This is a genomic window from Streptomyces speibonae, assembly GCF_984686075.1.
Map to the genome: position 1 here is coordinate 7,543,718 of NZ_OZ480260.1, position 57,671 is coordinate 7,601,388.

Sequence of the window (57,671 nt, forward strand, 5' to 3'; positions counted from 1 at the left end):
CGTATGTGATGTATACGTCGGGGTCGTTGGGGGTTCCGAAGGGTGTGGTGGTGTGTCAGCGGGATGTGGTGGGGTTGGTGGTGGATGGGTGTTGGGGTGGTGTGGGTCGGGTGTTGGGGTATGCGCCGTATGCGTTTGATGCGTCGGTGTTTGAGTTGTGGGTGACGTTGGCTGGTGGTGGGGTGGTGGTGTTGGCTCCGTCGGGTGAGGTGGATGGTGGGGTGGTGCGGTCGTTGGTGGGTGTGCATGGGGTGGGGCGTGTGCATGTGACGGCGGGGTTGTTGCGGGTGTTGGCGGAGGAGGATCCGGGGTGTTTTGTGGGTGTGGAGGAGGTGTTGACGGGGGGTGATGTGGTGTCGTCGTCTGCGGTGGCGGCGGTGTTGCGGGCGTGTCCGGGTGTGCGGGTGCGGCATTTGTATGGGCCGACGGAGATTACGTTGTGTGCCACGCAGTGTGTGGTGGAGGACGAGGGTGGGGTTGGTGGGGTGTTGCCGATCGGGCGGCCGATGGACAACACGCGGGTTTATGTGCTGGACCGGTGGTTGCGGCCGGTGCCGCCGGGGGTGGCCGGTGAGTTGTATGTGGCGGGGGCCGGGCTGGCGCGTGGCTATCACGGTCGTGCGGTGTTGACGGCGGAGCGGTTTGTGGCGTGTCCGTTCGGTGGCGCGGGTGAGCGGATGTATCGGACGGGGGATCTGGCTCGTTGGACGGCTGATGGTGAGTTGGTGTTCGTCGGCCGGGTGGATGATCAGGTGAAGATCCGGGGGTTCCGGGTCGAGCCTGCTGAGGTTGAGGCGGTGGTGGCCGCGCATCCGCAGGTGGGTCAAGCGGTGGTGGTCGCTCGGGAGGACATCCCTGGAGACAAGCGTCTGGTGGCCTATGTCGTGCTGGACGGTGATGGTGGAGGGGCTGGTGACCTGCGGGCGTTTGCTGCTGAGCGGTTGCCGGAGTACATGGTGCCGTCGGCGGTGGTGGTGCTGGATGAGCTGCCGTTGTCGGTGAACGGGAAGGTGGACCGGGCGGCCTTGCCGGCACCGGAGTACGGCTCGGCTGACGGTGGTCGGGGTCCTGCGACGGTGGTCGAGGAGCTCATGTGCGGTGCGTTCGCCGAGGTGCTCGGTGTGGACCGTGTGGGCGTGGACGACGGCTTCTTCGAGCTGGGCGGGCATTCGCTGTTGGCGATGCGGTTGGTGTCGCGGGTGCGGTCGGTGTTCGGGGTGGAGTTGGGTGTGCGGGCGTTGTTCGAGGCGCCGACGCCGGCGGAGCTGGCGGTGCGGGTCAGCCGTGCGGGGGCTTCGCGGGCGGGTCTGGCTCGGCGTGAGCGTTCGGGGCGGGTGCCGTTGTCGTTTGCGCAGCGGCGGTTGTGGTTCCTGGCGCAGTTGGAGGGGCCGAGTCCGACGTACAACTTGCCGGTGATGTTGCGTCTGGACGGTCGGGTGGATGTTGATGCGCTGGGGTTGGCGCTGGTGGATGTGGTGGGCCGGCATGAGGTGCTGCGCACGGTGTTCCCGGCTGACGGGGGTGCGTCGTACCAGCAGGTGCGTGACGTGGCGGAGCTGGGCGGGATTCTCCAGGTTGTGGAGGCAGCCAGCCTGGAGGACGTAGAGGACCTCGTGGCGGCGGAGGTCAGCCGCGGGTTCGACCTGGCAACGGAGGTGCCGATCCGGGCCCTGTTGGTGGAGACGGGCCCGGATGCGTATGTGCTGGTGGTGGTGCTGCATCACATTGCGGGTGATGGCTGGTCGATGGGGCCGTTGGCCCGTGACATCTCCCGGGCGTATGGGGCGCGGTGTGAGGGGCGTGCGCCGGGGTGGGAGCCGTTGCCGGTGCAGTACGCGGATTACACGTTGTGGCAGCGGGAGTTGCTGGGCCGTGAGGAGGACCCGGGCAGTCTGCTTGCCGGGCAGGTGGCGTTCTGGCGTGAGGCGTTGGCGGGGGCTCCGCAGGAGTTGGTTCTGCCGGTGGACCGGCCGCGTCCGGCGGTTGCCTCGCACCAGGGTCACTCGGTGACCCTGGACATTCCTGCCGAGGTGCACGCGCGGCTGAGCGCGTTGGCGCGTGAGCAGGGTGTCACGTTGTTCATGCTGCTTCAGGCCGGTCTTGCGGTGTTGTTGTCGCGTCTGGGCGCGGGTGAGGACATCCCGGTGGGTACGGCGGTGGCGGGGCGGACGGATCAGGCGTTGGATGATCTGGTCGGGTTCTTCGTCAACACGCTGGTGCTGCGTACAGACGTGTCGGGCGACCCGACGTTCGAGGATGTGCTCGAGCGGGTCCGGGAGACCAGCTTGTCGGCGCTTGAGCATCAGGACGTGCCGTTCGAGCAACTGGTGGAGGCGTTGGCTCCGGAGCGGTCGATGTCCCGGCATCCGCTGTTCCAGGTCATGCTCACAGTGCAGAACAACGAAGCTCCCAGTCTTGACCTTGGCGGTGTGCAGGCCGGGGCGGTTGCGGCCGGGCTGACGACGTCGCGCTTCGACCTGCATCTGAGCGCGAGTGAGGCCCTGGTCGACGGTCGACCGGGTGGTCTGCGGGGTTCGTTGACCGGGTCGGCCGATCTTTTCGACCAGCAGAGCGTTGAGGCGCTGGCTCAGAGGTATGCGCAGGTGCTGTCAGCGGTGGCGGGCGATGCGCGGCTTCGGGCGAGCGAGATCGATGTGCTGGTGGGCGATGAGCGGCAGCGGGTGTTGGAGGGGTGGAACGACACGGGTGTGGTGGATGCGCGGGCTGTTGTGCCGGAGTTGTTTGCGGCGCAGGTGGTGCGGACTCCGGGTGCGGTGGCGGTGGTGGATGCGCGGGAGGAGGTGTCGTATGCGGAGTTGGATGAGCGGGCGTCGCGGTTGGCGGGGGTGTTGGTGGCGCGTGGGGTGGGGCCTGAGTGTGTGGTGGGGGTGATGTTGGAGCCTTCGGTGGATGTGGTGGTGGCGTTGTTGGCGGTGTGGAAGGCGGGTGGGGCTTATCTGCCGGTGGATCCGTCGTATCCGAGTGAGCGGATCGCGTTCATGCTGGCTGACTGCCGGCCGGTGTGTGTGCTGACGCGTGTGGACTTGGTCGAGGCGCTTCCGCAGGGTATGGCCGTTCGTGTGGTGTGTGTCGATGACCCGCTTGTGGTCGACGAGTTGGTGGATTCGGTGGTGGCGAACGTGGTGCCTGGGCCGGAGCAGTCGGCGTATGTGATGTATACGTCGGGGTCGACGGGGGTGCCGAAGGGTGTGGTGGTGTCGCATGGGGCGTTGGGGGGTTATGTGGGGTGGTGTGTGGGGGCGTATGGGGGTGTGGGGGAGAGCAGTGTGTTGCATGCGCCGGTGTCGTTCGATCTGGGTGTGACGGGGTTGTATCCGGTTCTGGTCAGTGGTGGGTGTGTGTTTGTGGGGGCGTTGGATGAGGGGTTGGCGGGTGTGTTGCGGGGGCGGAGGCCAGCGTTTGTGAAGGTGACGCCGAGTCATCTGCCGTTGTTGGAGGAGCTGGGTGAGGAGTGTGTGCCGTCGCGGTTGTTGATGGTGGGTGGGGAGGCTTTGGGGTGGGAGTTGGTGGGGCGGTGGCGGGAGCGGTATCCGGATGTGGCGGTGGTGAATCACTATGGGCCGACGGAGGGGACGGTTGGGAGTGCGCATTATCGGGTGGGTGCGGTGGAGCGGGGTGGGGGTGTGGTTCCGATCGGTCGGTCGTTCGCGACGACGCGGACGTATGTGGTGGACCGGTGGTTGCGGCCGGTGCCGCCGGGTGTGGTGGGGGAGTTGTATGTGGCGGGGGTGCAGTTGGCTCGTGGTTACCACGGTCGGCCGGGGTTGACGGCGGAGCGGTTTGTGGCGTGTCCGTTCGGTGTGGCGGGTGAGCGGATGTACCGGACGGGGGATCTGGCCCGCTGGACGGCCGGCGGGCAGTTGGTGTTCGTGGGCCGGGCGGATGATCAGGTGAAGGTGCGGGGTTTCCGGATCGAGCTGGGTGAGGTCGAGGCGGTGTTGGCGGCGCATCCTGGTGTGGTTCGTGCGGTGGTGGTCGTGCGTGAGGACGCGCCCGGTGACCGGCGGCTGGTGGCCTACGTCGTTGCCGATGGTGGGGTGGCGGAGGACTTGCGGGCGTTCGCGGGTGAGCGGTTGCCGGAGTACATGGTGCCGTCGGCGGTGGTGGTGCTGGGTGAGCTGCCGTTGTCGGTGAACGGGAAGGTGGACCGGGCGGCGTTGCCCGCGCCGGAGTACGGCTCGGCCGGCGGTGGTCGGGGTCCGGTCACGGTGTCGGAGGAGATCGTGTGTCAGGCCTTTGCCGATGTGCTGGGCCTGGAGGACGTTGGGGTGGAGGACAACTTCTTCGAGTTGGGTGGGCATTCGCTGCTGGCCGTGTCGTTGGTTCAGCGGTTGCGGGAACGTGGGCTTGCGGTGTCGGTGCGGGCGTTGTTCGAATCACCGACACCGGAGTCTTTGGCGGCTGCCGGCGGGGGTGGCGGTGCTGTGGAGGTGCCGCCGAACGGCATTCCCGATGGTGCGGATGTGATCACACCGGAGATGCTGCCGCTGGTCGATCTGTCTCTGGAGCAGATCGCGTCGGTGTGCGCGACGGTCGACGGCGGGGCGGCGAACGTGGCCGATGTCTATCCGCTGGCCCCGTTGCAGGAGGGCATCTTCTTCCACCACCTGCTCACCCAGCCGGGTGACGCTGATGTCTACCTGGGGCCGACGGTGGTGGCGTTTGATCACCGTGAGCGGTTGGACGCGTTTGTGGCGGCATTGCAGCGGGTGGTGGACCGGCATGACATCTACCGCACCGGGGTGGTGTGGGAAGGGCTGCCGGAGCCGGTGCAGGTGGTGTGGCGCCGGGCTGTGGTGCCGGTGATCGAGGTGGTCCTGCCTGCGGAGGGGGATCCGGCGGCGGAGCTGTTGACGGCCGCTGGGCGGTGGATGGATGTCCGGCGGGCACCGTTGCTGCGCGTGCATGTGGCGGCGGAACCGGGAAGCGACCGCTGGCTGGCCTTGGTGCAGGTGCATCACTTGCTTCAGGACCACGCCGGGCTCGAGGTGGTGTTGGGTGAGGTCGCGGCGTTCATGGCGGGACGTGGTGACGAGCTGCCTGCGCCGCTGCCGTTCCGGGACTTCGTGGCACAGGCCCGACTGGGAGTGTCCCGCCAGGAGCACGAGGAGTACTTCGCGTCGCTCCTGAGCGACGTGACGGAGCCGACGCTGCCGTTCGGCCTGGCCGACGCCCATGGGGACGGCACTGGTGTGCAGCGGGCGCGGGTGACCTTGGAAGAGAGCCTGGCCGTACGGGTGCGGGAGCAGGCGCGTGGGCTGGGAGTGAGCCCGGCGACGCTGTTCCACGTGGCCTGGGCACGGGTCCTGGCGGGTCTGTCCGGCCGCAGTGACGTGGTGTTCGGCACGGTACTGCTCGGCCGGATGAACGCCGGGCGAGGAGCGGAATGGAGCCCCGGCCCGTTCATGAACACCCTCCCGGTTCGGCTCGATACCGCCGCACATGACGTGGCCGGTGCGATCACCGCCATGCAGTCCCAACTGGCCCACTTGATGGTGCACGAGCACGCTCCCTTGGCCCTCGCGCAGAAGGCCAGCGGTACGCCGGCGTCTGCTCCGCTGTTCACCTCCATCTTTAATTACCGACGCGGCCAGCGGACGGCCACTCGGTCGGCCGACGGCCTGGCCGATGCGGAACTGGTCTACGACACGGAGCTCACCAACTACCCGCTGGCCCTGTCGGTGGATGACGTGAGGACCGGCTTCGGGATAACGGCGGATGCGCTGGCCCCGGGAGACCCGGAGTTGGTGTGCGGAATGCTGACTAGGACGATAGAGAACCTCGTCGGGGAGCTGGAAGGCGACCCCCGGACCGCGCTGCGCGAGATCGAGGTGCTGCCACAGTCCACTCATGAGTTGGTGGTGGAGGGGTGGAATGAGACGGGGGTGGCGGTTGCGGATGTGTCGTGGCCGGTGTTGTTCGGGGAGCAGGTGGCGCGGACTCCGGGTGCGGTGGCGGTGATCGCTGAGGACGAGGAGGTGACGTATGCGGAGTTGGATGAGCGTGCGTCGCGGTTGGCGGGGGTGTTGGTGGGGCGTGGGGTGGGTGCGGAGTTGGTGGTTGCGGTGGTGTTGGAGCGGTCGGTTGATCTGGTGGTGGCGTTGTTGGCGGTGTGGAAGGCGGGGGGTGCGTATGTGCCGGTGGATCCGTCGTATCCGGGTGAGCGGATCGCGTTTATGTTCGGGGATGCGGTCCCGGTGTGTGTGGTGACGAGTGAGGGTCTGGTGGGGGCGCTTCCGGGGGGTTTGGATGTGCCGGTGGTGTGTGTGGATGATCCGGGTGTGTTCGAGGGTGCGGGTGGTGTGGTGTTGGGGGTGCCGGGGGCTGGGGATGCGGCGTATGTGATGTATACGTCGGGGTCGTTGGGGGTTCCGAAGGGTGTGGTGGTGTGTCAGCGGGATGTGGTGGGGTTGGTGGTGGATGGGTGTTGGGGTGATGTGGGTCGGGTGTTGGGGTATGCGTCGTATGCGTTTGATGCGTCGGTGTTTGAGTTGTGGGTGACGTTGGCTGGTGGTGGGGTGGTGGTGTTGGCTCCGTCGGGTGAGGTGGATGGTGGGGTGGTGCGGTCGTTGGTGGGTGTGCATGGGGTGGGTCGTGTGCATGTGACGGCGGGGTTGTTGCGGGTGTTGGCGGAGGAGGATCCGGGGTGTTTTGTGGGTGTGGAGGAGGTGTTGACGGGGGGTGATGTGGTGTCGTCGTCTGCGGTGGCGGCGGTGTTGCGGGCGTGTCCGGGTGTGCGGGTGCGGCATTTGTATGGGCCGACGGAGATTACGTTGTGTGCCACGCAGTATGTGGTGGAGGACGAGGGTGGGGTTTGTGGGGTGTTGCCGATCGGGCGGCCGATGGACAACACGCGGGTTTATGTGCTGGACCGGTGGTTGCGGCCGGTGCCGCCGGGGGTGGCTGGGGAGTTGTATGTGGCGGGGGCCGGGTTGGCGCGTGGCTATCACGGTCGTGCGGTGTTGACGGCGGAGCGGTTTGTGGCGTGTCCGTTCGGTGGCGCGGGTGAGCGGATGTATCGGACGGGGGATTTGGCTCGTTGGACGGCTGATGGTGAGTTGGTGTTCGTCGGCCGGGTGGATGATCAGGTGAAGATTCGGGGGTTCCGGGTCGAGCCTGCTGAGGTTGAGGCGGTGGTGGCTGCTCATCCGCAGGTGGGTCAGGCGGTGGTGTCCGTGCGTGAGGACGTGCCGGGTGACAAGCGTCTGGTGGCCTATGTCGTGCTGGACGGTGATGGTGGAGGGGCTGGTGACCTGCGGGCGTTTGCTGGTGAGCGGTTGCCGGAGTACATGGTGCCGTCGGCGGTGGTGGTGCTGGATGAGCTGCCGTTGTCGGTGAACGGGAAGGTGGACCGGGCGGCCTTGCCCGCGCCGGAGTACGCGACGTCCGGTGGTGGCCGGGGCCCCGCCACCGTGTCGGAAGAAGTCGTGTGTCAGGCGTTCGCCGAGGTGCTGGGCCTGGAGCGGGTGGGGATCGAGGACAACTTCTTCGAGCTGGGTGGGCATTCGCTGCTGGCCGTGTCGCTGGTGCAGCGGTTGCGTGACCGTGGGCTCGAGGTATCGGTGCGGGCGTTGTTCGAGTCGCCCACGCCGGCGGCGCTGGCTGTTGCCGCAGTCGTCGCGGACGTGGAGGTGCCGCCGAACCGTATCCCTGTGGGTGCGGAGGTGATCACGCCGGAGATGCTGCCGCTGGCCGATCTGTCCCCGGAGCAGATCGCGTCGGTGTGCGCGGTGGTGGACGGCGGGGCGGGGAACGTGGCGGACGTGTATCCGCTGGCGCCGCTTCAGGAGGGCATCTTCTTCCATCACCTCCTTGCCGAGCCGGGCGAGGCGGATGTGTATCTCGTGCCGATGACGCTGGGCTTCGACAGTCGTGAGCGGCTGGACGGGTTTGTGTCGGCGCTGCAACGGGTGGTGGACCGGCATGACATCTACCGCACGGGGGTGGTGTGGGAAGGGCTTCCGGAGCCGGTGCAGGTGGTGTGGCGCCGGGCTGTGGTGCCGGTGATCGAGGTGGTCCTGCCTGCTGAGGGGGATCCGGCGGCGGAGCTGTTGGCGATGGCTGGGCGGTGGATGGATGTGCGGCGGGCTCCGTTGTTGCGGGTGCATGTGGCGGCGGACCTGGGCAGCGAGCGTTGGCTTGCTCTGGTGCAGGTGCATCACCTGCTTCAGGATCACACGGCTCTGGATGTGGTGATGGGCGAGGTCACAGCTTTGATGGCAGGGCGTGGTGATGAGCTGCCTGTCCCGTTGCCGTTCCGGGAGTTCGTGGCTCAGGCCCGCCTGGGTGTCTCGCGTGAGGAACACGAGGAGTACTTCGCGGGGTTGCTGGGCGATGTGACGGAGCCGACGCTACCGTTCGGCCTGGCCGACGCCCGTGGTGATGGCACTGGTGTGCAGCGGGCGCGGGTGACCTTGGATGAGGGCCTGGCCGTACGGGTGCGGGAGCAGGCGCGTGGGCTGGGGGTCAGCCCGGCGACGTTGTTCCACGTGGCCTGGGCACGGGTGCTGGCGAGTGTGTCCGGCCGCAGCGATGTGGTGTTCGGGACGGTACTGCTCGGCCGGATGAGCGCCGGGCGGGGAGCGGAGCGGGTACCCGGGCCGTTCATGAACACGTTGCCGGTACGGGTAGATGTCGCGGGCGTGGATGCTGCCAGTGCGGTGCAGGCGATGCAATCGCAGCTGGCCCGCCTGATGGTGCACGAGCACGCACCCCTGTCACTCGCGCAGAAGGCCAGCAGCGTCCCCCAGCCTGCTCCCCTGTTCACAGCTCTCTTCAACTATCGCCACAGTGATCGCACGCGTACGTCGACAAGCCGGAATGGTGAACCGACTGGTGTAAGGGTTCTCTCCGGTGAGGACTTGACGAACTATCCGGTGACGGTGTCGGTCGACGATCTGGGGTCGGGTTTCGGGCTGACGGCGGATGTGGTGGCTCCTGCGGATGCGGGGCTGGTGTGTGGGTTGGTGGAGGTGGCGGTCGAGGGTCTGGTGGAGGCGTTGGAAGGGCCGGTGCGGATGCCTTTGCCGCAGGTCGGGGTGTTGCCCGGTGAGGTTCGCGAGCGGCTGCTCGACGGGTGGAACGACACGGCGCGGGCGGTGCCCGGGGTGACGTTGCCGGAGTTGTTCGCGGAGCAGGTGACGCGGACGCCGGATGCGGTGGCGGTGGTTTCGGGCGATAAGGAAGTCACGTATGCCGAGTTGGATGATCGGGCGTCGGGGTTGGCGGGTGTGCTGGCGGAGCGTGGTGTGGGGGCCGAGTCCGTCGTGGCGGTGGTACTGGAGCGGTCGGTTGATCTGGTGGTGGCGCTGCTGGCGGTACTGAAGACGGGTTCGGCATACCTTCCTGTCGATCCTGAGTATCCGGCCGACCGGGTCGGGTTCATGCTTCGGGACGCGCAGCCGGCCTGTGTGGTGACGGTGCGTGACGTGGCTGAGGGTCTGCCCGCGGACGTACCGGTGGTGTGCCTGGACGACCCGGCCATGTCCGAGCATGCGCGGGCATTCCCCGCGTCGTGTTCTCCGGATGGTGCGGCGTATGTGATGTACACGTCGGGGTCGACGGGTGTGCCGAAGGGTGTGGTGGTGCCGCACGCGGGGATCGTGAACCGGTTGTTGTGGATGCAGGACCGGTTCGGTCTGGGTGCGGATGATGCGGTGCTGCAGAAGACGTCGGTGAGTTTCGACGTGTCGGTGTGGGAGTTGTTCTGGCCGTTGGTGTCGGGTGCGCGGCTGGTGCTGGCCCGGCCGGGCGGCCAGGGCGACCCGGCGTACCTGTCGGACGTGATCCGTACGGAGGGCGTTACGACGGTGCATTTCGTGCCGTCGATGCTGGAGGCGTTCGTGGAGGGCGGTGACCCGGCTGCGTGGGAGTCGTTGCGGCGGGTGGTGTGCTCGGGTGAGGCACTGCCGGGCCTGCTGGCCCAGCGCTTCACTCAGGTGTGCGGTGCGGAGCTGCACAACCTGTACGGGCCGACGGAGACGTCGGTGGACTCCACCGCGTGGCGGTATGCGGGCGGATCGGACTCGGTACCGATTGGTGCACCGATCTGGAACACACAGGTCTACGTCCTGGACGGATCCTTGCGCCCCTGCCCGCCCGGCGTGGTGGGCGAGCTGTTCATCGCCGGCGCCGGCTTGGCCCGCGGCTACCACCGCCGCCCGGCCCTGACGGCGGAACGCTTCGTTGCCTGTCCCTTTGCCGCGTCGGGTGAGCGGATGTACCGCACGGGGGACCTCGTCCGCTGGACCGGCGACGGACAGCTCGACTTCGTGGGCCGTGCGGACGACCAGGTGAAGATCCGCGGCTTCCGGATCGAACCCGGCGAGATCGAGGCCGTCCTGACCGAGCACCCGCACGTCACGCAGGCCGTGGTTGTTACGCGCCCCCAGGCCGCTGGTGGCCAACACCTCGTCGCCTACGTCATCCCGAGCGGCGACTCTCACGGAGCGCAGGCTGAGCTGCGCACCGAACTACGTATGTTCGTGAGCCGACGGTTGCCGGAGTACATGGTCCCGTCAGCCGTGGTGGTACTCAGCGAGCTGCCACTGACGGCGAACGGAAAACTTGACCGGTCAGCCTTGCCGGCGCCCGCTCTCCAGTCCGCGCACGCCGGTCGCGAACCCTCCACAGAGAGGGAGCGCATCGTCTGCGAGGTCTTCGCCGACGTATTCGGACTGGAACGCGTCGGTGTCGACGACAGCTTCTTCGACCTGGGGGGACACTCACTGCTGGCCGTCCGGCTGGTGTCCGAGGTCCAGCAGCGCCTCGGGATCGAGGTAGGAGTACGCGCCCTCTTCGAGGCGCCGACGCCGGCAGCCCTGACGGCACGGTTGGGAACCGAGCGCAAACCCGACCGACCGGCACTGCGTCCCATGCGTAGGGAAGGTGAAGGCCGATGATCCCCCTGTCGTTCGCGCAGCGGCGGCTGTGGTTCCTGGCACAGCTGGAAGGGCCGAGCCCGATCTACAACTTGCCGGTGGTGTTGCGGCTGCACGGTGACTTGGACGTTGAGGCGCTGCGGTTGGCACTCGGTGATGTCGTGGTCCGGCACGAGGTGCTGCGTACCGTACTTCCCGCCCGTGACGGTGAGCCCTTCCAGCGCGTGCTGGCGCCTGCCGAGGTTGGGGAGGTGCTGCGGGTCACGCACGCGGCCGAGGAACAGGTCGCGTCGCTGGTGGCGGCCGAGACCGGATACGGACTCGACCTGACTACCGAGATTCCCTTGCGGGCCCTGCTCATTGCAGCCAAACCGGACGTGCATGTGCTGGTGGTGGTGCTTCACCACGTGGCGGGGGACGGCTGGTCGATGAGGCCGTTGGCCCGTGACATCTCCCAGGCGTATGCGGCGCGCTGCGAAGGGCGTGAGCCGGGGTGGGAGCCGCTGCCGGTGCAGTACGCGGACTACACGCTGTGGCAGCGGGAGCTGCTGGGTGGCGAGGAAGATCCGGAGAGCGTCCTGGCCCGGCAGGTTGCGTACTGGCGCGAGGAGCTGGCGGGTGCCCCGCGGGAACTGGCACTGCCGGTGGATCACCCACGTCCGACAACGCCGTCGCACCGTGGCCACACGGTGGCGATCGACATATCGTCCGACGTGCATGCCGAATTGGCCGCACTGGCCCGTGAGCAGGGTGTCACGTTGTTCATGGTGGTTCAGGCGGCGTTGGCGGTGCTGCTGTCCCGGTTGGGCGCGGGTGAAGACATTCCGGTGGGTACGGCGGTGGCGGGACGGACTGATCCCGCACTACGCGACCTGGTGGGATTCTTCGTCAACACCCTTGTGCTACGCACTGATGTGTCGGGAAATCCGACGTTCGCCAGTCTGTTGGGGCGCGTGCGCGAGACCAACCTGGCCGCCCTTGAACATCAGGACGTGCCGTTCGAACGGCTCGTGGAGCTGGTGGCCCCGGACCGCTCACTGTCTCGCCACCCGCTGTTTCAAGTGATGCTCAGTGTTCAGCATCAGAGCCAGACGACCCTCCAGCTGGCGGGCCTGCGAGCGGAAGGGGTACTTGGCGCTGAGGCCACGGGCGGACTGCCCTCCCGCTTCGACCTTGAGGTGACGTTGGGTGAGGTTTCTGATGGTGTTGGTCGTGGGGTGGGGTTGCGGGGGGCGGTGATCGGGTCTGCGGATCTGTTCGATGTGGGGACTGTTGAGTTGGTTGCTGAGCGGTTGGTGCGGGTGTTGTCGGTGGTGGCGGCGGATCCGTTGGTGCGGGTGAGTCAGGTTGAGGTGTTGTCGGAGGGTGAGTTGCGTCGGGTGGTGGAGGGGTGGAATGAGACGGGGGTGGCGGTTGCGGATGTGTCGTGGCCGGTGTTGTTCGGGGAGCAGGTGGCGCGGACGCCGGGTGCGTTGGCGGTGATCGCTGAGGACGAGGAGGTGACGTATGCGGAGTTGGATGAGCGTGCGTCGCGGTTGGCGGGGGTGTTGGTGGGGCGTGGGGTGGGTGCGGAGTTGGTGGTTGCGGTGGTGTTGGAGCGGTCGGTTGATCTGGTGGTGGCGTTGTTGGCGGTGTGGAAGGCGGGGGGTGCGTATGTGCCGGTGGATCCGTCGTATCCGGGTGAGCGGATCGCGTTTATGTTCGGGGATGCGGTCCCGGTGTGTGTGGTGACGAGTGAGGGTCTGGTGGGGGCGCTTCCGGGGGGTTTGGATGTGCCGGTGGTGTGTGTGGATGATCCGGGTGTGTTCGAGGGTGCGGGTGGTGTGGTGTTGGGGGTGCCGGGGCCGGATGTGGCGGCGTATGTGATGTATACGTCGGGGTCGTTGGGGGTTCCGAAGGGTGTGGTGGTGTGTCAGCGGGATGTGGTGGGGTTGGTGGTGGATGGGTGTTGGGGTGATGTGGGTCGGGTGTTGGGGTATGCGCCGTATGCGTTTGATGCGTCGGTGTTTGAGTTGTGGGTGACGTTGGCTGGTGGTGGGGTGGTGGTGTTGGCTCCGTCGGGTGAGGTGGATGGTGGGGTGGTGCGGTCGTTGGTGGGTGTGCATGGGGTGGGTCGTGTGCATGTGACGGCGGGGTTGTTGCGGGTGTTGGCGGAGGAGGATCCGGGGTGTTTTGTGGGTGTGGAGGAGGTGTTGACGGGGGGTGATGTGGTGTCGTCGTCTGCGGTGGCGGCGGTGTTGCGGGCGTGTCCGGGTGTGCGGGTGCGGCATTTGTATGGGCCGACGGAGATTACGTTGTGTGCTACGCAGTATGTGGTGGAGGACGAGGGTGGGGTTTGTGGGGTGTTGCCGATCGGGCGGCCGATGGACAACACGCGGGTTTATGTGCTGGACCGGTGGTTGCGGCCGGTGCCGCCGGGTGTGGCTGGGGAGTTGTATGTGGCGGGCGTGGGTTTGGCCCGCGGTTACCACAGTCGCACGGTGTTGACGGCGGAGCGGTTTGTGGCGTGTCCGTTCGGTGTGCCGGGTGAGCGGATGTATCGGACGGGGGATCTGGCTCGTTGGACGGCTGATGGTGAGTTGGTGTTCGTCGGCCGGGTGGATGATCAGGTGAAGATCCGGGGGTTCCGGGTCGAGCCTGCTGAGGTTGAGGCGGTGGTGGCCGCTCATCCGCAGGTGGGTCAGGCGGTGGTGTCCGTGCGTGAGGACGTGCCGGGTGACAAGCGTCTGGTGGCCTATGTCGTGCTGGACGGTGATGGTGGAGGGGCTGGTGACCTGCGGGCGTTTGCTGGTGAGCGGTTGCCGGAGTACATGGTGCCGTCGGCGGTGGTGGTGCTGGATGAGCTGCCGTTGTCGGTGAACGGGAAGGTGGACCGGGCAGCCTTGCCCGCGCCGGAGTACGCGACGTCCGGTGGTGGCCGGGGCCCCGCCACCGTGTCGGAAGAAGTCGTGTGTCAGGCGTTCGCCGAGGTGCTGGGCCTGGACCAGGTCGGCGCCGAGGACAACTTCTTCGAACTGGGTGGGCATTCGCTGCTGGCCGTGTCGCTGGTGCAGCGGTTGCGTGACCGTGGGCTCGAGGTATCGGTGCGGGCGTTGTTCGAGTCGCCCACGCCGGCGGGGCTGGCCGCGGCCGGTGGGAGTGCCGGTGTGGTTGAGGTGCCGCCGAACGGCATTCCTGAGGGTGCGGAGGTGATCACGCCGGAGATGCTGCCGCTGGTCGATCTGTCTCCGGAGCAGATCGCGTCGGTGTGCGCGACGGTGAACGGCGGTGCGGCGAATGTGGCGGATGTGTATCCGCTGGCGCCGTTGCAGGAGGGCATCTTCTTCCACCATCTCCTTGCCGAGCCGGGCGGGGCGGATGTGTATCTCGTGCCGATGACGCTGGGCTTCGACAGTCGTGAGCGGCTGGACGGGTTTGTGTCGGCGTTGCAGCAGGTGGTGGACCGGCACGACATCTACCGCACCTCGGTGGTGTCGGAAGGCCTGCCCGAGCCGGTGCAGGTGGTGTGGCGCCACGCGGTGATACCGGTGACCGAGGTGGCCCTGCCTGTGGACGGGGATCCTGCGGGTGAGCTGTTGGCGATGGCCGGGCGGTGGATGGATGTGCGGCGGGCGCCGTTGTTGCGGGTGCATGTGGCGGCGGACCCGGGCAGTGAGCGTTGGCTTGCTCTGGTCCAGGTGCATCACTTGCTTCAGGACCACGCCGGGCTCGAGGTGGTGTTGGGTGAGGTCGGGGCGTTCATGGCGGGTCGTGGTGATGAGCTGCCTGCGCCGCTGCCGTTCCGGGACTTCGTGGCACAGGCCCGCCTGGGTGTCTCGCGCGAGGAGCACGAGGAGTACTTCGCCTCGCTGTTGGGCGACATGACGGAGCCGACGCTGCCGTTCGGCCTGGCCGACGCCCGTGGTGACGGTACTGGTGTCCGGCGGACTCGTGTGATGGTGGATGACGGTCTGGCGGAGCGGGTGCGGGAGCAGGCGCGTGGGCTGGGAGTGAGCCCGGCGACGTTGTTCCACGTGGCCTGGGCACGGGTGCTGGCGGGTCTGTCCGGCCGCAGCGATGTGGTGTTCGGGACGATACTGCTGGGCCGGATGAACGCGGGTGCGGACTCCGAGAGGATACCCGGGCCGTTCATGAACACCTTGCCGGTACGGGTGGACGTGGCGGATGTGGATGCTGCTGGTGCGGTCAAGGCGATGCAGTCGCAGCTGGCCCGCCTGATGGTGCACGAGCACGCACCTCTGTCACTCGCGCAGAAGGCCAGCAGCGTGCCACCGACTGCTCCCCTGTTCACGGCTCTCTTCAACTACCGCAGGAGTCGTAGGCCCGGCGTTCGCCCGACCGATGGCGGTCAACGCGGTCCGGCCGGCGTGGAAATGATGCACAACCAGGAGCTCACGAATTATCCGCTGGCTGTGGCTGTGGACGACAACGGAACGAGCTTCGCTCTGACCGCGGATGTGGTTGCGCCGGGGGATTCAGACGTGGTTTGTGCGTCGTTGCGCACCGCGCTCGAGGGCTTGGTCACCGCGCTCGAGGACGCACCGGGCAGCCAGATGCTCGGAGTTCAGATTCTGCCGAGCACCCGACGCGAGCAGATGGTGAACGGTTGGAACGACACCGCTACCGAGACCGCGGACGTGACAGCGCTCCAGCTGGTCGAGGAGTGGGTGACGCGAACCCCCGAAGCGCCGGCCGTTGTGTACGGCGACGAGCAGATCACGTATGTGGAGCTGGACGAACGGGCGACCAGAGTCGCGCGGGAGCTCGTCGACCGGGGCGTCGGCACGGAAACCGTCGTCGCGGTGATGCTGGAACGGTCCATCACCATGATGGTGGCGCTGCTGGCGGTCTGGAAGGCCGGCGCGGCCTATATGCCCGTCGATCCCAGCCACCCCGGTGAGCGGCTGGCGTTCATGCTGGCTGATACCCGTCCGGAGTGCGTGCTGACCACCAGGGATCAGATCGAGGTTCTCCCGGAGGGAACCGGAGTCCAGGTGCTGGCTGTCGACGAGCCGGGGTTGCTTTTCGGCGGCTCGGGCAGCGACGGGCTCATGTGGGAGCGCCCGGTGCCGAACGGCGGAAGTGCGGCGTATGTGATGTATACGTCGGGGTCGACGGGGGTGCCGAAGGGCGTGGTGGTGTCGCATGGGGCGTTGGCGAATCATATGGGGTGGATGCAGCGGGAGTTTGGTCTGGGGTCGCGGGATCGGGTGTTGCATAAGACGCCGTTTGGGTTTGATGCGTCGGTGTGGGAGTTGTGGTGGCCGTTGATGGCTGGTGCGGTGTTGGTGGTTGCTGTGCCGGGGGGACATCGGGATCCGGGGTATTTGGCGCGGTTGATTGAGCGTGAGCGGGTGACGGTCGCGCAGTTTGTTCCGTCGTTGTTGGATGCGTTTCTGTCTGAGCCTTTGGCGGTGGGGTGCGGGAGTCTGCGGTTGGTGTTCGCCGGTGGTGAGGTGTTGTCGGCGGATGTGTATGAGCGGGCGGTGGGTGTGTTGGGGGTGGCGCCGTGCAACTTGTATGGGTTGACGGAGGCCACGGTGGATACGACGTTTTGGCGGTCGGGGGCTGAGAAGGACGGGGTGGGTGTTCCGATCGGGCGTCCTGTCGACAACACGCGTGTGTATGTGCTTGACCGGTGGCTGGGTCCGGTGCCGCCGGGTGTGGTGGGTGAGTTGTATGTGGCGGGGGTGGGGTTGGCACGCGGTTATCAGGGTCGGTCTGGGTTGACGGCGGAGCGGTTTGTGGCGTGTCCGTTCGGTGTGCCGGGTGAGCGGATGTACCGGACGGGGGATCTGGCCCGTTGGACGGCTGATGGTGAGTTGGTGTTCGTCGGCCGGGTGGATGATCAGGTGAAGGTCCGGGGTTTCCGGGTCGAGCCCGCCGAGATCGAGGCGGCACTCACCGCCCACCCCGAGATCGGTCGGGCGTTGGCCGTCGTTCGTGAGGATGCTTCCGGCGACAAGCGGCTGGTCGCCTACGTGGTGCCGGACGGCAGGAACGACGACGGTGCTGAGGCCGAGGCACTTCGAGCGTTTGCTGCCGAGCGGTTGCCGGAGTACATGGTGCCGTCGGCGGTGGTGGTGCTGGATGAGCTGCCGTTGACGGTGAACGGGAAGGTGGACCGGGCGGCGTTGCCGGCACCGGAGTATGCGACCTCCGGCGGAGGTCGGGGTCCTGCCACCGTGGCCGAGGAAATCGTGTGTCAGGCGTTCGCCGAGGTGCTGGGCCTGGAGCGGGTCGGTGCCGAGGACAACTTCTTCGAGCTGGGCGGCCATTCGCTGTTGGCCGTGTCGTTGGTACAGCGGCTGCGCGAGAGAGGGGTGAGTGTCTCCGTACGGGTCCTGTTCGAGTCGCCCACTCCGGAGGCATTGGCGGTAGCGGGGGGCGGTACCGAGGTGGAGGTGCCGCCGAATGGCATTCCCGAAGACGCGGAGGCGATTACGGCGGAGATGTTGCCGCTGGTCGATCTGTCTCCGGAGCAGATCGCGTCGGTGTGCGCGGCGGTGGACGGCGGTGCGGGGAACGTGGCGGATGTGTATCCGCTGGCGCCGTTGCAGGAGGGCATCTTCTTCCATCATCTCCTCGCCGAGTCCGGTCAGGCGGATGTGTATCTGGTGCCGACGGTGATGGCGTTCCAAAGCCGGGAGCGGTTGGACGGGTTTGTGTCGGCGTTGCAGCGGGTGGTGGACCGGCATGACATCTACCGCACGGGGGTGGTGTGGGAAGGGCTGCCGGAGCCGGTGCAGGTGGTGTGGCGCCGGGCCGTGGTACCGGTGACCGAGGTGGTCCTGCCTGCGGACAGCGCTGACCCTGCGGCGGAGCTGCTGGCTGTAGCAGGCGAGTGGATGGATCTGCGACGGGCGCCGTTGTTGCGGGTGCATATGGCGGCGGAGCCGGGCGGCGACCGGTGGCTCGCTGCTGTTCAGGTGCATCACCTGCTCCAGGACCACACGGCTCTGGATGTGGTGCTGGCCGAGGTCGGGGCGTTCATGGCGGGACGTGGTGATGAGCTGCCTGCGCCGCTGCCGTTCCGGGACTTCGTGGCTCAGGCCCGCCTTGGTGTCTCGCGCGAGGAGCATGAAGAGTACTTCGCGGGGTTGCTGGGTGATGTGACGGAGCCGACGCTGCCGTTCGGTCTGTCCGATGCCCATGGAGACGGCACAGGTGTGCAGCGGGCGCGGGTGACCTTGGATGAGGGCCTGGCCGTACGGGTGCGGGAGCAGGCGCGAGGGCTGGGAGTGAGCCCGGCGACGTTGTTCCACGTGGCCTGGGCTCGGGTGCTGGCGAGTGTGTCGGGGCGTACGGATGTGGTGTTCGGGACGGTACTGCTCGGCCGGATGAGCGCGGGGCGGGGAGCGGAGCGGGTACCCGGGCCGTTCATGAACACGTTGCCGGTCCGTATGGACGTCGGGAGCATGGACGCTGCCAGTGCGGTGCAGGCGATGCAATCGCAGTTGGCCGGTCTGCTGCTGCACGAGCACGCTCCTTTGTCACTCGCGCAGAAGGCCAGCAGCGTTCCTCCGCCTGCTCCCCTGTTCACCGCTTTGTTCAACTACCGCCACAGTGACCGCCCTCGCCAGGACGGTGGGCAGAGTGGTCGGCGTGGAGTACAGCTTCTGTTCAGCCAGGATCTGACGAACTACCCGGTGACGGTGTCGGTCGACGATTTCGGGGCGGGGTTCGGCCTGAGCGCTGATGCCGTCGCACCGGCTGATCCGGAACTGTTGTGCGGGTTGGTGGAGGCGGCGGTCGAGGGCCTGGTGGAGGCGTTGGAGGAGCCGGCCGGGACGCCGTTGCGGGAGGTCGGAATGCTGCCTGATGTAGTGCGTGAGCGGGTGGTGGAGGGGTGGAACGACACACGGGCGACTGTCGCGGATGGGTCGTGGCCCGCGTTGTTCGGGGAACAGGTGGCGCGGACTCCGGATGCGGTGGCGGTGATCGCTGAGGACGAGGAGGTCACGTACGCGGAGTTGGATGAGCGGGCGTCGCGGTTGGCTGGTGTGCTGGTGGCACGTGGAGTCGGTGCGGAGTCGGTGGTGGGGGTGATGCTGGAGAGGTCGGTTGGCCTCGTGGTGGCCCTGCTGGCGGTGTGGAAGGCAGGGGGTGCCTACCTGCCCATGGATCCGGAGCATCCGGCCGACCGGATCACGTTCATGCTCGGAGATGTTCGGCCTCTGTGTGTGATCACCAGGCGTGCTTTGGCGAATGAGTTGCCGGACGGGCTGGCAGTGGTGGTGGACGACGCGGGGGTGGTGGATGGGCCCGCGGGGACGGTGGCGAACGTGGCGCCTGGGCCGGAGCAGTCGGCGTATGTGATGTATACGTCGGGGTCGACGGGGGTGCCGAAGGGCGTGGTGGTGTCGCATGGGGCGTTGGCGAATCATATGGGGTGGATGCAGCGGGAGTTTGGTCTGGGGTCGCGGGATCGGGTGTTGCATAAGACGCCGTTTGGGTTTGATGCGTCGGTGTGGGAGTTGTGGTGGCCGTTGATGGCTGGTGCGGTGTTGGTGGTTGCTGTGCCGGGGGGACATCGGGATCCGGGGTATTTGGCGCGGTTGATTGAGCGTGAGCGGGTGACGGTCGCGCAGTTTGTTCCGTCGTTGTTGGATGCGTTTCTGTCTGAGCCTTTGGCGGTGGGGTGCGGGAGTCTGCGGTTGGTGTTCGCCGGTGGTGAGGTGTTGTCGGCGGATGTGTATGAGCGGGCGGTGGGTGTGTTGGGGGTGGCGCCGTGCAACTTGTATGGGTTGACGGAGGCCACGGTGGATACGACGTTTTGGCGGTCGGGGGCTGAGAAGGACGGGGTGGGTGTTCCGATCGGGCGTCCTGTCGACAACACGCGTGTGTATGTGCTTGACCGGTGGCTGGGTCCGGTGCCGCCGGGTGTGGTGGGTGAGTTGTATGTGGCGGGGGTGGGGTTGGCGCGCGGTTATCAGGGTCGGTCTGGGTTGACGGCGGAGCGGTTTGTGGCGTGTCCGTTCGGTGTGCCGGGTGAGCGGATGTACCGGACGGGGGATCTGGCCCGTTGGACGGCTGATGGTGAGTTGGTGTTCGTCGGCCGGGTGGATGATCAGGTGAAGGTCCGGGGTTTCCGGGTCGAGCCCGCCGAGATCGAGGCGATACTCACGGCGCACCCCCACGTCACCCAAGCTGTTGTGATCCCTCGCGAGGATATCCCTGGCGACAAGCGTCTGGTGGCCTACGTCGTGCTGGACGGTGATGGCGGACGGGCTGGTGACTTGCGGGCGTTTGCTGGTGAGCGGTTGCCGGAGTACATGGTGCCGTCGGCGGTGGTGGTGCTGGATGAGCTGCCGTTGTCGGTGAACGGGAAGGTGGACCGGGCGGCGTTGCCGGCACCGGAGTATGCGACCTCCGGTAGCGGTCGGGGTCCTGCGACGGTGGTCGAGGAGCTCATGTGCGGTGCGTTCGCCGAGGTGCTGGGCCTGGAGCAGGTCGGTGCGGAGGACAACTTCTTCGAACTCGGTGGTCATTCGTTGCTGGCGATGCGGTTGGTGTCGCGGGTGCGGTCGGTGTTCGGGGTGGAGTTGGGTGTGCGGGCGTTGTTCGAGGCGCCGACGCCGGCGGAGCTGGCGGTGCGGGTCAGCCGTGCGGGGGCTTCGCGGGCGGGTCTGGCTCGGCGTGAGCGTTCGGGGCGGGTGCCGTTGTCGTTTGCGCAGCGGCGGTTGTGGTTCCTGGCGCAGTTGGAGGGGCCGAGTCCGACGTACAACTTGCCGGTGGTGTTGCGTCTGGACGGTCGGGTGGATGTTGATGCGCTGGGGTTGGCGCTGGTGGATGTGGTGGGCCGGCATGAGGTGCTGCGCACGGTGTTCCCGGCTGACGGGGGTGAGCCTTACCAGCAGGTGCGTGAGGTGGCCGAACTCGGCGGACTTCTCCGGGTCGTGGATACGGCCGGTGAGGACGAGGTAGACGACCTGGTGATGGCAGAGACGCGTCACGGGTTCGACCTGGCAACGGAGGTGCCGATCCGGGCGCTGTTGGTGGAGACGGGCCCGGATGTGCATGTGCTGGTGGTGGTGCTGCATCACATTGCGGGTGATGGCTGGTCGATGGGGCCGTTGGCCCGTGACCTCTCCCGGGCGTATGGGGCGCGGTGTGGGGGGTGTGCGCCGGGGTGGGAGCCGTTGCCGGTGCAGTACGCGGATTACACGTTGTGGCAGCGGGAGTTGCTGGGCCGTGAGGAGGACCCGGGCAGTCTTGTCGCGGGGCAGGTGGCGTTCTGGCGTGAGGCGTTGGCGGGGGCTCCGCAGGAGTTGGTTCTGCCGGTGGACCGGCCGCGTCCGGCGGTTGCCTCGCACCAGGGTCACTCGGTGGCATTTGGTCTGCCCGCGGAGGTGCATGGGCAGTTGGCCGCGTTGGCGCGTGAGCAGGGTGTGACGATGTTCATGCTGCTTCAGGCCGGTCTTGCGGTGTTGTTGTCGCGGCTGGGTGCGGGTGAGGACATCCCGGTGGGTACGGCGGTGGCGGGGCGGACGGACCAGGCGTTGGACGATCTGGTCGGGTTCTTCGTCAACACGCTGGTGTTGCGGACCGACGTATCGGGTGATCCGACGTTCCTGGAGGTGCTGGGCCGGGTCCGTGAGGCGAGTCTGGCGGCGCTTGAGCATCAGGACGTGCCGTTCGAGCGGCTGGTGGAGGTGCTGGCTCCGGAGCGGTCGATGTCCCGGCATCCGCTGTTCCAGGTCATGCTCACAGTGCAGAACAACGAAGCTCCCAGTCTTGACCTTGGCGGTGTGCAGGCCGGGGCGGTTGCGGCCGGGCTGACGACGTCGCGCTTCGACCTGCATCTGAGCGCGAGTGAGGCCCTGGTCGATGGTCGACCGGCTGGTCTTCGGGGTTCGTTGACCGGCTCGGCGGATCTGTTCGACGCGGTCACCGTCGAGGCGTTCGCTGAGCGGTATGTGCGGGTGCTGACGGACATGGCAGCGAACGCGCAACTGCGCGTTCACGAGATCGATGTGCTGTCTGAGGGGGAGCGGCAGCGGGTGTTGGAGGGGTGGAACGACACGGGTGTGGTGGATGCGCGGGCTGTTGTGCCGGAGTTGTTTGCGGCGCAGGTGGTGCGGACTCCGGGTGCGGTGGCGGTGGTGGATGCGCGGGAGGAGGTGTCGTATGCGGAGTTGGATGAGCGGGCGTCGCGGTTGGCGGGGGTGTTGGTGGCGCGTGGGGTGGGGCCTGAGTGTGTGGTGGGGGTGATGTTGGAGCCTTCGGTGGATGTGGTGGTGGCGTTGTTGGCGGTGTGGAAGGCGGGTGGGGCTTATCTGCCGGTGGATCCGTCGTATCCGAGTGAGCGGATCGCGTTCATGCTGGCTGACTGCCGGCCGGTGTGTGTGCTGACGCGTGTGGACTTGGTCGAGGCGCTTCCGCAGGGTATGGCCGTTCGTGTGGTGTGTGTCGATGACCCGCTTGTGGTCGACGAGTTGGTGGAATCGGTGGTGGCGAACGTGGTGCCTGGGCCGGAGCAGTCGGCGTATGTGATGTATACGTCGGGGTCGACGGGGGTGCCGAAGGGTGCGGTGGTGTCGCATGGGGCGTTGGGGGGTTATGTGGGGTGGTGTGTGGGGGCGTATGGGGGTGTGGGGGAGAGCAGTGTGTTGCATGCGCCGGTGTCGTTCGATCTGGGTGTGACGGGGTTGTATCCGGTTCTGGTCAGTGGTGGGTGTGTGTTTGTGGGGGCGTTGGATGAGGGGTTGGCGGGTGTGTTGCGGGGGCGGAGGCCAGCGTTTGTGAAGGTGACGCCGAGTCATCTGCCGTTGTTGGAGGAGCTGGGTGAGGAGTGTGTGCCGTCGCGGTTGTTGATGGTGGGTGGGGAGGCTTTGGGGTGGGAGTTGGTGGGGCGGTGGCGGGAGCGGTATCCGGATGTGGCGGTGGTGAATCACTATGGGCCGACGGAGGGGACGGTTGGGAGTGCGCATTATCGGGTGGGTGCGGTGGAGCGGGGTGGGGGTGTGGTTCCGATCGGTCGGTCGTTCGCGACGACGCGGACGTATGTGGTGGACCGGTGGTTGCGGCCGGTGCCGCCGGGTGTGGTGGGGGAGTTGTATGTGGCGGGGGTGCAGTTGGCTCGTGGTTACCACGGTCGGCCGGGGTTGACGGCGGAGCGGTTTGTGGCGTGTCCGTTCGGTGTGGCGGGTGAGCGGATGTACCGGACGGGGGATCTGGCCCGCTGGACGGCCGGCGGGCAGTTGGTGTTCGTGGGCCGGGCGGATGATCAGGTGAAGGTGCGGGGTTTCCGGATCGAGCTGGGTGAGGTCGAGGCGGTGTTGGCGGCGCATCCTGGTGTGGTTCGTGCGGTGGTGGTCGTGCGTGAGGACGCGCCCGGTGACCGGCGGCTGGTGGCCTACGTCGTTGCCGATGGTGGGGTGGCGGAGGACTTGCGGGCGTTCGCGGGTGAGCGGTTGCCGGAGTACATGGTGCCGTCGGCGGTGGTGGTGCTGGGTGAGCTGCCGTTGTCGGTGAACGGGAAGGTGGACCGGGCGGCCCTGCCCGCGCCGGAGTATGCGGCGTCCGGTGCTGGTCGGGGTCCGGTCACGGTGTCGGAGGAGATCGTGTGTCAGGCCTTCGCCGATGTGCTGGGCCTGGAGGACGTTGGGGTGGAGGACAACTTCTTCGAGTTGGGTGGGCATTCGTTGCTGGCCGTGTCGTTGGTTCAGCGTTTGCGGGAACGTGGGCTCGGGGTATCGGTGCGGGCGCTGTTCGAGTCGCCCACTCCCGCGTCGCTGGCCGGTGCCACAGGCGTCGCGGACGTGGAGGTGCCGCCGAACGGCATCCCCGAGGACGCCCAGGTGATCACACCGGAGATGCTGCCCTTGGTGGAGCTCACACGTTCGCAGATCGGCTTGATCTGCGAGGCCGTAACAGGCGGAGCTGCGAACGTGGCGGATGTGTATCCGCTGGCCCCTCTGCAGGAGGGCATCTTCTTCCACCATTTGCTCGCCGCGCCGGGTGACACGGATGTGTATCTGACGCCGACCGTGGTGGCGTTCGAGGGCCGGGAGCGATTGGACGCGTTTGTGGCGGCGTTGCAGCGCGTGGTGGACCGGCACGACATCTACCGCACGGCGGTGGTGTCGGAAGGCCTGCCCGAGCCGGTGCAGGTGGTGTGGCGCCGAGCGGTGGTGCCGGTGACCGAGGTGACGTTGCCGGCACGAGCGCGCGGGCAGGAGGCTGCGGGGCACTTGCTGGACGCGGCTGGATCATGGATGGATGTGCGGCGGGCACCGTTGCTGCGCGTGCATGTGGCGCAGGAGCCCGGTAGCGAACGCTGGCTGGCGTTGGTGCAGGTGCATCACCTGCTCCAGGACCACACGGCCCTGGACGTGGTGATGGGCGAGGTCACAGCATTGATGGCGGGGCGTGGAGATGAGCTGCCTGCGCCGCTGCCGTTCCGTGACTTCGTGGCCCAGGCCCGCCTGGGTGTCTCGCGCGAGGAGCACGAGGAGTACTTCGCGGGGTTGCTGGGTGATGTCACGGAGCCGACGCTGCCGTTCGGCCTGGCCGACGCCCATGGGGACGGCACCGGTGTGCAGCGCGTGCGGGTGACCCTGGACGACGGACTGGCGCAGCGCGTCCGGGAGCGGGCGCGTGGGCTGGGAGTGAGTCCGGCGACGCTGTTCCACGTGGCCTGGGCACGGGTCCTGGCGAGTGTGTCCGGCCGTAGTGACGTGGTGTTCGGGACGGTACTGCTCGGTCGGATGAACGCCGGGCGGGGAGCGGAGCGGGTACCCGGGCCGTTCATGAACACCCTGCCGGTCCGCATGGACGTCGCGGGCCTGGACGCTGCCGGTGCGGTCAAGGCGATGCAGTCGCAGCTGGCCGGCCTGTTGCTGCACGAGCACGCACCCCTGTCACTCGCCCAGAAGGCCAGTCGTGTCGCACCCTCCGCTCCGCTGTTCACGGCTCTGTTCAACTACCGCCACAGCGGCCGTCCTCGTCAGGACGGTGGGCAGGGCGGCCGTGCGGCAGCAGCCGTCGGCAGCGAGGATGCGGGTGGTCGCCGCCGTGGGATGGAGCTTCTGTTCAGCCAGGACCTGACGAACTACCCGGTGACGGTGTCGGTCGACGATTTCGGGTCGGGGTTCGGGCTGAGTGCTGATGCCGTTGCTCCGGGGGATCCGGAGTTGCTGTGTGGGTTGGTGGAGGCGGCGGTCGAGGGTTTGGTTGAGGCGTTGGACGAGCCGGCCGGGACGCGGTTGCGGCAGGTCGGGGTGCTGCCCGGTGAGATGCGTGAGCGGCTGCTCGAGGGGTGGAACGACACTGCGCGGGCGGTGCCCGGGTTGACGTTGTCGGAGTTGTTCGCCGCGCAGGTGGCGCGGACGCCGGATGCGGTGGCCGTGGTGTGCGGTGACCAACGGGTGACGTATGAGGAATTGGACGAGCGGGCGTCGCGGCTGGCGGGGGTGCTGACCGAGCGCGGGGTCGGTGCGGAGTCGGTGGTGGGGGTGATGTTGGAGCGGTCGGTTGATCTGGTGGTGGCGTTGCTGGCGGTGTGGAAGGCGGGCGGGGCGTATCTGCCCGTGGATCCGTCGTATCCGGCTGATCGGATCGGATTCATGCTCGGGGATGCGAATCCGGTGTGTGTGGTGACGGTGAGTGGTCTGCTGAAGGGCGCGCGGGCGGAGGCGGACGCTCCGGTGGTGTGTCTGGACGACTCGTCCGTGACCGAGGGCGCGGCGAAGCGGGCCGGATCTCCTCCTCCGGCCGGCCCGGGCAGTGCGGCGTATGTGATGTATACGTCGGGGTCGACAGGGCTGCCGAAGGGCGTAGTAGTGTCCCACGCGGGGATTGTGAACCGCCTGGTGTGGATGCAGGAACGGTTCCGGCTCGGCGCGGACGATGCCGTGTTGCAGAAGACGTCGGTGAGCTTCGACGTGTCGTTGTGGGAGCTTCTCTCACCGTTGGTGTCGGGCGCGCGGCTGGTGCTGGCCCGGCCGGGTGGGCAAGGTGACGCCGCGTATCTGTCGGACGTGATCCGTACGGAGGGGATCACGACGGTGCATTTCGTGCCGTCGATGCTGGACGCGTTCGTGGAGGGCGGGGATCCGGCTGCATGGGGGTCACTGCGGCGGGTGGTGTGCTCGGGCGAGGCGTTGCCGGGAGTGTCGGCGCAGCGGTTCGCGCGGGTGTGCGGTGCCGAGCTGCACAATTTCTACGGGCCGACGGAAGCCTCCGTGGAGTGCACGGCCGGGCAGTGGACGGGCGAGTCGGGTGCTGTGCCGATCGGTGCGCCCATCTGGAACATGCGGGTGTTCGTACTGGACGAGTCCCTGCAGCCGGTGCCGCCGGGGGCGGTGGGGGAGTTGTTCATCGCGGGCGTGGGGCTCGCGCGTGGATATCACGGCCGGCATGCGCTGACCGCGGAGCGGTTCGTCGCCTGTCCGTTCGGCGCGCCGGGCGAGCGGATGTACCGCACCGGTGACCTCGTCCGCTGGACCGCTGACGGTCAGGTCGTCTTCGTCGGCCGCGCGGACGACCAGGTCAAGATCCGCGGCTTCCGCATCGAGCCCGGCGAGATCGAAACCGTACTGACCGCGCACCCCCGGGTGAGCCAGGCCGTGGTGACCACCCGCGACGACCTGCCCGGCGGTGGCGGCCTGGTCGCCTACATCGTCCCCGAGGACCAGGACGGGAACGGACCACAACGTCAGGACGCAGACGCAGACCCAGACGGTTCCGGTGACGACGACCGCGAGGACGACGAACTCTTCGCCGACCTGCGCGTCAACGCCGCTGAACGGCTGCCCGGGTACATGGTCCCCGTGGTGTTCGTGTCCCTGCCCGAGCTTCCGTTGACCGCCAACGGCAAACTCGACCGGGCAGCCCTTCCTGATCCACGGCGTGCGGCCGTGACCCCGCAGCGGGAACCGGCCACGCATGAGGAGCGCCTGCTCTGCGAGGCGTTTGCCGAGGTACTGGGGCTGGAGCGGGTAGGGGCGGATGACAACTTCTTCGACCTGGGTGGACATTCCCTGTTGGCCACTCGTCTGGTGTCACAGGCCAGGGCCGCGCTCGGCGTCGAGTTGGGGGTCCGGATGCTGTACGAGGCGCCGACTCCGGCAGCCCTGGCAGCACGGTTGGAGAGTGAGCGGAAACCTGCCCGGCCGGCACTGCGCCGCATGAGCAAGGAGAAGGAAGCCGAATGATTCCGCTTTCGTTCGCCCAGCGTCGACTGTGGTTCCTGGCGCAGTTGGAGGGGCCGAGCCCGACCTACAACCTGCCGGTGGTAGTGAGTCTGGCAGGGCGGATCGACACCGGGGCGCTGGGCGCGGCGCTGACGGACGTCATCGCTCGGCACGAGGTGCTGCGCACGGTGTTTCCCTCCAGCGACGGACAGCCGTACCAGCGGGTGCTGCCGCTGAGCGCGGTGGGGGAGGTGCTACGGACCGCTGAAGCCGCCACGGAGGAAGAGGCGGCGCAGCTGGTCGCGGACGAGACCCGGCACGGGTTCGATCTGGAGGACGAGATCCCGCTGCGGGCGCTGCTGGTCGAAACCGGTCCGGACGCGCATGTGCTGGTGGTGGTGCTGCATCACATTGCGGGCGACGGCTGGTCGATGGGCCCGTTGGCCCGCGATCTCTCCCGGGCGTATGCGGCGCGCTGCGAAGGGCGCGCGCCCGGGTGGGAGCCGCTGCCGGTGCAGTACACCGACTACACCCTGTGGCAGCGGGAGTTGCTCGGCGACGAGAACGATCCACAGAGTCTGCTGTCCCGACAGGTGTCGTACTGGCGGCAGATGCTGGCGGGAGCTCCGCAGGAGCTCGCCCTGCCCATGGACCACGCGCGTCCGCCGGTTGCCTCGCGGCGCGGCCACACCATCCCGCTGAACATTCCTGCCGACGTCCACGAGAAGTTGGCGGCGGTCTGCCGTGCCGGCGGAACCAGCATGTTCATGGTGGTGCAGACGGCGTTGGCGGTGCTGCTGTCGCGGCTGGGCGCCGGGGACGACATCCCCATCGGCACAGCGGTGGCGGGGCGGACGGACAAGGCCCTCGATGAGCTCGTCGGGTTCTTCGTCAATACGTTGGTTCTGCGGACCGACCTGAGCGGTAACCCTTCCTTCAGCGAACTGCTGACTCGTGTACGTGACGACAGTCTCCAGGCCCTGGACCACCAGGACGTGCCGCTCGAGCACTTGGTCGAGGTCCTTGCCCCGGACCGCTCCTTGGCGCGGCATCCACTGGTCCAGGTGCTGCTCACCGTGCAGAACAACGCTGCTGCCGGTCTGGAGCTGCCTGGCTTGAGGGTCAGGCCGATGGCCGTTCAGCAGAGGAACTCGGCGAAGCTGGACCTCGACATCACTCTGGGTGAGGTCTACCGGAACGGCCGTCCCGCGGGGTTGCGAGGGGCGATCACGGGTGCGGCTGATGTGTTCGACGTGGCGTCGGTGGAGGCGGTCGCGAGGCGTTTCGCGCGTGTGTTGGGGCTGGTGGCGGCGGACCCGCGTGTGCGGGTCGGTGAGATGGATGTGCTGACGGAGGACGAGCGTCGGCGGGTCCTCGTGGAGTGGGCCGGCGCTGGTGAGTTGGTGGGAGCGTCTTTGGTGCCGGTGCCGGTGCCGGTGCCGGTGCCGGTGCCGGTGTTGTTCGCGGAGCGGGCAGGGACGATGCCGGACGCGGTGGCGGTGGTGGATGCACGGGAGGAGGTGACGTTTGCGGAGTTGGATGAGCGGGTGTCGCGGTTGGCCCATGTGCTGGTGGGTCGGGGCGTGGGCGCGGGGTCGGTGGTGGGGCTGTGCGTGAGGCCGGGTGTGGAGCTGGTGGTGGCGCTGTTGGCGGTGTGGAGGGCGGGGGCGGCTTATGTACCGCTTGATCCGGTCCTCCCTGGTGAGCGGTTGGCGTTCATGGTGCGGGACAGCGGTGCCGGCGTGGTGGTGGGGGACCACAGGTCGCTGGATGGGCTGGTGGGATCGCTGTCGGCTGATGTCGGGGTGGTGGTGTGTCCGGATGATCCGGGGATGGCCGAGGAGCTTGCCGGTGCGCCTGCGACTGCGCCCGTGGTCGAGGTGCTTCCGGATGAGTTGGCGTATGTGATGTATACGTCGGGGTCGACGGGGGTGCCGAAGGGGGTTGCGGTCTCGCATCGGAGCCTGGGCGCCTACGTGGGGTGGGCTGTTGAGAGGTATGGGGTGAGGGCGGGCGGTCGTGTGCCCGTGCATTCGTCGTTCGCCTTCGACCTGACGTTGACGAGTCTGCTGCTGTCGCTGGTTTCGGGAGCGGCGGTGGTCTTCGGTCCCGGTGAGGGCGTACGGGGCGGCGTCGAAACCCTGGCCGGGCTCTTGACGGTGAAGGACGGGTTCTCGCTGGTGAAGGTGGTTCCAGCACACCTTCCTTTGCTGGCGGAGCAGGTGTCGGGTGAGCGATTGGCGGGGCTGGGGGCACGTGTGGTGGTGGGTGGTGAGGCGCTGAGCGGTGCGGTGGTGAGGTCGTGGCTGGAGTGTGCGCCGGGGACGTCTGTGGTGAACGAGTACGGGCCGACGGAGGCCGTGGTGGGGTGTTGTGTGTTCGAGGCCGGTGCGGGGCGGGAGGTACCGGAGTCGGTTCCGGTGGGACGTCCGGTCCCTGGCACGAGGGTGTACGTGCTGGATGAGCGGTTGCGGACGGTGGCCCCGGGTGTGGTGGGTGAATTGTATGTGGCGGGGGCGCAGCTGGCGCGGGGGTACCACGGTCGCGCCGGCCTGACCGCGGAACGGTTCGTGGCGTGTCCGTTCGGGGGTGCGGGTGAGCGGATGTACCGCACCGGAGACCTGGCGCGGTGGACAGCCGATGGCCAACTGATGTTCGCGGGGCGGGCGGATGATCAGGTGAAGATCCGCGGGTTCCGGGTCGAGCCGGGTGAGGTCGAGGCGGTGGTGGCCGCGCATCCGCGGATTGATCAGGCGGTGGTGTCCGTCCGTGAGGACATCGCCGGCGACCGGCGTCTGGTCGCCTATGTGGTGCCGATCGAGGAAGACGGTACCGATGAACTCGTCGATGAGGTGCGGACGTTCGCATCAACGCGGTTGCCGGAGTACATGGTGCCGTCGGCGGTGGTGGTGCTGGACCGGCTGCCGTTGTCGGTGAACGGGAAGGTGGACCGGGCAGCGTTGCCGGCGCCGGAATATGGGACGTCCGGTGGGGGCCGGGGTCCTGCGACCGTGGCCGAGGAGATCGTGTGTCAAGCCTTCGCCGAGGTGCTGGGCCTGGAGCGGGTGGGGGTCGAGGACAACTTCTTCGAGCTGGGCGGTCATTCGCTGCTGGCGGTGTCATTGGTGCATCGACTGCGCGAGCGGGGAGTGAGCGTATCGGTACGGGTCCTGTTCGAGGCGCCCACACCGGCGGCGTTGGCCGCGGCCGGGGGCAGGGCCGAGGTGGAGGTGCCGCCGAACGGGATTCCCGGAGGCGCGGAGACGATCACACCGGAGATGCTTCCGCTGGTGGATCTGTCCGCGGCGCAGGTGGAGTCGGTGTGCGCGGCGGTGGACGGCGGTGCGGGGAACGTGGCGGACGTGTATCCGCTGGCGCCGTTGCAGGAGGGCATCTTCTTCCATCACCTCCTCGCCGGGTCAGGCGACGCGGACGTGTATCTGACACCGACAGTGGTGGCGTTCCAGAGCCGTGAGCGGCTGGACGCGTTTGTGGCGGCGTTGCAGCGGGTGGTGGACCGGCATGACATCTACCGCACCGCGGTGTTGTGGGAGGAGCTGCCGGAGCCCGTGCAGGTGGTGTGGCGTCGGGCGATGGTTCCTGTCACCGAGGTGACGCTGTCAGCGAGTGGGACTGATCCGGCGGCGGAGCTGTTGGCGGTGGCGGGTGAGTGGATGGATCTGCGGCGGGCTCCGTTGCTGCGGGTGCATGTGGCCGTGGAGCCCGGCGGTGAGCGTTGGCTGGCGTTGGTGCAGGTGCATCACCTGCTCCAGGACCACACAGGGCTCGAGGTGGTCATGGGGGAGGTCGGGGCGTTCATGGCGGGGCGTGGTGATGAGCTTCCTGCGCCGCTGCCGTTCCGTGACTTCGTGGCCCAGGCACGCCTCGGTGTCTCGCGTGACGAGCACGAGGAGTACTTCGCGGGGCTGCTGGGTGATGTGACGGAGCCGACGCTGCCGTTCGGCCTGTCCGATGCTCATGGGGATGGCTCCGGTGTACAGCGGGTCCGTTCGATGATGGACGAAGGTCTGGCGGAGCGGGTGCGGGAGCAGGCGCGTGGGCTGGGAGTGAGTCCGGCGACGTTGTTCCACGTGGCGTGGGCGCGGGTGCTGGCGAGTGTGTCGGGGCGTACGGATGTGGTGTTCGGGACGGTGCTGCTGGGCCGGATGAACGCCGGGCGGGGAGCTGAGCGGCACCCTGGGCCGTTCATGAACACCCTGCCGGTGCGGGTGGATGTCGCGGGTTCGGATGCGCGGGGCGCGGTGAAGGCGGTGCAGTCGCAGTTGGCCGGCCTGCTGCTGCACGAGCATGCACCGCTGGCCCTGGCCCAGAAAGCCAGTGGCGTCGCACCCTCCGCTCCGCTGTTCACCTCCCTGCTGAACTACCGCCACAGCGGCCGTGGACGTTCGTCGACAAGCCGGACGGCCGGGGAGGCCAGTCGCGGGGGAGCGGCCGGGGGTGAGGGTGTGGGTGGCAGCAGGGGGATGCAGCTTCTGTTCAGTGAGGATCTGACCAACTATCCGGTGACGGTGTCGGTCGACGATCTGGGGTCGGGTTTCGGGCTGACGGCGGATGTGGTGGCTCCTGCGGATGCGGGGCTGGTGTGTGGGTTGGTGGAGGTGGCGGTCGAGGGCCTGGTGGAGGCATTGCAAGGGGCGACGGAGACGCCTTTGGGGCAGGTGGGGGTGCTGCCTGGTGAGGTGCGTCAGCGGCTGGTGGAGGGGTGGAATGGCACCGGGCGGGCGGTGCCCGGGGTGACGTTGCCGGAGTTGTTCGCGGCGCAGGTGATGCGGACGCCGGGTGCGGTGGCGGTGGTCTCGGGTGATGAGGAGGTGACGTATGCGGAGTTGGATGAGCGTGCGTCGCGGTTGGCGGGGGTGTTGGTGGCGCGTGGGGTGGGTGCGGAGTCGGTGGTTGCGGTGGTGTTGGAGCGGTCGGTTGATCTGGTGGTGGTGCTGCTGGCGGTGCTGAAGACGGGTGCGGCATACCTTCCCGTCGATCCGGAGTATCCGGCCGACCGGGTCGGGTTCATGCTTCGGGACGCGCAGCCGGCCTGTGTGGTGACGGTGCGTGACGTGGCCGAGGGTCTGCCCGCGGACGTACCGGTGGTGTGCCTGGACGACCCGGCCATGCCCGAGCATGCGCGGGCATTCCCCGCGTCGTGTTCTCCGGATGGTGCGGCGTATGTGATGTACACGTCGGGGTCGACGGGTGTGCCGAAGGGTGTGGTGGTGCCGCACGCGGGGATCGTGAACCGGTTGTTGTGGATGCAGGACCGGTTCGGTCTGGGTGCGGATGATGCGGTGCTGCAGAAGACGTCGGTGAGTTTCGACGTGTCGGTGTGGGAGTTGTTCTGGCCGTTGGTGTCGGGCGCGCGGCTGGTGCTGGCCCAGCCGGGCGGCCAGGGCGACCCGGCGTACCTGTCGGACGTGATCCGTACGGAGGGCGTTACGACGGTGCATTTCGTGCCGTCGATGCTGGAGGCGTTCGTGGAGGGCGGTGACCCGGCTGCGTGGGAGTCGTTGCGGCGGGTGGTGTGCTCGGGTGAGGCACTGCCGGGCCTGCTGGCCCAGCGCTTCACTCAGGTGTGCGGTGCGGAGCTGCACAACCTGTACGGGCCGACGGAGACGTCGGTGGACTCCACCGCGTGGCGGTATGCGGGCGGATCGGGTCCGGTGCTGATCGGTGCTCCGATCTGGAACACGCAGGTGTACGTCCTGGACGGATTCCTGCGGTCGGTGGCGCCGGGTGTGGTGGGCGAGTTGTTCATCGCGGGCGTGGGTCTGGCCCGTGGCTATCATGGCCGCCCGGGCCTGACCGCGGAGCGGTTCGTGGCGTGTCCGTTCGGTGCGTCGGGTGAGCGGATGTACCGCACGGGGGACCTGGTCCGCTGGACCGGCGAGGGGCAGCTCGACTTCGTGGGCCGTGCGGACGACCAGGTGAAGATCCGCGGCTTCCGGATCGAGCCGGGCGAGATCGAGGCCGTGCTGACCGAGCACCCGCACGTCACGCAGGCCGTAGTGATCGCACGCGAGGACGTTCCCGGGACCCCTCGTACGGTGGCCTACGTCGTGTCGGACGGCGGTACCGCAGCTGGTGACCTCCCTGGTGACTTGCGTACGCTCGCGAGCCAACGGCTGCCGGAGTACATGGTGCCTTCGGCGGTGGTAGCCCTGGAGCGGCTGCCGTTGACGGTGAACGGAAAGGTGAACCGGTCTGCGCTGCCGGAGCCCGAGTATCCGACGTCCGGTGGTGGGCGGGGACCTGTCACGGTGGCCGAGGAACTCATGTGCGGGGCGTTCGCCGACGTGCTCGGTGTGGAACACATAGGGGTCGACCAGAACTTCTTCGAGGCGGGCGGCCATTCGTTGCTGGCGACGCGGCTGGTGTCGCGGGTCCGGTCGGTGTTCGGTGTCGAGCTGAGCCTCCGGGCGTTGTTCGAGTCGCCGACGCCGGCGGAGTTGGCGGCTCGGATCCGCGGTGCGGCATCGGCACGGGTAGGTCTGGCGCGGCGTGAGCGTCCCGAGCGGGTGCCGCTGTCGTTCGCGCAGCGGCGGTTGTGGTTCCTGGCGCAGTTGGACGGGCCGAGCTCGACATACAACCTCCCGGTCGCGTTGCGCCTGAGCGGGCGGGTCGACGTGGGCGCGCTCCAGGAGGCGCTGTCGGACGTGGTTGTCCGGCACGAGGTGTTGCGCACGGTGTTTCCGGCCGACACCGGTGAGCCGTTCCAGCGCGTGCTGACGCCTGCTGAAATGGGTGAGGTGCTGCAAACCGCCTCAACTGCCACGGAGGACGAGGCGGCAGCGCTGGTGGCGGCTGAGGCGAGGCGTGCGTTCGACCTGTCGGTGGAGATCCCTCTGCGGGCACTGTTGATCGAATTCGGCCCCGATGCGCATGTGCTGGTGGTGGTGCTGCATCACATTGCGGGCGACGGTTGGTCGATGGGCCCGTTGGCCCGTGACCTCTCCATGGCGTATGCCGCGCGGTGCGAGGGGCGTGCACCGGGGTGGGAGCCGTTGCCGGTGCAGTACGCGGATTACACGCTGTGGCAGTGGGAGCTGCTTGGCACTGAGGACCAGCCGGACAGCCTACTGGCCGAACAGGTGACCTACTGGCGCGACGTACTGGCGGGCGCGCCGCGGGATCTCGAGCTGCCGGTGGACCGGCCGCGTCCGGCGGTTGCCTCGCACCAGGGTCATACGGTGGCCCTGGACATTCCTGCCGAGGTGCACGCGCGGCTGGCCGCGTTGGCGCGTGAGCAGGGCGTCACGTTGTTCATGCTGCTCCAGGCAGGCCTTGCGGTGCTGTTGTCGCGTCTGGGGGCGGGTGAGGACATCCCGGTCGGTACGGCGGTGGCGGGGCGGACGGATCAGGCGTTGGACGACCTGGTCGGGTTCTTCGTCAACACGCTGGTGCTGCGTACAGACGTGTCGGGCGACCCGACGTTCGAGGATGTGCTCGAGCGGGTGCGGGAAACCAGTCTGGCGGCTCTTGAGCACCAGGACGTGCCCTTCGAACGGCTCGTGGAGTTGGTGGCCCCGGACCGGTCGATGTCCCGGCACCCGCTCTTCCAGGTCATGCTCTCCCTGCAGAATCTTGGCCGTGCGCCATTGGAAATGCCGGGCATCACGGTGGCACCTGTGCCCACGGGCCCGGCGGCAGCCAAGTTCGATCTCGAAGTGACGTTGAGTGAGTTCTTCGACGGTGATGGTCGTGGGGTGGGGTTGCGTGGGGCGGTGATCGGGTCGGCGGATCTGTTCGATGTGGGGACCGTTGAGTTGGTTGCTGAGCGGTTGGTGCGGGTGTTGTCGGTGGTGGCGGCGGATCCGTTGGTGCGGGTGAGTCAGGTTCAGGTGCTGTCGGAGGGTGAGTTGCGTCGGGTGGTGGAGGGGTGGAATGAGACGGGGGTGGCGGTTGCGGATGTGTCGTGGCCGGTGTTGTTCGGGGAGCAGGTGGCGCGGACGCCGGGTGCGTTGGCGGTGATCGCTGAGGACGAGGAGGTGACGTATGCGGAGTTGGATGAGCGTGCGTCGCGGTTGGCGGGGGTGTTGGTGGGGCGTGGGGTGGGTGCGGAGTTGGTGGTTGCGGTGGTGTTGGAGCGGTCGGTTGATCTGGTGGTGGCGTTGTTGGCGGTGTGGAAGGCGGGGGGTGCGTATGTGCCGGTGGATCCGTCGTATCCGGGTGAGCGGATCGCGTTTATGTTCGGGGATGCGGCCCCGGTGTGTGTGGTGACGAGTGAGGGTCTGGTGGGGGCGCTTCCGGGGGGTTTGGATGTGCCGGTGGTGTGTGTGGATGATCCGGGTGTGTTCGAGGGTGCGGGTGGTGTGGTGTTGGGGGTGCCGGGGCCGGATGTGGCGGCGTATGTGATGTATACGTCGGGGTCGTTGGGGGTTCCGAAGGGTGTGGTGGTGTGTCAGCGGGATGTGGTGGGGTTGGTGGTGGATGGGTGTTGGGGTGATGTGGGTCGGGTGTTGGGGTATGCGTCGTATGCGTTTGATGCGTCGGTGTTTGAGTTGTGGGTGACGTTGGCTGGTGGTGGGGTGGTGGTGTTGGCTCCGTCGGGTGAGGTGGATGGTGGGGTGGTGCGGTCGTTGGTGGGTGTGCATGGGGTGGGTCGTGTGCATGTGACGGCGGGGTTGTTGCGGGTGTTGGCGGAGGAGGATCCGGGGTGTTTTGTGGGTGTGGAGGAGGTGTTGACGGGGGGTGATGTGGTGTCGTCGTCTGCGGTGGCGGCGGTGTTGCGGGCGTGTCCGGGTGTGCGGGTGCGGCATTTGTATGGGCCGACGGAGATTACGTTGTGTGCCACGCAGTATGTGGTGGAGGACGAGGGTGGGGTTTGTGGGGTGTTGCCGATCGGGCGGCCGATGGACAACACGCGGGTTTATGTGCTGGACCGGTGGTTGCGGCCGGTGCCGCCGGGTGTGGCCGGTGAGTTGTATGTGGCGGGCGTGGGTTTGGCCCGCGGTTACCACAGTCGCACGGTGTTGACGGCGGAGCGGTTTGTGGCGTGTCCGTTCGGTGTGGCGGGTGAGCGGATGTACCGGACGGGGGACCTGGCTCGTTGGACGGCTGATGGTGAGTTGGTGTTCGTCGGCCGGGTGGATGATCAGGTGAAGATCCGGGGGTTCCGGGTCGAGCCTGCTGAGGTTGAGGCAGTGGTGGCCGCGCATCCGCAGGTGGGTCAAGCGGTGGTGGTCGCTCGGGAGGACATCCCTGGAGACAAGCGCCTGATTGCCTACATCGTGCCGGTTGAGGGGTGCGACGCTGATGACCTGCGCGAAACAGTGGACATATTCGTCGCTGATCGCTTGCCCGAGTACATGGTGCCGTCCGCCGTGGTCGTACTCGAGGCATTGCCGCTGTCGGCGAACGGGAAGGTGGACCGGGCCGCGTTGCCGGCGCCGGAGTACGCGCGAGACGAGGATGTGCGCCCGCCCGCGAACGTGGTTGAAGAGATCATGTGCGGTGCCTTCGCCGACGTACTCGGTGTGGACCGCGTAGGTGTGGACGACAGCTTCTTCGAGCTGGGCGGGCATTCGTTGCTGGCGATGCGGTTGGTGTCGCGGGTGCGGTCGGTGTTCGGTGTCGAGCTGGGTGTGCGGGCGTTGTTCGAGGCGCCGACGCCGGCGAAGCTCGCGGTGCGGGTCGGCGGGGCAAGGGCCTCGCGCGCCGGCCTGGTACGTCAGGAGGAACGCCCCGAGCGGGTGCCGTTGTCGTTCGCGCAGCGGCGGTTGTGGTTCCTGGCGCAGTTGGAGGGCTCCAATCCGACGTACCACATGCCGGTCGTGATCCGCCTGACCGGTCAGTTGGACGCGGAGGCGTTGCGAGCGGCGCTGGGTGATGTGGTGGCGCGGCACGAGGTGTTGCGCACCGCGTTCCCCGCCTCGGACGGGGAGCCGTACCAGCATGTGTTGGACATCGGTGAGTTGAGGGAGATCTTGCGGGTCGTGTCGTCGTCCACCGAGGACGAGGTGACGGCTCTGGTGGCGGCCGAGACGAGGCGTGCGTTCGACCTGGCGGAGGAGATTCCGATCCGGGCCCTGCTGATCGAGACCGGCCCGGACACGCATGTGCTGGCTGTGGTGCTGCATCACATCGCGGGAGACGGCTGGTCGACGAGGCCGTTGGCCCGTGACCTCTCCATGGCGTATGCCGCGCGGTGTGAGGGGCGGGCGCCCGAGTGGGAGCCGCTGCCGGTCCAGTACGCCGACTACACCCTGTGGCAGCACGACCTGCTCGGCAGCGAGGAAGACCCGGACAGTGTCCTGGCCCGACAGGTGGCCTACTGGCGCAAGACGCTCGCGGGGATACCGCAGGAACTGCAATTGCCCTTGGACCGCCCGCGTCCCGCAGTGACCTCGCACCAAGGGCACATGGCGACGCTTGATGTTCCTGCCGAGGTGCACGCGCGGCTGGCCGCGTTGGCGCGTGAGCAGGGTGTCACCTTGTTCATGGTGGTTCAGGCGGCGTTGGCGGTGCTGCTGTCCCGGTTGGGTGCGGGTGAGGACATCCCGGTCGGTGCCGCGGTGGCGGGGCGGACGGACCAGGCGTTGGACGATCTGGTCGGGTTCTTCGTCAACACGCTGGTGCTGCGTACAGACGTGTCGGGCGACCCGACGTTCGAGGATGTGCTCGGGCGGGTGCGGGAGACCAGTCTGGCGGCTCTTGAGCACCAGGACGTGCCGTTCGAACGGCTCGTGGAGCTGGTGGCCCCGGACCGGTCGATGTCCCGGCACCCGCTCTTCCAGGTCATGCTGAGCGTGCAGAACCTCGGGCAGGCGACCCTTGAGCTGACGGCCCTCCAGGCCGCGCCGATGCCCGCAGGTCCTGCGCCGGCGAAGTTCGACCTGGACGTGACGGTCGGTGAAGCCTTTGACGGTGACGGCCGTCCGAGGGGGCTACGGGGGTCGGTGACCGGATCCGCGGATCTGTTCGACGCGGAGACGGTCGTGTCACTCACCGAGCGCCTGGTGCGGGTCCTGGCGGCTGTTGCCCTCGATGCCGAGGTGCCGGTGAGCAGGGTACCGGTGCTGTCGGATGCCGAACGGCGGCAGGTCGTGACGGAGTGGAACGACACGGCGGTGCCGGTCGCGGAGGTGACCTGGCCGGAGCTGTTTGCGAGGCGGGTGGCCGATGCTCCGAACGCGACGGCGGTGATCTGCGGGGACGATCATTGGACGTATGCGGAGTTGGATGAGCGTGCCTCTCGGCTGGCCGAAGCCCTGAGGAGCCTGGGAGTCGGCCCCGACTCGTTGGTTGCCGTGGCGATGCAGCGGTCGGCGGACGTGGTCGCGGCCGTGGTGGGGGTATGGAAGGCGGGCGGTGGCTACTTGTTCGCCGATCCGGTGCTCCCTGCCGGGCGGGTGGCGGAGATGCTGGCGGACGCGGGACCGGCGTGCGTGGTGACCACGCATGATCTCGCCGGAACGCTGCCGACGGAGTTCTCCGCACCGGTGCTGCTGATGGGCGACCTCGGAGAGGCGGCGGGACCGGCCAAGGAACTGCTTGCTGCACAGCCGGACGCGGCCGCGTACGTGATGTACACGTCCGGGTCGACGGGACGGCCGAAGGGCGTGGTGGTCTCACACGCCGCCGTGGTGCATCTGGCGGCGGCCCTGGGCCCGGTGGCCGGGGTCGGCCCGGGGACGGGGATGCTCCAGTTCGCGTCGTTCGGCTTCGACGGCTCTGTGCTGGACATGGCGGTGACACTGGCGTCGGGCGGCAGGCTGATGGTGGCCACCACGGCGGAGCGCGAAGATCCCGCACTGCTGGCCGCCGCATTGAACAGGGCGCAGGTGACGGTGGCGAGTGTCGTCCCCTCGCTGCTGGCGGTACTTGATCCGGATGCCGTAGGCGACCTGCGACGTGTGCTGGTGGGCGGTGAGTTGCTCACCGCAGAGCTGGCCCGGGCATGGGCCGACGGCCGGGACTTGGTCAACACGTACGGACCGACCGAGGCGACAGTCATGGTCACCACCACGTCGGTGCAGCGGGGAACCACTGTCGCGCCGCCCGTCGGCAGGCCAGTGGCGAACATGCGCGTCTATGTGCTCGACGGGTGGCTGAGGCCGGTGCCGCCTGGAGTGGCGGGTGAGGTGTATGTGGCCGGGGCGGGCTTGGCCCGCGGTTACCAGGGTCGGTTCGCGCTGACGGCGGAGAGGTTCGTGGCATGTCTGTTCGGCGCGGCGGGTGAGCGGATGTACCGGACGGGGGATCTGGCCCGCTGGACCGCCGACGGTGAGCTGGTGTTTGCGGGGCGTGTGGATGATCAGGTGAAGATCCGCGGGTTCCGGGTCGAGCCTGGTGAGGTCGAGGCGGTGGTGGCTGCTCATCCGCAGGTGGGCCAAGCGGTGGTGTCCGTTCGTGAGGACGTTGCCGGTGACCGCCGGCTGGTGGCCCATGTGGTGCCGACCGAGGGGGCCAGTGGCCGTGATCTGCCCGCTGGGGTACGAGCGTTTGCCGCTGAGCGGTTGCCGGAGTACATGGTGCCATCGGCGGTGGTGGTGCTCGACGCGGTGCCGTTGTCGGTGAACGGGAAGGTGGACCGGGCGGCGTTGCCGGCGCCGGAGTACGCGGTTGCCGATGATGGTCGGGGTCCTGCCACGGTGGCCGAGGAGATCGTGTGTCGGGTGTTCGCCGAGGTGCTGGGCCTGGAGCGGGTGGGGGTGGACGACAACTTCTTCGAGCTGGGCGGGCATTCGCTGTTGGCGGTGTCGCTGGTGCAGCGGTTGCGTGAGCGTGGGCTTGGGGTGTCGGTGCGGGCGTTGTTCGAGGCGCCTACTCCGGCGGGGCTGGCCGCGGCTGGTGGAAGTGGCGGTGTGGTGGAGGTGCCGCCGAACGGGATTCCCGAGGACTCCCAGGTGATCACGCCGGAGATGCTGCCACTGGTCGATCTGTCTCCGGAGCAGATCGCGTCGGTGTGCGCGGTGGTGGACGGCGGTGCGGGGAACGTGGCGGATGTGTATCCGCTGGCGCCGTTGCAGGAGGGGATCTTCTTCCATCACCTCCTTGCCGAGCCGGGCGAGGCGGATGTGTATCTCGTGCCGATGACGCTGGGCTTCGACGGTCGTGAGCGGCTGGACGGGTTTGTGTCGGCGTTGCAGCGGGTGGTGGACCGGCATGACATCTACCGCACGGGGGTGGTGTGGGAGGGGCTGCCGGAGCCGGTGCAGGTGGTGTGGCGCCGGGCAGTGGTGCCGGTGACCGAGGTGGTCCTGCCGACGAACGTGGATCCGGCGGCGGAGTTGCTGGCGGTGGCGGGTGAGTGGATGGATCTGCGGCGGGCGCCGTTGCTGCGGGTGCATGTGGCGGCGGAGCCGGGCAGTGACCGCTGGCTTGCTCTGGTCCAGGTGCATCACCTGCTCCAGGACCACACGGCGCTGGATGTGGTGATGGGCGAGGTCGGGGCGTTCATGACCGGGCGTGGTGATGAGCTGCCTGCGCCGCTGCCGTTCCGTGACTTCGTGGCCCAGGCCCGCCTGGGTGTCTCGCGTGAGGAGCACGAGGAGTACTTCGCCTCGCTGCTGGGCGATGTGACGGAGCCGACGCTGCCGTTCGGCCTGGCCGACGCTCATGGCGACGGCACCGGTGTGAACTCGGCGCGGCTGACCCTGGACGAGGACCTGGCCGAGCGGGTGCGGGAGCAGGCGCGTGGGCTGGGAGTGAGCCCGGCGACGTTGTTCCACGTGGCGTGGGCGCAGGTGCTGGCGAGTGTGTCCGGCCGCAGTGACGTGGTCTTCGGGACGGTACTGCTCGGCCGGATGAGCGCGGGACAGGGAGCGGAGCGCATCCCCGGCCCCTTCATGAACACCCTGCCGGTACGGCTCGACATCGCGGGGCACGACGTGGCCGGCGCGATCACCGCCATGCAGTCGCAGCTGGCCGGCCTGATGGTGCACGAGCATGCACCGCTGGCCCTGGCCCAGAAGGCCAGCGGCGTGCCTGCGTCGGCTCCACTGTTCACCTCGCTGTTCAACTACCGCCACAGCGGGCGGAAGACCACTGACACCGGCCGGCGGGCCGGAGGGTCGGGGATGCGTATGTTCCTGGCCCAGGAACGCACCAACTATCCCTTGGCTGTGGCGGTGGATGACCTCGGCGCGGGTTTCGGGGTCACCATTGATGTTCTGGAACCCGGCGACGCACGCCTCGTATGCGCTCAGTTGCGGACTGCGGTGGAGGGGCTGGTGGGGGCCCTCGGTGAGGCGCCCGGAAAGGCGTTGGCCGAGCTGGTCGTGTTGTCGGAGGGAGACCAACGGCGGATTCTCACCGAGTGGAACGACATGGAGTCGGTGCCGGGGGTGTCGGTGCCGGAGTTGTTCGCTGCGCAGGCGGCGCGCACACCGGGTGCGGTGGCGGTGGTGTGCCGGGGCGAGGAGCTGACGTACGCCGAGTTGGACGATCGGGCCTCGCGGCTGGCCCGAGTGTTGAGGGCGCGTGGGGTGGGCCGGGAGTCGGTGGTGGCGGTGGCGATGGACCGTTCGGCCGATCTGATGGTCTCGTTGCTGGCAGTGCTGAAAGCAGGGGGCGCGTATCTGCTGATCGATCCGGAGTATCCGCGCGAACGGATCGCGTTCATGCTGGATGATGCGGGACCGGTGTGTGTGGTGACGACTCGGCTGGGTGGTGAGGGTCTGCCTGCGGGGCTGAGTATTCCGGTGATGGAGGTGGATGCCCCGGAGGTCGTCGCTGAGCTGGCGGCGACGGACGGCGGCGTGGTGTCGACGCCGCCGGTGCGCCCTGACGCGGCAGCGTATGTGTTGTACACGTCGGGGTCGACGGGGGTGCCGAAGGGGGTGGTGGTGTCTCACTCGGGGTTCGCGAGTCTGGTGGCCGGGCACCGGGAGCTGTTGGGCGTGGGGCCGGGGTGCCGGGTGGCGCAGTTCGCGTCGCCGAGTTTTGACACCTTCGGGTGGGAATGGTCGATGGGGTTGCTGACCGGGGCCGCACTGGTGGTGGTGCCGGAGGAGGAACGGCTGGGGCAAGGGCTGGCGGCGTTCCTCGAGCGGGAGGGCGTGACTCATGTGACGTTGCCGCCGGCGGTCCTGGCGGTGCTGGACGAGAAGCGTGTGGGCTCCGATGTGGTGGTCATCGCTGCGGGTGAGGACTGTCCGCGTGAGGTGATGGAGCGGTGGTCGTCAGGGCGGGTGATGTTCAACTCGTACGGGCCGACGGAGACGACGATCGATGTGTCGTTGTGGCGGTGCGATCCGTCCGCCACGCGGGTCGCGATCGGCGGCCCGGTGTTCAGCACCCGGGCCTACGTGCTGGACGGTCTCCTGCGCCCGGTGCCGCCGGGTGTGGTGGGTGAGTTGTATGTGGCAGCGGCAGGGCTGGCGCGTGGCTACCACAATCGCCCGGGGCTGACGGCGGAGCGGTTCGTGGCCTGTCCGTTCGGCGCCCCGGGTGAGCGGATGTACCGGACGGGTGACCTGGTCCGATGGACCGCCGATGGGCAACTCGTCTTTGCAGGGCGGGCGGACGATCAGGTCAAGGTGCGTGGGCGCAGGATCGAGCCGGGGGAGGTTGAGACGGTACTGGCCGCTCACCCGCAGGTCGCTCAGGTGGTGGTGATCGCACGCGAGGACATGCCGGGCGACAAGCGGCTGGTGGCGTACGTGGTGGCTGCGGCCGAGGAAGATGTTGCCGTTGATCTACCCGCGACGGCACGGGTGTTCGCGGGTGAGCGGTTGCCGGAGTACATGGTGCCGTCGGCGGTGGTGGTGCTGGATGAGCTGCCGTTGACGGCGAACGGGAAGGTGGACCGCACGGCGTTGCCGGCACCGGAGTATGCGACCTCCGGTAGCGGTCGGGGTCCTGCGACGGTGGTCGAGGAGCTCATGTGCGGTGCGTTCGCCGAGGTGCTCAGTGTGGACCGTGTGGGCGTGGACGACGGCTTCTTCGAGCTGGGCGGGCATTCGCTGTTGGCGATGCGGTTGGTGTCGCGGGTGCGGTCGGTGTTCGGGGTGGAGTTGGGTGTGCGGGCGTTGTTCGAGGCGCCGACGCCGGCGGAGCTGGCGGTGCGGGTCAGCCGTGCGGGGGCTTCGCGGGCGGGTCTGGCTCGGCGTGAGCGTCCTGGGCGCGTGCCGTTGTCGTTTGCGCAGCGGCGGTTGTGGTTCTTGGCGCAGTTGGAGGGGCCGAGTCCGACGTACAACTTGCCGGTGGTGTTGCGTCTGGACGGTCGGGTGGACGTTGATGCGCTGGGGTTGGCGCTGGTGGATGTGGTGGGCCGGCATGAGGTGCTGCGCACGGTGTTCCCGGCTGACGGGGGTGAGCCTTACCAGCAGGTGCGTGACGTGCCCGAACTCGGCGGACTTCTCCGGGTCGTGGATACGGCCGGTGAGGACGAGGTAGACGACCTGGTGGCGGCAGAGACGCGTCACGGGTTCGACCTGGCAACGGAGGTGCCGATCCGGGCGCTGTTGGTGGAGACGGGCCCGGATGTGCATGTGCTGGTGGTGGTGCTGCATCACATTGCGGGTGATGGCTGGTCGATGGGGCCGTTGGCCCGTGACATCTCCCGGGCGTATGGGGCGCGGTGTGGGGGGCGTGCGCCGGGGTGGGAGCCGTTGCCGGTGCAGTACGCGGATTACACGTTGTGGCAGCGGGAGTTGCTGGGCCGTGAGGAGGACCCGGGCAGTCTTGTCGCGGGGCAGGTGGCGTTCTGGCGTGAGGCGTTGGCGGGGGCTCCGCAGGAGTTGGTTCTGCCGGTGGACCGGCCGCGTCCGGCGGTTGCCTCGCACCAGGGTCACTCGGTGGCATTTGGTCTGCCCGCGGAGGTGCATGGGCAGTTGGCCGCGTTGGCGCGTGAGCAGGGTGTGACGATGTTCATGCTGCTTCAGGCCGGTCTTGCGGTGTTGTTGTCGCGGCTGGGTGCGGGTGAGGACATCCCGGTGGGTACGGCGGTGGCGGGGCGGACGGACCAGGCGTTGGACGATCTGGTCGGGTTCTTCGTCAACACGCTGGTGTTGCGGACCGACGTATCGGGTGATCCGACGTTCCTGGAGGTGCTGGGCCGGGTCCGTGAGGCGAGTCTGGCGGCGCTTGAGCATCAGGACGTGCCGTTCGAGCGGCTGGTGGAGGTGCTGGCTCCGGAGCGGTCGATGTCCCGGCATCCGCTGTTCCAGGTCATGCTCACAGTGCAGAACAACGCCGGCGTCGACCTCGACATGGGTGGAGCCCGGGCGGTACCGGTCGCGGCGGGGGAGACAGCGGCGAGGTTCGACATGAGTGTGACCGTGAGAGAGGTCACGATGGGTGGCCGGCCCCGTGGTCTGCGGGGTTCGTTGACCGGGTCGGCGGATCTGTTCGACGCGGTCACCGTCGAGGCGTTCGCTGAGCGGTATGTGCGGGTGCTGACGGATGTGGCGGCGAACGCGCAGTTGCGCGTTCACGAGGTCGACGTGTTGTCGCAGAACGAACGAGTACAGGTCCTGGCTGACTGGAACGCCACGGCCGTGGCGAAGAGGCCGGGGGTCGCGCCGGTGCGGTTCCGTGAGCAGGCGGCGCGGACACCGGATGCGGTGGCGGTGGTCGATGGACGGGAGGAGGTGACGTACGCGGAGCTGGATGAGCGGGCGTCGCGGTTGGCGGGGGTGCTGGCGGAGCGTGGGGTCGGTGCCGAGTCGGTGGTGGGGGTGATGCTTCAGCGCTCTGTGGATGTGGTGGTGGCGCTGCTGGCGGTGTGGAAGGCGGGGGGTGCCTATCTGCCGGTCGATCCGGAGTATCCGGCGGAGCGTGTGGGGCTCATGCTGGCCGACTGTCGGCCGGTGTGTGTGATCACCCGGTCCGAGTTGGCAGATGAGTTGCCGGACGGGCTGGCCGTGGTACTCGACGGCGCTGAGGCGGCGGCCGAAGGAGAGGCAAGGTCGGCAGAGCCGGTGGCGGGCGACGTGCCCGGACCGGAGCAAGCGGCGTACGTGATGTATACGTCGGGTTCGACGGGGCGGCCGAAGGGCGTGGTGGTCACGCATGGCGGGTTGGCCAACCATCTGATGTGGGCGCAGCGGGAGTTCGGCCTCGAGCCGCAGGATCGCATGCTGCACAAGACGCCGTTCGGTTTCGATGCCTCGGTGTGGGAACTGTGGTGGCCGCTGATGACCGGTGCGGCACTGGTGGTCGCCGCACCGGGGGAGCATCGCGACCCGGCGTACCTGGCGGACCTGATCCGCCGTGAGCGGATCACCGTCGCGCACTTCGTTCCTTCCCAGCTGACGGCGTTCGTGGCCGAGCCCACGGCGGCGCGATGCGAAAGCCTGCGGATGTTGTTCTGCGGCGGTGAGGCGTTGACGGAGGACCTGTACGAGCGGGCCACGGATTTGCTGGGGGTGAGGCTGCACAACCTGTACGGACCTACCGAAGCCACTGTCGACACGACTTCCTGGCAGGCCGCCGGTGCGGTTGAGCGGAGTGGAAGTGTCCCGATCGGCCGACCTGTCGACAACACCCGTGTCTACCTTCTCGACTGCTTCCTGCGCCCGGTGCCGCCTGGGGTGGCGGGGGAGCTCTATGTGGCGGGGGCAGGTCTGGCGCGGGGGTATCTGGGGCGTGCGGGGTTGACCGCGGAGCGGTTCGTGGCCTGCCCCTTCGGTGCGCGCGGTGAACGGATGTATAGGACGGGGGACCTGGCCCACTGGACCATCGACGGGCAGCTCGTCTTCGCGGGGCGCTTGGACGATCAGGTGAAGGTCCGCGGCTTCCGGATCGAGCCGGGTGAAGTCGAGGGCGTTCTTGCGGCGCATGCGAAAGTGGCGCAGGCGGTGGTGGTCGCCCGGGAGGACGTGCCGGATGACAGGCGCCTGGTGGCCTATGTCGTGCCGGACGCCGATGGCGGAGCGGAGGGGGGTGACCTGCCGGCCGAGCTGCGGACGTATGTGGGTCGGCGGTTGCCGAAGTACATGGTGCCGTCGGCGGTGGTGGTGCTCGACGCGGTGCCGTTGTCGGTGCACGGGAAGGTGGACCGGGCGGCGTTGCCGGCGCCGGAGTACGCGGTGGCCGATGATGGTCGGGGCCCTGCCACGGTGGCCGAGGAGATCGTGTGTCGGGTGTTCGCGGAGGTACTCGGTCTGGAGCGGGTGGGGGTGGACGCCAACTTCTTCGAGCTGGGCGGGCATTCGCTGTTGGCGGTGTCGTTGGTGCAGCGGTTGCGTGAGCGTGGGCTCGGAGTGTCGGTGCGGGCGCTGTTCGAGGCGCCTACTCCGGCGGGGCTGGCCGCGGCCGGTGGAAGTGGCGGTGTGGTGGAGGTACCGCCGAACGGGATTCCTGAGAACGCACAGGTGATCACGCCGGAGATGTTGCCACTGGTTGACCTGTCCTCCGTGCAACTGGAATCGGTGTGCGCGACGGTGGACGGCGGGGCGGCGAATGTGGCGGATGTGTATCCGTTGGCGCCGTTGCAGGAGGGCATCTTCTTCCATCACCTCCTTGCCGAGCCGGGCGAGGCGGATGTGTATCTCGTGCCGATGACGCTGGGCTTCGACAGCCGTGAGCGGCTGGACGGGTTCCTGTCGGCGTTGCAGCGGGTGGTGGACCGGCATGACATCTACCGCACGGGGGTGGTGTGGGAGGGGCTGCCGGAGCCGGTGCAGGTGGTGTGGCGCCGAGCCGTGGTTCCCGTCACCGAGGTAGGCCTGTCCGCGGACGGGACCGATCCGGCGGCGGAGTTGCTGGCGGTGGCGGGTGAGTGGATGGATCTGCGGCGGGCGCCGTTGCTGCGGGTGCATGTGGCGGCGGAGCCGGGCAGTGACCGCTGGCTGGCGTTGGTGCAGGTGCATCACCTGCTCCAGGACCACACGGCGCTGGATGTGGTGATGGGCGAGGTCGGTGCGTTCATGACCGGTCGTGGTGATGAGCTGCCGGTGCCGCTGCCGTTCCGTGACTTCGTGGCCCAGGCCCGCCTGGGTGTCTCGCGTGAGGAGCACGAGGAGTACTTCGCGGGGTTGCTGGGTGATGTGACGGAGCCGACGCTGCCGTTCGGCCTGGCCGACGCTCATGGTGACGGCACCGGCGTGAACTCGGCGCGGCTGACCCTGGACGAGGACCTGGCCGAGCGGGTGCGGGACCAGGCGCGTGGGCTGGGAGTGAGCCCGGCGACGCTGTTCCACGTGGCCTGGGCACGGGCTCTGGCAGGAATGTCGGGGCGTACGGATGTGGTGTTCGGGACGGTACTGCTCGGCCGGATGAGCGCGGGACGGGGAGCGGAGCGCATCCCCGGCCCCTTCATGAACACCCTGCCGGTACGGCTCGACATCGCGGCGCACGACGTGACCAGAGCGATCACCGCCATGCAGTCGCAGCTGGCCGGCCTGCTCCTGCATGAACACGCACCCCTGTCACTCGCCCAGAATGCCGGCAGCGTCGCGCCCTCCACTCCTCTGTTCACCGCTCTGTTCAACTACCGTCACAGTGACCGTGCGCGCCGGAGCTCCGAGGGAGTCGGTCGCGAAGGAGCGGCAGGGAACAGGACTGCGCGCGGACAGCGCGGGATGCGGTTGCTGACCGCCGAGGACCGTACCAACTACCCGCTGACGTTGTCCGTCGATGACTTCGGGACCGGCTTCGGGCTGACGGCGGACGTGGTGGCTCCTGCGGATGCCGGGCTGGTGTGTGGGTTGTTGGAAGCGGCGGTCGAAGGTCTCGTGGAGGCGCTGGAGGGGCCGACGCAGACGCCGTTGCCGCAGGTCGGGGTGCTGCCCGGTGAGGTGCGCGAGCAACTGCTCGACGGGTGGAACAACACGACGCGGGCCGTGCCGCGGGCGACGTTGCCGGAGTTGTTCGCGGAGCAGGTGGCGCGCACTCCGTATGCGGTGGCGGTGGTCTCGGACAACGAGGACGTCACGTATGCCGAACTGGACGCACGCGCGTCGCGGTTGGCGGCTGTGCTGGCAACGCACGGAGTGGGGCCCGAGTCCGTCGTGGCGGTGGTGTTGGAGCGGTCGGTTGACCTGGTGGTGGCACTGCTGGCGGTACTGAAGACGGGTGCGGCATACCTGCCCGTCGACCCGGAGTATCCGGCCGACCGGGTCGGTTTCATGCTCAGCGATGCAGGACCGGTCTGTGTGGTGACGGTGCATGACCTGGCTGAAGGTCTGCCCACGCAGGTACCGGTGGTGTGTCTGGACGACTCAGGCATGCCCGAGGATGCTGAGGCATTCTCGGCGTCGTGGTCTCCGGATGCGGCGGCGTATGTGATGTATACGTCGGGTTCGACGGGTGTGCCGAAGGGTGTGGTGGTGCCGCACGCGGGGATCGTGAACCGTTTGCTGTGGATGCAGGACCGGTTCCGTCTCGGCGCGGACGACGCGGTGTTGCAGAAGACATCAGTGAGTTTCGACGTATCCGTGTGGGAGCTGTTCTGGCCGTTGGTGTCGGGTGCGCGGCTGGTGCTGGCGCGTCCGGGCGGTCAGGGCGACCCGGCGTATCTGTCCGACGTCATCCGTGCGCACGGCATCACCACGGTGCACTTCGTGCCCTCGATGCTGGAGGCGTTCGTCGAGGGCGGCGACCCCGCCGCGTGGGGATCCCTGCGGCGGGTCGTGTGCTCGGGCGAGGCACTTCCGGGCCCGCTGGGTCAGCGCTTTGCGCAGGTGTGCGGCGCGGAGCTGCACAACCTGTACGGGCCGACGGAGACGTCGGTGGACTCCACCGCCTGGCTCTGCACCGGCGGGTCGAGCCCCGTACCGATCGGCGTACCGATCTGGAACACACAGGTGTACGTCCTGGACGGATCCTTGCGCCCCTGCCCGCCCGGCGTGGTGGGTGAGCTGTTCATCGCCGGCGCCGGCCTGGCACGCGGCTACCACGGCCGCCCGGCGCTGACCGCGGAACGGTTCGTCGCCTGTCCGTTCGGCGTGGCGGGCGAGCGGATGTACCGCACCGGTGACCTCGTCCGCTGGACCGGCGACGGACAGCTCGACTTCGTGGGCCGCGCGGACGACCAAATCAAGATCCGTGGCTTCCGTATCGAGCCCGGCGAGATCGAGGCCGTCCTGGCCGAGCACCCGCACGTCACGCAGGCCGTGGTGATCGCACGCCAGGACATACCGAACGACAAGCGCCTGACCGCCTACATCGTCCCGGCAGGGAACGGCGAGTCCCGGTCCGACGAGGACCTGCTGACAGAACTGCGCCACCACGCCGCCGGGCGTCTGCCCGGCCACATGATCCCGGCCGTGTTCGTGCCCCTGCCCGAACTGCCGCTGACCGTGAACGGCAAGCTCGACCGTGGCGCCCTGCCGGCCCCGCAGCACAGGACCAGCGAGCACGGACGCGCGCCGGTGACGGCGGCCGAGGAGGTCATGTGCGAGGTGTTCGCCGACGTCCTCGGCGTCGACCGCGTCCATCCCGACGACAGCTTCTTCGATCTCGGAGGGCACTCGCTTCTGGCAGTGTCGCTGGTGCAGCGACTGCGACTTCGTGGGTTCGACCTCTCGGTACGCGCAGTGTTCGAGTCCCCGACCCCCGCCGGTCTCGTCACCCGGATGGATCTGCCGTACACGGGCAACGAGTTCGACGTCCTGTTTCCGATCCGGCCTTCGGACAGCACGAGTTCGAGCAAGCCTCCGCTGTTCTGTGTGCACCCGGCCAGCGGGCTCAGCTGGTGCTACATACCGCTGACCCACTACGTGCCGGAGGAGTATCCGCTCTACGGACTCCAGGCGCGCAACGTGGACGGAACGGGTGAACTGGCCGGTTCCGTCGCGGAAATGGCGGCCGACTACATCCGGCAGATACGGTCGGTCCAGGAGTCCGGCCCGTACCACCTGCTGGGGTGGTCGTTCGGCGGCATCGTCGCTCACGAGATCGCCGTTCAGCTGCGGGCGGCAGGCCATGAGGTCGGTGCGCTCGTCTCCATGGATGCGGTGCCGCCCAAGAAGCGGGAGCCGGAGCCCGGTGACGGGGAGCGGAAGCAGGCGGCTCGGGACGACCGCGATCCTGATCGTGCCGAAGGGGCCGAAGGGGCCGAAGGGGCCGGAGCGGCCGAGGCGGCCCAGGAGGCGGAGGCCGAGTTCGCCGGGGAGGAAGGCGCGCACAGGCCCGGCGCCCGGCGCATGCTCCGGATGGCCGCGGAACTGAGCATCCGGCACGAGACCGGCATCTTCGACCGGGACATGCTGCTCGTGACCGCCACCGAGGACAAGTCGGAGGATGCCTCGAGTGCGGCCGCCTGGGAGCCCTATGTCTCCGGAGAGGTGGCGGAGGTCTACATCTCCTGCAAGCACACGGAGATGGCCCGGCCTGAGGTGCTGGCGCAGGTCTGGGCATGCGTTTCGGACTGGCTCGGCCCGTCGGACGCCGCTGACGCGGCGGAACCGGGCCGCTAGAAGGAGGTCATGGAATGGCGACACGGTCGGCGGACTGGGACGCGATATACCGGGCGGCCGAGCAGGCACCCTGGGAGTGCGGGCGCCCCCAGGAGGCATTCGTCCGCCTCGCCGGGAGCGGTCAGCTCTCCGGGCACGTGCTCGATGCCGGCTGCGGCACCGGGGAGCACACGCTGCTGGCGGCACTCCACGGCGCCGATGCCACGGGAGTCGACTGCTCGGAGACCGCCGTCGGCAGGGCACGCCGCAAGGCGGAGGAACGCGGGCTGAAGGTCCGTCTGGAGACCGGCGACGTACTCGATCTCGCCGCGCTCGGAACGACCTTCGACACGATCATCGATGTGGGGATGTTCCATGTCCTCGACGACGAGGAGCGCCGGCGGTACGTCAGCAGCCTCACATCGGTGACGGAACCGGGCGGCACGTGCCATCTGATGTGCTTCAGCGACCGGCAGCCCGGCGCACTCGGCCCTCGGCGGATAGCACAGGACGAGTTGCGCGAGGTGTTCGAGGAGGGGTGGGAGGTGGTGGACGTCGTCCCGGAGACGTTCGAGGTCGCTCCTCAGTTCGGCAGGAAGGCCCACGCCTGGCTGGCCACCATCCGCCGGACGGCGAACTGAACCGACGGTCCTCCAGTCGGCATTGTCGGTCGACGGCCCCGTGCGCCGCACGGGGCCGTCCTGCACACCGCACGGAGCCGTCCGATATGCAGAACCGGACGGCCCCGGCGGCCGACGGGACACTCAGGTGGTCTCGGCGCTGAGGGTCTGAGCGACGGATCGGCGTGCCGCGATGCGGGCGGGCAGGGCCGTGAGCGCGGCGGTGGCCAGGACGGTCGCGAACGCGGCGCCGAACAGCCACCATGCCGGCGGGTAGACCGTTTTGGCGTTGCTGAAGGGCCAGACGAAGGCCATGCCCAGGGGGATGCCGACGAGCGCGCCGGGCACCGCGGGCAGGAGCTGGGCGGCGGACAGCCCAGCCGTGACCTGCCCGGGAGTCGCGCCGAGCGTGCGCGCGACGGCCATGGTGTGCCGGGCCTCCAGCGCAGTGGTCCAGGTGGCCGTGAGGGTGTTCACGGCGGCGAGGATCACCAGCGAGGCGGCGACCGCCACGATCATCTCCCGGCTGTGAGCGTCCTTCAGGTTCTCCAGGCGGGGAGAATCGATGCCGTAGCTGAACTGGCGCTGGACGAAAATGATCAGCAGTGCCGTGATGGTGATGACGGTGGCGGTGATGCCGCACGCCTGGAGGAACGCGCGGCCGGGCCGGCGGGCGATCAGGCGCAGCCCGAGCAGGACCGGGACCGGCAGCATCGCGGACAGCCGGGTCAGCCGGGCCCGGCGGTCGGGCGGCCGGACTGCCGTGTCGGCCAGCGCGGCGGCCGTTTCGGTGCGCATGGCCCGCACGGTCGGACCGAGGCTGGTGAGGACGGCCACGGCCAGGGCCACGACCGTGGTGAGGACGATGATGCCGCCGCTCGGCCACGCGGAGGTGGTCAGCAGGCTGGCGGTCGGGTTGACGACGACGGGCTGGGCGAACCGCGCGGCCAGCAGGCCCAGCGCGTCGGCGAGCAGCGCCAGGATCACGTATTCGGTGAGCAGTACGGCGGCGATGAGACCGGGTGTGGCACCGACGGCCTTGAGCAGCCCCACGCGGCGGGTCTGCTTGGCGGCGCGTCCCGCGGCGAGGGTGGCCACGCCGGCGAGGGCGAGGAAGCTCAGCAGCCAGCTGCCGATGACCAGGATGGGCTGGCCGCCCTTGATGATCGTGGAATCCTGCTGGACGATGAACTGCCAGGTGTGGAAGGTCCCGTTGAACTCGCCGCGGTGATTGTTCAGGAACGCCTGGGTGGCGTCCGGGTCGCGCAGTTTCAGGTAGAGGAGGGAGGCCGCCGGCAGATCGTCGGCGTTCAGCGCCCTGGTCTCCTCCTCGGTCACCCAGACCCGGCCGCTGTAGTCGTTCGGCCCGCCACCGGGACCGCTCATCTGCGCGAACGGATAGACCATGCTGGCGGCGCTCACGGCCGTCCCGATGACCGGCATGGAGCGGCCCGCGACCGTGACGCGGTCGCCGACGTCGACGCCCAGCGCGGTGGCGAAGCCCCGTTCGACTACGACACCCCCGGGGCGCACCCAGGTCCCGGAGGTCACCAGGGGGCGGTCCACCGGGCCCGGTTTCGTGTCGGAGGCGGTGATCACCACGTGCGAGGTGGAACCCTTCGCCTTGAGCTTCGAGTAGTACTGGAGGTATGGACCGCTGTGGGCGGCGACCGCGGGGTCGCTGGTCAGCTTGGCCTGGGCGCGGGTCGTGGCGGTGGAGTCGGCGGGGGAGACGACGACCCCGTCCGGACCGGCCGTGGCGTCGCGTGTGTGACGGTAGAGCGTCTCGGTCGCCCCGCCGAGCGACGCGCCCAGAGCCAGCATGCCGGTGGTGACCGTGAGGGAGAGGAGGAGCATCGCGGCCTGGCCTGGATGGCGGCGCAGGTCGGACCAGACGAGGCGGAAGAGCAGGATGAGACGGCCCATGAACGTCAGCCCTCCCAGCCGTGGCTGCCGTCCACGACCTGCCTGCGGTCCGCCATCCACGCGTCGTCGACCAGTCTGCCGTCGCGCATCGACACGAGCCGGTCGGCGGTGGCCGCGACCCGCTCGTCGTGGGTGACGATCACAAGGGTCTGCCCGGCGGCACGCAGCTCCCCGAAGAGCCGCAGCACGTCGAGGGTCGCCGCCGTGTCCAGGTTGCCGGTCGGCTCGTCGGCCAGCAGCACCAGCGGATCGTTGGCCAGGGCGCGGGCGATGGCCACCCGCTGGCGCTGGCCGCCCGAGAGCTGCCAGGGCAGATGCCGGGCGCGGTCGGGCAGCCCGACCTGCTCCAGCAACTGGTCCGCGCGGCGCCGGGCCGTGCGCAGCGAGCGTCCGGCCAGCAGGACGGGCAGTTCCACGTTCTCCGCCGCCGACAGCTCCTCGACCAGGTGGAAGGCCTGGAAGATGAAGCCCACCGACCGGCGGCGCAGTTGAGCCAGAGCGCGTTCGCTGAGGGTGTCGATACGCCGGCCGGCCAGCCACACCTCACCGTCGGTGGGCCGCTCCAGGCCGCCCATCAGATGCAGCAGGGTGGATTTGCCGCAGCCGCTGGGCCCCATGACGGCCAGCATCTGTCCGGGCTGTACGTCGAGGTCGACGCCGTCCACCGCGTGAACCAGGCTTTCCCCCTGGCCATGTGTCCTGAACAGGTCGCGGGCCTGCAGCACCGCGTCGAACTGGTTCATCCATCCTCGGCTTCGTTTTCGACCCTTGACCAAAATTGCTCACAGGCGCGCAACCAGCGCAGGTCGCCCTGCAATCGCAGGGCGACGCCCTCCAGCAGCAAGCCGGCGACCGAGCCGTCCGGTTCCTCCAGCAGCGTGCGCTGCACCTGGCGCAGGCGTCCGAGCAGCTCGCGGCGGTACGCGGCCACCAGGTCCACCGGATCGGCGAGCCCGGCGGCCTTCGCCACCGCCAGTTTGAGGTGGAGCTCGGCCAGGTCCAGCTTCGGCCAGTTCACCTCGGTCAGCCAGGCGGCCAACCGCTGCTGTCCGGCGGGCGCCAGCGCGTACACCTTGCGGTCCGGCGGCCCTTTCCATCGTTCGTGCACGACCAGTCCGGCTCGTTCCAGCCGGGCCAACGTCACATAGATCTGGCCCGCGTTCATCGACTCTCCGAGCGGACCGAGGGCCCGCCGCAGCCACGCGCGCAGGTGGTAGCCGTGCGATGGCTCCTTCGCGAGCATCGCCAACACGACGTCTTGCATGCATTCCCCTAACGGCTGGCTCATGAATAGCGGTTAGCCGTCTCAGGAGTCAACCGAGGCCTCACCCGTTCCCGTCACCGTCCGTGATCAGGGCTGGTGGGTGATGGATGACCTCTGGTGCGTGGGGTGGCAATCAGACCTGTGTGGCGTATCGGCACGCGAGTGCCCCGGAGTACGCCGGATCACCTCGACACGTCGAGCGCCTTGGTCATGATCTCCAGCTCCCTTGCGAACTCGCCCCAGATCTCGGCGTACTGGCGCGCCAGCTTCACCACGAGTTCTCTGCAATGGGGTGGTACGACGACGGTCAGTTCCGACGACATGGCGGCGGCGTTCTGCTGAAGCAGCCGCAACAGGTTCCGGCCGTCCTCGTTGTGACGCAGCGAAGGGTCCCGCAGGAGTTTTCTGAGAATGGGAGTGGGATCGACCTGGGCGTTCTGCTTCGGGCTCCGGCTGCCTCCGGCGCAGAGGTCCTGGGCGGGCGTGGCGGCGGCGTTCTCCCGTGGATCGGCCGTGCCCGGCCGTACGGTCACCGGCAGTTCGCCGACCGCGATGCGTTTGCGTACGTCGCTCACCGTCGCCGGGGAGATTCCGGCGATCCGTGCCACCTCACGCAAGGAGGCCTCCGGGCGTTCGGCCAGTACTTCGGCGGCCCTGAGGCGGCCCTCCGCGCTGTTGAGCGGGCGTACCTTGCCGTCTCTCCCGACGCGCGCGTTCACGCAGGTCAGCGCGTCGCCGGCGCTGCGCCGGACGGCTGCGACGGTCTTGGCCCCCAGGCCCGCGGCCCGCGCGATGGCCCGGTCGGACATGTGTGGGTGCGACCGGACGATCCGCGCGGCGGCCGCTTTCCGGTCGGCGTGCGACAGCGGAAGCCCGTGCGTCACATTGGCCGTGACCCCGCGGAGGAAGGCGTCCTCCGCGGTGCCGTCGAAGAACTCGACCTCGATCGTCTCGTGCCCCTTGAGCACCATGGCGAGAAGGCGATGCATCCCGTCGATCACCCTCATGCTGCGGCGTTCGACGAGAATCGGCGGCAACGGCTCCTCGATCTCGGCAAGCCGGGCGATGTGCTCCTGGTCCTGTTCCGAGCGCGGAGAGTCACCGGGTACGAGGGAGGAGATCGAAACCGTCTCGAAGCGTGGCCCACGCGACGCGTCCCGCGCCCCGGCTCCCGGTCGGTCTCTCGCCGCCGCGCTGTCCGTCGGGTCGATGAGACCGGTACATGACTGGTTCAAGATACCTCACCCCGTTGGAGAAAATATTCAGGACACAGTTCTCTGAGAGGGTCGGCGGCGGAGGGATTACGGCTCGTCAGAGCAGGTTGCGGCGGACGTCATGTACGCGTCCATGTTGGGTCTTGTCGGTGTGGGTGTCCAGAGGGCGTCATTCCGTGTGCTGTCCCGTTTCCACGTTCTTGGACAAGTACGGGAGAGCATGCTCCCCCCTGCTGAGAGGCGGTCAGGAGCCGTCGGCGGTACCGCGGATGACCGCGACCGGGCACCGCGCGTGCTGCAGCACGGCCTGGCTCACGGATCCCAGCAGCAGTCCGGCGAAGCCGCCGCGTCCGCGCGCACCGACCACCAGCAACTGGGCCGTGCGGCTCGCCTCGATCAGTGCCTCCCGTGCCCCGCCCCGGACCACCTCGTGCTTCACCCGCACACCCGGATACGCCTCCCGGCGGCCGGCCAGCGCCTCGTGCAGGAGCCGTTCCTCCCGCGCGGCCAGCGCCTCCGGCTCGATCGCGTACGGCATGTGAGCGCTCCACGACGCCGGCACCGGCGTGTTCCACGGCGTCCAGGCGTGCAGAGCGACGATGCCGGCCCCGCGCAGTGCCGCCTCGGCGAAGGCGAAGTCCACCGCGCCGGCACCGGCGGCGGAGCCGTCGACGCCCACCACGACCGGCCCCGTGTCCTGGCCCTGCCGGCGGACCACGAGTACGGGGCACCGGCCGCGCGCCGCCAGGTGCACCGCCGTCGATCCCGCCAGCAGCCCGGCGAAACCCCCCAGGCCGCGCGAGCCGACCACCACGAGTTCCGCGGCACGCGACTGCGCCTCGAGGACCGTCAGCGCCTCGCCCGCCATCACGACGCCGGAGACGTCGATGTCCGGTGCCGTCGTCCTGGCGCGCCGGTCGGCCTCGTCGAGCAGGCGTACCACCATCTCGTGCACGCCGCCCTCCGGCGGCCCCAGCGGCGACGGGCTCGGCGGCGCGTGCAGGGCGGGCCAGACGAACGCGTGCACCAGCCGCAGCTGCGCGCCGCGCCACCGTGCCTCCCGTGCCGCGGCCTCCACCGCGGACAGGCTCGCCTCCGAACCGTCCACGCCCACCACGACCAGGCCGCCCATCACGCCTCCTGTTCCCCCTCCAGGCTCACTCCGCCGACGGCCCGCCGCAAGCAAGGCCGGATGCCCGCGCAGGCCGGACGCCGCCCGGGCACCCGGCCTGCGCGGGGAGCGGAGCGGTGATACGACGGATGGAGGGAGTCGGAGATTCGCACGCATGTGTCCTGGAATGATGGCGAGGAGATGCCGGATGGCGAAGATCGCGATCAACGGGCTCGGACGCATCGGGCGGGCCGCGTTCAAGATCCTCCACGACCTGGACGGGGTGGAAGTGACCGCCGTCAACGACCTGGTCCCGCCGAGAACCTGGCCTACCTGCTCACCTACGACACCGTGTACGGCCGTTACGGCAAGCCCGTCACCGCGGACGGCGACGCGCTGGTCGTCGACGGGCGCACCGTCCCGCTGTACAGCCGCCGCGACCCGGCCGAGCTCCCGTGGCGCGACCTGGACATCGACCTCGTCCTGGAGTGCACGGGCGTCTTCCGGCGCGAGGAGGAGCTGGCCCGGCACCTGGAAGCGGGCGCCCGCTTCGTGATCCTGTCGGCGCCCGCCCGCACCGAGACAATGGCCACCGTGGTCCACGGGGTGAACACCGCCCCGGCGGGGCAGCAGACCGTCTCCTGTGCGAGCTGCACGACGAACTGCATCACCCCGGTGGTCGAGGTGATGGACCGGAGGATCGGCGTCGAGCGGGCCGTGATGACCACGATTCACGCCTACACCGCCACCCAGCAGCTCATCGACGGGCCCCAAGGACTTCCGGCGCGGCCGGGCCGGCGCCGCGAACATGCTTCCCGCCTCCACCGGCGCCGCGCTCGCGACCACCAAGGCGCTCCCGGGACTGGCCGGCCGCTTCGACGGCGTGGCCGTGCGGATCCCGATCCCCGTCGGATCGATGGCCGACATCACGCTCGTCGCCGCCCGTCCGACCACCGTCGAGGAGGTGAACGACCTCTTCCGCGCGGAGGCCACCACCGACCGCTACCGGGGCATCCTCGGGTTGTCGGAGGAGCCGATCGTCTCCAGCGACGTCGTCGGCGACTCCCGGGCCTCGGTCGTCGACGCGGCGATGACCCGCGTCGTGGACGGCACACCATCGGCGCCCTGCTCTCCCGGGGAACGCCGGTTCTGGCCGCCGTCCTGGCGATCCTGGGCGCGTTCGTGATCGGCTACGG

At 68.5% G+C, this 57,671-nt stretch carries 10 protein-coding genes and 1 pseudogene (2 of these 11 running past the window's edge); 6 read left to right on the plus strand and 5 right to left on the minus strand.

What is annotated here, in order from left to right:
• The 4 genes in view from AC5L3C_RS33805 to AC5L3C_RS33820 are tightly spaced (at most 14 nt apart) and all read left to right on the plus strand, a layout consistent with a single transcriptional unit that may run on beyond the window.
• On the plus strand, positions 1–10,922 hold the 3' end of the coding sequence (locus AC5L3C_RS33805) for a non-ribosomal peptide synthase/polyketide synthase (protein ID WP_493652913.1). The gene continues 24,406 nt to the left of window position 1, outside the view; only the last 10,922 of its 35,328 coding nucleotides appear in the window; its start codon lies off the left edge, out of view; its stop codon occupies positions 10,920–10,922.
• The gene (locus AC5L3C_RS33810) at positions 10,919–27,061 is read left to right on the plus strand and encodes a non-ribosomal peptide synthetase (RefSeq protein ID WP_493652914.1); all 16,143 of its coding nucleotides are present in this window, start codon (positions 10,919–10,921) and stop codon (positions 27,059–27,061) included. The genes AC5L3C_RS33805 and AC5L3C_RS33810 overlap by 4 nt, the downstream gene beginning before the upstream one ends.
• Complete coding sequence (locus AC5L3C_RS33815) at positions 27,058–50,361, plus strand: non-ribosomal peptide synthase/polyketide synthase (protein WP_493652915.1); 23,304 nt, start codon at positions 27,058–27,060, stop codon at positions 50,359–50,361. The genes AC5L3C_RS33810 and AC5L3C_RS33815 overlap by 4 nt, the downstream gene beginning before the upstream one ends.
• A gap of 14 nt (positions 50,362–50,375) precedes the next feature.
• Entirely contained in the window at positions 50,376–50,981 is a 606-nt protein-coding gene (locus AC5L3C_RS33820) for a class I SAM-dependent methyltransferase (RefSeq protein ID WP_493652916.1), read from the plus strand.
• A 123-nt stretch (positions 50,982–51,104) separates the two neighbouring features.
• On the opposite strand, the gene AC5L3C_RS33825 is transcribed toward AC5L3C_RS33820, so the two are convergent.
• The 5 genes from AC5L3C_RS33825 to AC5L3C_RS33845 form a co-directional block, all read right to left on the minus strand.
• Entirely contained in the window at positions 51,105–52,886 is a 1,782-nt protein-coding gene (locus AC5L3C_RS33825) for an ABC transporter permease (RefSeq protein ID WP_493652917.1), read from the minus strand.
• Positions 52,887–52,891: 5 nt separating this feature from the next.
• Positions 52,892–53,629 (minus strand): ABC transporter ATP-binding protein, encoded by a 738-nt coding sequence (locus tag AC5L3C_RS33830; protein WP_125509007.1) that lies wholly within the window; start codon positions 53,627–53,629, stop codon positions 52,892–52,894.
• Positions 53,626–54,150 carry a PadR family transcriptional regulator gene (locus tag AC5L3C_RS33835; RefSeq protein ID WP_493652918.1) on the minus strand — a complete coding sequence of 175 codons (525 nt, stop codon included), beginning with the start codon at positions 54,148–54,150 and terminating at the stop codon, positions 53,626–53,628. The genes AC5L3C_RS33830 and AC5L3C_RS33835 overlap by 4 nt, the downstream gene beginning before the upstream one ends.
• A 182-nt stretch (positions 54,151–54,332) precedes the next feature.
• Positions 54,333–55,385: a transcriptional regulator gene (locus tag AC5L3C_RS33840; protein WP_493652919.1), complete on the minus strand. Its 1,053-nt coding sequence runs from the start codon at positions 55,383–55,385 to the stop codon at positions 54,333–54,335.
• Positions 55,386–55,608: 223 nt separating this feature from the next.
• Positions 55,609–56,496 carry a universal stress protein gene (locus AC5L3C_RS33845; protein WP_493652920.1) on the minus strand — a complete coding sequence of 296 codons (888 nt, stop codon included), beginning with the start codon at positions 56,494–56,496 and terminating at the stop codon, positions 55,609–55,611.
• A 180-nt stretch (positions 56,497–56,676) separates the two neighbouring features.
• Here AC5L3C_RS33845 and AC5L3C_RS33850 point away from each other — a divergent pair.
• Positions 56,677–57,661: pseudogene (locus AC5L3C_RS33850) on the plus strand (type I glyceraldehyde-3-phosphate dehydrogenase).
• Positions 57,658–57,671: the 5' end (the start) of a hypothetical protein gene (locus tag AC5L3C_RS33855; protein ID WP_493652921.1), read on the plus strand. The gene runs 235 nt beyond the window's last position; only the first 14 of its 249 coding nucleotides appear in the window; it begins with the start codon at positions 57,658–57,660; its stop codon lies beyond the right edge, outside the window. The pseudogene AC5L3C_RS33850 and the gene AC5L3C_RS33855 overlap by 4 nt, the downstream one beginning before the upstream one ends.

What these genes read in the sequence shown, in the direction of transcription:
- AC5L3C_RS33810 (WP_493652914.1), top strand. Translation starts at nt 10,919, where the DNA reads ATGATCCCCCTGTCGTTCGCGCAGCGGCGGCTGTGGTTCCTGGCACAG.
- AC5L3C_RS33815 (WP_493652915.1), top strand. Translation starts at nt 27,058, where the DNA reads ATGATTCCGCTTTCGTTCGCCCAGCGTCGACTGTGGTTCCTGGCGCAG.
- AC5L3C_RS33820 (WP_493652916.1), top strand. Translation starts at nt 50,376, where the DNA reads ATGGCGACACGGTCGGCGGACTGGGACGCGATATACCGGGCGGCCGAG.
- AC5L3C_RS33825 (WP_493652917.1), bottom strand. Translation starts at nt 52,886, where the DNA reads ATGGGCCGTCTCATCCTGCTCTTCCGCCTCGTCTGGTCCGACCTGCGC.
- AC5L3C_RS33830 (WP_125509007.1), bottom strand. Translation starts at nt 53,629, where the DNA reads ATGAACCAGTTCGACGCGGTGCTGCAGGCCCGCGACCTGTTCAGGACA.
- AC5L3C_RS33835 (WP_493652918.1), bottom strand. Translation starts at nt 54,150, where the DNA reads ATGCAAGACGTCGTGTTGGCGATGCTCGCGAAGGAGCCATCGCACGGC.
- AC5L3C_RS33845 (WP_493652920.1), bottom strand. Translation starts at nt 56,496, where the DNA reads ATGGGCGGCCTGGTCGTGGTGGGCGTGGACGGTTCGGAGGCGAGCCTG.